Genomic DNA, 56,678 nt, shown 5'->3' on the forward strand with positions numbered 1-56,678 from the left:
AAACCACCGAATTCTCGATCAGCGGATCGAGGATCTCGCCACGTTGCAAGGTTTCCGACAGCGCATGCCGCACCTGCTCGCCGACGCGAAGCATGCGCTGGGATGGACCTGACGTGGTTGAACGGGGCATTTTTCTCTATCCTGAAATCGTGAGGCACGGGATGGGACCGCGCCGCATGTCTCATATGCTTTAAAGCCTGATCCATCCCGATAGAAATCGGAATGGATCAGGCTCTATTTTTTGTTGACCATGATCTTCTCCGAAAACCGGATACCACTTTTCGGGATCATGGTTTAGGCGGCAGCCTTTCGACCACCGCCCGGTCTGTAAATGCTCGAACTCAAGTTGCTCGAACTCAGCTCAGAGCGTCCTGGTCACCATCTCGACGCGGAAGCACTCGATGACGTCGCCGACGCGCATGTCTTCGTAGTTCTGGAAGGCCATGCCGCATTCCTGGCCACCCGGAACCTCCGCAACTTCGTCCTTGAAGCGCTTCAGCGTCTTCAGCGTGCCTTCGTGGATGACGACGTTGTCGCGGATCAGGCGAACGCCCGCACCGCGCTCGACCTTGCCTTCGGTGACACGGCAGCCGGCGATCTTGCCGACCTTGGTGATGTCGAAGATCTCGAGGATCTCGGCATTGCCGATGAAGGTCTCGCGACGCTCCGGCGACAGCAGGCCGGACAGCGCCGCCTTCACGTCATCCACGAGGTTGTAGATGATCGAGTAATAGCGGATCTCGATGCCTGCGGCCGCAGCCGCCGCACGCGCCTGCACATTGGCGCGAACGTTGAAGCCGATGATTGCGGCGCCCGAGGTTTCCGCCAGCGAGACATCGCTTTCGGTGATGCCGCCGGCGCCCGCATGAACGATGCGCGCACGCACCTCGTCGGTGCCGAGCTTGTCCAGCGCTGCGCTGATCGCCTCGATCGAGCCCTGCACGTCGCCCTTGATGACCAGCGGGAATTCCTTCAGCCCGCTCGTCTGCAGTTGCGACATCATCTGTTCGAGCGAACCACGCTGGCCGGCATGCTTGGCCACCGCCTTCTCACGCGCCAGACGCTGGCGATATTCGGTGATCTCGCGGGCGCGGGCCTCGTTGTTGACGACGGCGAAGCGGTCGCCGGCCTGCGGGGTTCCCTGCAGACCGAGCACTTCCACGGGCATCGCCGGCGGCGCTTCCTTGATCTGCCCGCCACGGTCGTTGACCAGCGCGCGCACCCGGCCCCATTCGTTACCGGCAACGAGGATGTCGCCAGGCATCAGCGTGCCGGTCTGGACCAGCACCGTGGCGACGGGGCCGCGGCCCTTGTCGAGCTGAGCTTCGATGACGACGCCCTCGGCGGTGCGGTCCGGATTGGCCTTCAGGTCGAGGATTTCGGCCTGCAGCAGGATCGCTTCGAGCAGCTTGTCGAGATTGGTGCCCTTGGTCGCCGACACTTCGACGTCCAGCACCTCGCCGCCCATCGATTCGACGAAGACTTCGTGGCGCAGTAGTTCCGAGCGCACCTTCTGCGGGTCGGCGTCATGCTTGTCGATCTTGTTGATCGCCACAATGATCGGAACGCCGGCCGCCTTGGCATGGCTGATCGATTCGATCGTCTGCGGCATCACGCTGTCGTCGGCCGCCACTACCAGGATGGCGATGTCGGTCGCCTGAGCGCCACGGGCGCGCATTGCCGTGAAGGCGGCGTGGCCGGGCGTATCGATGAAGGTGATCTTGTTACCGTTCTTCTCGACCTGATAGGCGCCGATATGCTGGGTGATGCCGCCGGCCTCGCCGGACACAACATTGGCATTGCGGATGGCATCGAGCAGCGACGTCTTGCCGTGATCGACATGGCCCATGATGGTCACCACCGGCGGACGCGGCTCGAGATCCTCGGGACGATCGGCGATGTTGAAGAGGCCTTCCTCGATGTCGGACTCGGCGACGCGGCGAACCGTGTGGCCGAATTCGGTAGCGACCAGTTCGGCCGTGTCGGCGTCGATGACGTCGCCCGGCTTCAGGATCTGGCCCTGTTTCATGAAAAACTTGACCACATCGACGGCGCGCTCGGACATGCGCTGCGCCAGTTCCTGGATGGTGATGGTTTCGGGAAGTATCACTTCGCGCATGACTTTCTCGCGCGGTTCGTTATGCAGCGCGCGCTTGAATTTCTCCTGGCGCCGACGCATCGACGACAGCGAACGCGCACGCGCATCCTCATCGGAAAGTGCGGCATTCAGCGTCAGCTTGCCGCGGCGGCGATCTTCCTCGCCCTTGGTCGGCTTGGCCGGACGCGCCACTTCCGGCGTGACCGGACGGCGCACCGGGGCGCCGGCGCCGGTCCGCTTCGGCTTGATGTCCTCGTCGTCGACTGTCGCCAGTTCGGCAGTCAGCGGCGCGCGGCGGCGCGCCTCTTCCTCGGCACGCCGGCGGGACTCGGCCTCGGCCTGCAGCCGGGCTTCTTCCTCGGCTTGGCGGCGCGCGGATTCCTCGCGCTCGCGACGGCGGCGCTCTTCATCCTCGGCGCGGCGCTTGGCCTCGTCGATGGCGCGCTGGCGATCCTCGACGTCGCGCACCTTCGAACCCTCAAGAGCCCGGCGGCGCGCCTCCATTTCATCGCGCGACAATTGGTTCAGCACCATGCCGCCACGTTCGACCGGCGGCGGAGGCGGCGGCGCCTTGGGGGCTTCCTGCACAACCGGCGCTGCCGCGACCGGTGGCTTCGGGGTGAAGACGGACACAGGGGCAGCAGCCGGCTCCGGCTTGTCACCGGGCAGCGAGAACTTGCGCTTCTTGGTCTCGACCACGACCGCCTTGGTGCGGCCATGCGAGAAGCTCTGGCGCACGGTGCCCTGTTCCGTACCGGGGCGCTTCAGCGTCAAAGTCTTCTTCGGCGTAACACTCAACGTCTTGTCGTCGCCCGATTTCGTATCGCTCATTCCATATCCTCTGCGGCATCATCTTCGTCAGCAACGGCCGCAAGCATTGCCAGATCGTCCGGGGAACCGCCCCGATACCGGTCGAGCGCAACCATGCGCTTCTGGACCGCCCTGCCCGCGTCTCCCGCGAGAACGGCAGCATGTATCACATTTGTACCCCCCAATGCCAAGCTCAACTCGGCCTCGGAGAAAAGTTTGTAGGCAAGGATGGCGGGGCCACCGAGGTGGACGGTTGCCCGTCGCGCCTGGCTGATCTTGCGGACGCCGTCATCTGACGCCTCGGTCGCATGCAACACGAAAAGCGCCAGCCCGCCACGCACCGCGCTCTCGACCTTGGTGGCGCCGAGCGCGATCGCGCCTGCCTTGCGGGCAAGACCGAGCATGCCCAGAGCGTATCTGGAAAGCAGCCCGTCGACCATGTCGCCGAGATCGGTCGGCACGGTCACCTGCGCCTTGAAGGCGCGAGCGAACAGGTTTTTCGCTGCCGCCTTGTCGATATGTAGGCGGTCGGCAGTCACCCAGCAACCGCGTCCGGGCAGGTTTTTCTTGATATCCGGAACGACGGCCGAATCCGGGCCGACGACGAAACGGATCAGTTCATCCGGTTCGGCCTGTCTGCGCGTGACGATGCAAGTGCGATCGTTCATCTCGTCCAAGGGCGGCTTGTGTGCGATGCGGTTTCACCTCACGCACCAACGGCTTCGTCAGCCGGCACGTCTTCGGCTGCAAGCTCGTCTTCGGTGATCCAGCCGGCCTTGAGGCGAGCAGCCAGAACCATCTGTTCAGCATCGGCCCGCGACACGCCGTGATTGGCGAGCACGCCCGGGAATACCTTCGTCTCGCCGTCCTTGCGTTCCTTCCAGCCGGTCAGATCATCGGCTGCATAGCCGGCGAAATCCTCGATCGTCTTCACGCCATCCTCGCCGAGCGTCACCATCATGGCGGTGGTCACGCCTGGAATCTCACGCAACTCGTCCTTGACGCCGAGCGCCTTACGCTTCTCGTCATGCTCGGCTTCGATCTTCTCCAGATATTCGCGGGCGCGAGCCTGGATTTCCGAGGCGGTGTCCTCGTCGAAGCCATCGATCGACGCGATCTCGTCGGCATCGACATAGGCGACTTCCTCGACGCTGGTGAAGCCTTCGGAGGCGAGCACCTGGCCGACCATCTCGTCGACGTTGAGCGCATCCATGAACAGAGCCGAGCGTTCGACGAACTCCTTCTGGCGTCGCTCGCTCTCTTCCTGCTCGGTCAGGATGTCGATATCCCAGCCGGTGAGCTGCGAGGCGAGCCGGACGTTCTGGCCGCGGCGGCCGATGGCCAGCGACAGCTGGTCGTCCGGCACCACGACCTCGATGCGTTCGGCGTCCTCGTCGAGCACGACCTTGGCGACTTCCGCCGGCTGCAGCGCGTTGACGATGAAGGAAGCGGCCGAAGGCGACCACGGAATGATGTCGATCTTCTCGCCCTGCAATTCGCCGACCACCGCCTGAACGCGGCTGCCGCGCATGCCGACACAGGCGCCGACCGGATCGATGGAACTGTCACGCGAGATGACGGCGATCTTGGCGCGCGAACCCGGATCGCGGGCGACCGACTTGATCTCGATAATGCCGTCGTAGATTTCCGGCACTTCCATGGTGAACAGCTTCGCCATGAACTGCGGATGGGTGCGCGACAGGAATATCTGCGGACCGCGCTGCTCGCGGCGCACGTCATAGACATAGGCGCGGACGCGATCGCCATATTTGTAATTTTCGCGCGGGATCAGCTCGTCGCGACGGATTATCGCCTCACCGCGGCCGAGATCGACGATGACGTTGCCGTATTCGACGCGTTTGACAGTACCGTTGACGATCTCGCCGATACGGTCCTTGTACTCGTCGTACTGGCGGTCACGCTCGGCCTCGCGCACCTTCTGCACGATGACCTGCTTGGCCGACTGCGCGGCGATGCGGCCGAAATCCATCGGCGGCAGCTGTTCGGCAATGAAGTCGCCGAGCTGGGCGTCGGGATTGCGCTCACGCGCCGAGGATATGGCGATCTGCGTCGCATAGTCGTCGACCTTCTCCACCACTTCCATCAGCCGCTGCAGCTTCATCTCGCCGGTATTCGGATTGATGTCGGCACGGATGTTGGTTTCCTGGCCATAGCGCGAGCGCGCCGCCTTCTGGATCGCATCGGCCATGGCGGCGATGACGATCGACTTGTCGATCGACTTCTCACGCGCGACCGCATCGGCGATCTGCAGCAGTTCAAGCCTGTTTGCGCTTACAACCATCTTTTTTCTCCCGAGCTTGTTGCCGAGCCTTTGCGCCCGGCAGCCCAATCACATTTCCTGTTCGGTTTCATCTTCTACGCCCGCTTCTACGCTCTCTGGCGCGTCTTCGGGCTCGCCGCGGCGCTTCTTGGCTTCCTTGCGCGCCCTGTTGTCCTTCGACAGTGCGTCGCGGATAAGGTCGTCGGTCAGGATCAGCCGTGCTTCGGCAATCGAATCGTAGGGCACACGCACCGTCGGCTGTTCGCCATAGGCCGCCTTGTCGCGCTCGATCAGCACGCCGTCCGCGTCGCTCTCGGCGATCTTGCCTTTGAAGCGCTTGCGGTCGGCGACGAGGACCGAGGTTTCCATCTTCACCAGATGGCCCGTCCAGGTCGCGAAATCCGACTTGCGGACCAGCGGCCGGTCGATTCCCGGCGACGACACTTCGAGATGATACGCCTTTTCGATCGGATCATCGACATCGAGCGCCGGCGACACCGCCCGGCTGACCTCTTCGCAATCCTCGACGGTCATGGTGCCGTCCTCGCGTTCGGCCATGATCTGCAGCGTCAGCCCGTTCTGGCCCGTCAGATGCACCCTGACAAGGCGGAAGCCAATGGCACGCAGAACCGGCTGCACGATCAGCGCGATGCGCGCATCGATGCCGCTTTCGCGGATGATGCGGTCGTCGCTGTCGGGTACCGTTGCCGTCATTCTATTCCTGTCGCTTCGTCGGCGGCCGGAAGGTAACAAAAAAGAGCGGGACCGGGTGGACCCACTCTTCGCCATACCGACCAAGAATTTGAGCCTGATATAGACGATCGCAGCCGTCGTTTCAAGCCCGCATGCAGTCCGTGTCGGTAAGCAGATGAATCGTCCGCATGCAGGGTGGGCGAAACTGTCGGGGGCGGCAGCGTTGCACAGGGCGCATGGCGGCCATGCGCCAACGTCCCTGTGATATCAGGCAGTACGCGCCTATCTATGTTGCGTTGCACAAAATCAATCACGCATTGCAGCAGGCGAAAGGGCATAATCATGACCAACCGCAAGGTTTTCTCGGCCATCGGCGATTTCTTCACCGTCTTCGGCAGCGCCGTCGCCGCTTCGCACGCCGTCGAAGCCGGCCGCAAGCCGCGCGCACGCGATCTGCGCAATCTCGGCATGGATCCGGCCGCCTTCAACAAGATCGGCCGCTTCTAAGTCTAAGTCCGGCGACGCAGGGACGAGGACATCTCTGGTCCTCGTCGACGGCAAAGTGCGCTAGGCGCGCTTTGAATAGGACTATCTTCGGACGAAGGTGAGGTAGGCTGGCCGCCGGCCTTCGCGAACGGCCTTCGCCTCGTAGCGTGTACCCGGCCAACCCTTATAGGGCCGCTGCCAGTCGGCTGCCTCTTCAGCCTGCCACGCAAACGCTTCATGTGCCCGGCAGTGCAGCAGCGTCCAGTTCACATAGCTATCGATATCGGACGCAAAGCGGAATGTTCCGCCTGACTTCAGCACGCGCGCGAAACGGTCGAGATTGACCGGACTGACGAAGCGGCGCTTCCAGTGTTTCTTCTTCGGCCAGGGATCGGGATAGAGAAGGTCGATGCCGTCGAGCGAGGCTTGCGGGAGCCAGTCGAGCAGGCGCGTGGCGTCGTCGTCATAGACCCGAAGATTGGCAAGCGGCCGTTCCCTGACCGCCATCATCATCTTGGCCATGCCGTTGACGAAAGGCTCGACGCCGACAAAACCGGTCTCAGGAACCGCCGTCGCCCGATGCAGCAGGTGCTCGCCGCCACCAAAACCAATTTCGAGATGAATGGCGCGGACATCGGCTTCGAACAGGCTGCGCAAGTCGGCCGGCGGTCCGGCCGTCAGATCAAGCCGGTAAGTGCTAAAACCGCTTTCCAGTGCCGCTGCCTGCTGCGGACGGATGGCCTTGCCGCGCCGGCGACCGAAAAATGCTTCGGTCGCACGGCTTGGCCGGTCTTTCGGATCCATGTCTTCCGGATCTATGGACGCCGCGGCTAGGCCGCGACTGCTTCGGCAGGCGCTTCGGCGAGTGCGTCCTTCAGAGCCTTGGCGAGGTCGGTCTTTTCCCAGGAGAAGGACCCGTCGCGGCCGGCCTTGCGGCCGAAATGACCATAAGACGACGTCTTGGCATAAATCGGCTTATTGAGATCGAGATGGCGGCGGATGCCGGACGGCGACAGATCCATCACGGTGCGCAGCGCCTGCTCGAGCTTTGCCTCATCGACCCTGCCGGTGCCGTGCAGGTCGACATAGACCGACAGCGGCTGGGCCACGCCTATGGCGTAGGAAAGCTGGATGGTGCAGCGATCGGCGAGCTTCGCCGCCACCACGTTCTTGGCGAGGTAGCGGGCCGCATAGGCCGCGGAACGGTCGACCTTGGTGGTGTCCTTGCCGGAAAAAGCCCCGCCGCCATGAGGCGCAGCACCGCCGTAAGTGTCGACGATGATCTTGCGCCCGGTCAGGCCGGCGTCGCCGTCGGGCCCGCCGATGACGAACTTGCCTGTCGGGTTGATGTACCAGTTGCAGCTGTCGGCGATCTTCAGGTTGCCCAGCGCCTCGCGAATATAGGGTTCGACGACGTTGCGAACCTTCTTCGAATCCCAGTTGGCGTCGAGATGCTGGGTGGACAGCACGATCTGCGTCACTTCCGCCGCCTTGCCGTCGATATAGCGGACGGTGACCTGGCTCTTGGCGTCCGGCCCGAGCCGGCCGGCATCGCCGTTGCCTTCATGGCGCGCGGCGGCCAGCAGTTCGAGGATCTTGTGGCTGTAGTAGATCGGCGCCGGCATCAGATCCGGGGTCTCGCGGCAGGCATAGCCGAACATGATACCCTGGTCGCCGGCCCCTTCCTCGCCTTGCCGGTCGGAGGCATTGTCGACGCCCTGGCCGATATCCGGCGACTGGCCATGCAGCAGAACCTCGATCTTTGCCGTCTTCCAGTGGAAACCAGCCTGTTCATAGCCGATTTCGCGGATCGCCTTGCGGGCGGCCGACTTGAACTTGGCCGGATTGACGAGCGGATGACCGGCGGCATCCATCAGGATGTTGCCGCCCTTGTCCTTCTTGAGCAGGGTCTCGGGGACGCGCACCTCGCCGGCGATGACGACGCGATTCGTGGTCGCCAGCGTTTCGCAGGCGACGCGGACCTTCCAGGGGTCCATGCCGGTCTTTCTGGCCTCGCGATAGACCAGATCGACGATCTCGTCGGAGATACGGTCGCAGACCTTGTCGGGATGACCCTCGGCAACGGATTCCGAGGTGAATAGATAGTTTTGCCGCGTCACGGGTGTCCCCTCTTGAAAAATCATCGGCACGCTGCCGATTGGCGCGCCACGTGTTAGCTGTGTCGAGCAGCGCTCGTCAAGCGGTGGGCACCATTATGTTGTACCACTTTGACCGCCGGCAGGAGGCCGCCAGCCTGCTTGGCTCCAGCACGTGCTTTAGCTTCAACACGTTGATGGAGAAAGACTTTGAGCATGGCTGTCGAGCAAAATCGATCCGCCCTCCTGCACGCCTGCGGGATGTAAATTCCACGATGCGCGAGATCGCAAGAAATTGCCTGCCCGCAATGACGGCTTCGCTATCTTCGACTTTTCAACCGCTACCCAATCAATCGACCCAGACCAATCTGCGTAATCAATCGACTGCGTCGGAGGAAAGGGCCTTCACAAGCTCGATAACCTTGCGGCGTATCTTCACGTCGGTGATCTTGACGAAGGCCCGGTTGAGTTGAAGACCTTCAGGACTGCCGCAGAATTCGACGGCAGAAGCCATTGATGCATCCTCGGCAAATCCGCGGTTGCCCACGGCCTCCTGGCCCGGCGCGTCCTCGAAAAAGAAAGCGACGGGCACACCCAGTATCGAGGCGATTGCCTGCAAACGGCTGGCGCCAACGCGATTGGTACCCTTTTCGTATTTCTGTATCTGCTGAAACGTTATACCGAGGTTCTCGCCCAGCTTTTCCTGGCTCATTCCCAACATATTGCGACGAAGCCTGATGCGACTTCCCACATGGATGTCGATAGGATTCGGCTTCTTCTTGTTTTCTTCTGCCATTTTTTCCTCGCCGAATTTTTCCGGCTTTTTGTGTTTTTTCTGCCCAAAACGAAGCCGGCGGCCAGTGCCCCAACAGAACCGACGTGCTGACTTCGAGAAATTTCAGGCGGTTACAGTATGAGTTTCTAATGTGTCGACTGTCAATTCGCCCGTAGCCGTTGCCTTACATTCATTGTGAAAGCGGCGAGAGCGAACAGCAACATGATCATCAGTCCATTAATGCGTCTTTGGCTGGAAGAAACGATGGCTCGATTGGAAATCGGCACGTGGACATCGATGGCTCCGCGGGCGTCGATTGCCAGCGCGTCAAGGATGTGTCCGCGCGGATCGACGACAGCGGAAATGCCGTTATTGGCTGCACGCAACAATGGCACCCCGTTCTCCACCGCACGAATCTGCGCCTGCCTGAAATGCTGGTACGGACCCGGCGTGTCACCGAACCACGCGTCGTTCGTGACATTCACAATAAGCTCAGCTGACGTTGCGTCAACCGCCACCAGATCGGGAAAGATGACTTCGTAGCAAATGAACGGAAGCACACGGATGCCGCCGGGCAACGCGATCGGGTGCCGCTCATTGCCCGCCGCGTAGGTTGTCGGCCCGGCGACGAGTTGTTTGAGCCCCAAGCGGCCAAGCAGGTCGGCAAAAGGCAGATATTCGCCAAAGGGCACCAGATGAACCTTGTCGACTGCATCGGCGATTTGACCCTTGTCGTCGATTGCCACCACCGAATTGTAGTACCGCCTGTCGGCATCTTCCGCCGACCCGCCTTCCTCCCGGACGACGCCGGCGATCAGCGTCTGGCCGTCGCCAAGCATCTCTCCCAGCGCGGTCAGCGCATCGGGACGTTCGGCGAAAAAAAACGGCACGGAGGTTTCCGGCCACAGGATCAATTGCGGCTTGGCATGACCATTCTCTGGCGCCTTGGCCGAAAGCCCCATCAGTGTAGCGAAGATCCGGTCGGGCACTGAAGGGTCCCACTTTTCGCTGAGGTCGACGGCCGGCTGCACGATGCGGACGTCGATTGCGCGGGTTGCGGGTTCGACCTTGGCAGCAAGCCTGACAGAGCCGAAGCCGACATGGGCCGCGACGAGAACGGCAGCCAGTGCACCCCCCAGGCGGACATGCCGGCGCGCCGCAAGCAGGGCCGGCAAGGCAAAGACGAAGACCGCCAGCGCGTTGATGCCGACCATGCCGGTCACCGACACGCTCTGCATAAGCAAGGGCACCGGCATCGCCGCGTAGCCGACGGCATTCCAGGGAAAGCCGGTGAACAGAAAGTCGCGCAGCCATTCCGCCAAGCCGAAGCCGAAGGCAAGGGCGGCGATGCGGCCGATGTCGTTGCTCCACAGCAGCCGGGCAACCGCTGTCGCGAAGCCATAGAAAAAGGCGAGCGCCAGCGGAATTCCGACCACTGCGAAGGGAAGCGCCCAGGCGAAACTGTCGGCCTCGACTAGGAGTGCTGAGCCGATCCACCACAATCCGGCGAGAAAATAGCCGAAGCCGAACCACCAGCCGACGGCGAAGGCCGGCCGCAAATGCCGGAACCAGCCATCGGAGGCTTCGCCGGTTGCGCCGTCGAGGAGCCAGACCAGCAGCGGAAACGAAACGAAACAGACGGCGAAGAAATCATAAGGCGCCTGGGCAAGAACCGCCAGCGCACCGGCAAGAAACGCCACAAGCGCGCGGCGCCAGCCCCACAGCAGAATTATCCGGCCGGCCAGGCGCTTCATCGATGCTTCCGAGTCGTGCGAATCACGGCAGAAGATTTATCAGGCCGCAGTCCACGCTCCAAACGGCCATGCTTCAGCCAGACTGCCGGATTAGGTCTGCTGGATAGGTGGGGCGACTGACGCCGGCAAGATAAGTGTCGCATGTGAATTGTCGCGCAGACCGCACGTGCCGGTGTATCACTATAATGCGCGTGATAGAAATGCGTTCAGCCGCTCCAGCACGAGATCCGGGGCTTCGAGCTGAGGCAAGTGACCGACGCCAGGTAATGTTTCGAACGATGCCTGCGGGATCAGCGCATGAAGCGCTTGGCCTCGCTCCAGCGGGATCCATGGATCGTCGTTGCCCCAAATTATCTTTACCGGACACCTGATATCACCGAACAGCGGCTCGACTTCGGCGGTATATTTTTCGTCGGCTTGCGCGAATTGCCGATAGAAGCTTCCTCGTCCCTCCTCGGCAAGCCACGGCTCGACAAGTTTCTCGAAATCTCCGGGCGCGATGTCATTTACGATCGCCCCCTTGATGTATGCTTCCACGAGCGCTCTGTGGATATGCGGCGGCAGGCCCAGAAAGGCATCCACATGGCGGCCGACATGATCGAAGAACTCCGATCCCCAAGGGCGCATGGCAACGACATTCATCAGGACATACCGCTCGAAGTCGCAGCCATGCAGCAAATGCGCCCGTAGCGTCGTCGCTCCGCCGAAATCATGGGCAACAACGGTGGGCTGCTCAAGGTCCCAATGCGCGAGCATCTCGGCGAATACTTCTCCTTGCACATCGAGTGAGGTGCGCTGCTCCGCGCCTTTGTCGGATCGCCCGTATCCGGGCATATCGTACCAGTGGACACGATACCGCCTTGCAAGATCTGGAATAATCCGATGCCATGAGAACGAAGACCACGGCCAGCCGTGAGCCAGCACAAGCGCGGGTCCACGACCAAATTGACCCGCTGCCACAGCGCCCGCGGATGTTTCCACGGTCTCCTCGAGTTTCCACGACATCAGACATTCTCCTAGTACTCAGGACAGCGTCCGAATTGGTTCGCAAACCATGTAGTTCGAGACCGCTTCCGACCCATTGCTGAAATTCAGCCCGAGGATTCTAGTCGGTGCCAGCCTTCAATCTGCAGATCGCCCAGCCGTTCAGCCTCCTCGCGTGGAACAAAGCGTGCGGTCTGGGAAAATGTCCAGACGTGACCTTCAGGATCGCGCGCCCTGTACTGCCGTTCACCGTAAAACTGGTCAGCCGGCTCCTGGACGATCTCGGCTCCCGCCGTAGGCCGTCCTTGAGGCGCACATAAACCGACTGCGTGTTCTTGCCGGCGACCGACGCGGGACTGGCTACATGGTCGGCCCATTCGGAATCGACGATCATATAGCCGTCACCGAACCGCATCTCGGAATGGACGAGCCTGTCATCAGCGTCGCTGACCACCATGCTCGGCTCGAAGCCGAAAGCCTTTTCAAGCCAGATCAAGGCGGCGCGCGGATTCCTGTAGAATATGCCGGAGCCCAAGGTTGAGCGCTTGAACGGATCGTCGACCATCATCGGGCGAGCGGCGTCTTTCAAGCCTGCTCGGCGCGGACGGCGCGCCGCCGGCGCTCGCTTTTCTGGGTCTCCACGATGCGCACACGCTTGACGCGGCGTGGATCGGCGTCGAGCACATGGAATTCGAAGCCGGGGATGGCCTGCACCACTTCGCCGCGTGCAGGGACCCGGCCAAGCGTGTTGAAGATCATGCCGCCGATCGTGTCGACATATTCGCCATGCTCGCCGGCGGCAAAATCCTCGCCGATCATCTTGGCGACATCGTCGATCTCGGCCTTGCCGTCGACAACGAACACGCCCTCGCCGGTCTGGGTGATCATCGGCTCGTCCTCGTCGTGCTCGTCCTCGATGTCGCCGACCACCATCTCGACGATATCCTCGAGCGAGACCAGACCATCGGTGCCGCCATATTCGTCGATGACCAGCGCCATCTGGGTGCGCATCGCCTGCATGCGCCCCATCAGGTCGGAGGCGAGCATCGACGGCGGCACGAAAAGCACCGGGCGGATCAGGGTCAGGTCGCCGATGGTGCGCGTGAGATCGACCTTGGCGAGATCGAGAAGCGTGGCAGGGGCGGCTTTCCTGGTCGTCCTGCTCTTTCTGACGCGGGCCAGCTTGGTGATGTGAGCGAGCACGTCCCGGATGTGGACCATGCCACGCGGGTCGTCGAGCGTCTCCGAATAGACCGGCATGCGGGAATGGCCGGACTGCTCGAACAGTCCCAGAAGATCGCCCAGGTTCGTCGTGATCTCGACCGCCTCGATGTCGGCGCGCGGCACCATGACATCCTCGACGCGAACCTCGCGCAGGCGCAGAATGTTGTTGAGCATGGCCCGTTCGCCGGGCGAAAAGGCGCCGGCATCGCTCGCCGTTTCGGCAAGCGCGTCGGCGATCTCCTCGCGCAGGCTGGTGCCGTTGCGCTGCCTGAACAGGCCGAGCACGCGATCGAACAGGGAAGGACCGGCAGGCGATGGCTCGCTGGCGAAGCTGCCGGTCGTGGTACTCGGACTAGAGTCCTCTTCCGTCTGTTCGGATGGCTTGGTCGCACTGCCGGCGTCTGGGTGGGCGGCAGTCTCTGGTTTGTCGTTCATCGTCGTCCGGTCATTTGATCTTTTTAGTTACGCGTAGGGATCGGGAATGGCAAGCCTTGCAAGTGCTGCGCGTTCGACGGCTTCCATTTCTTCGGCCTCGGCGTCGGTCTCGTGATCGTAGCCCAGCAAATGCAGCAGGCCATGGATGACGAGATGGGTGATATGGTTGTCGACAGGCTTGTCTTCCAGTGCGGCTTCCCGCGCGACCGTCTCGGCGGCCAGCACAATGTCGCCGAGCATGGGCGGCAGCGGACGGCCCTTGGCGAGCGGAAAAGCCGGGAAAGACAGGACGTTGGTCGGTTTGTCCTTGCCGCGCCATCCCGCATTTAGACTGCGGATGTGGGCATCGTCAGAAAAAACGATGCTGAGCTCGGAACGGCCGGCCGCGCCGGTTTCGGCAAACGCGGCGGCAACGGCGCGATCGACCAGCCGCGTCAGCGCGGCCTCATCGGGCCAGTCGCCCGCTTCGACTGCTATATCGATGTCGACGGGGACCGGAAGATCCCCGCCTACAGATTTTTTGTCCTCAGCCATAAGGCTGCATCTTCAGCCTTCGGCGCCCAGGCCCCGGGCCAGCTTGCCGTCGCGGTCGTAGGCCTTGACGATCTCGGCGACCAGCGGATGCCTGACGACGTCGCCTTCGTTGAAGCGCACCGTCACCATGCCGGTGACGCCGTCGAGGATCCTGAGCGCCTCGACCAGACCGGATTTGGTGTTTTGCGGCAGGTCGATCTGGGTCGGATCGCCGGTGACGATCATGCGCGAATTCTCGCCGAGACGGGTCAGGAACATCTTCATCTGCATCGGCGTGGTGTTCTGCGCCTCGTCGAGGATGACGGCGGAGTGCGCCAGCGTGCGGCCGCGCATGAAGGCCAGCGGCGCGATCTCGATCACCTCGGCGGCAATCGCCCGCTCGACCTTGTCGGCCGGCATCATCTCGTAAAGCGCGTCATAGAGCGGCCGCAGATAGGGATCGACCTTCTCCTTCATGTCGCCGGGCAGGAAGCCGAGCCGCTCGCCGGCCTCGACGGCAGGCCGCGACAGCACGATGCGCTCGACCATGCCACGTTCGAGCAGCATCGCCGCATGCGCCACCGCCAGGAAGGTTTTTCCAGTGCCAGCCGGGCCGATGCCGAAGACGAGCTCGGATCGCTCCAGCGCGCGCATATAGGCGTCCTGGTTGAGCGAGCGGGCATAGATCGTCTTCTTGCGCGTCGATATCTGGGCGGCTGACACCTTGCCCTTGCGCTCCAGCGTCGGCAGCGTCAGCTGGTCGTCGGCGGCGATCGCCATGCGCACGGCGCCGTCGACGTCCGACTGGCCGATGTCAGCGCCTTTCTGGAGAATGCCGTAGAGATTATCCAGGGCGCGGCGCGCCTGCTCGGCGGCCGAGGCGGAGCCCTTGATGGTCAGCTGGTTGCCGCGCGAGCGGATATCGACGCCAAGCTTCTGCTCGAGCCTGGCCAGATTCTCGTCGAACTGGCCATAAAGGGCGCTGGCAAGCTTGTTGTTGTCGAAAGTCAGAACGATGTGCGCCATATCCGAAGCCCCCGATGGTAGGTTCTGGGGCAGGTTCTTCACTTCCGCAGCGCTCAACCGTCTCTCCTCATCTGCCGAGACCTTCAGGCCAATTCGGCGAACAGGCTGTTGTAACCCGTCTTCGTGATTCGTACCTGGATAATCTCACCGATTTCGCCGGACTTTTCATCAACAATAACCGGCTGCAGCCACGGTGAGCGGCCGACCTTCTGGCCAGCCTGGCGGCCCGGCTTCTCGATCAGCGTGTCGATGGTGCTGCCGACCAGGCTGGCGCCGAACTCCTGCTGCTGGGTCAGCAACAGCGCCTGCAGTCGCTGCAGGCGCTCGTCCTTGACCGCTTCCGGCACATGATCGGCCATTTCCGCGCCCGGCGTGCCGGGGCGCGGCGAATATTTGAACGAGAAGGCCGAGGCATAGTTCACCTGGTGGACAAGGTCCATCGTCGCCTCGAAATCCGCATCCGTCTCGCCGGGGAAGCCGACAATGAAGTCGCCCGAAAGCGCGATATCGCTCCGTGCGGCGCGGATCCGGTCGAGCAGCGTCAAATAATCTTTTGCCGTATGCCTGCGGTTCATCGCCTTGAGGATGCGGTCGGAGCCGGATTGCACAGGCAAATGCAGATAGGGCATCAGCGCCGGCAAGTCACGGTGAGCGGCGATCAATTCGTCGTCCATGTCGCGCGGGTGGCTGGTGGTGTAGCGCAACCGCGCCAGCCCGGGAATCTCGGCCAGCCGGAACAGCAGGCGGCCAAGACCCCATTCCTCGGTCTTGCCCCCTTTGGCTTCGCCTTCGCCGTGCCAGGCATTGACGTTCTGTCCAAGCAGCGTCACCTCGCGCACGCCGGCTTGCGCAAGCCGCTCGGCCTCGGCGACGATCTGCGCCACCGGCCGCGACACTTCCGAGCCTCTGGTATAGGGCACCACGCAGAAGGTGCAGAACTTGTCGCAGCCTTCCTGCACCGTCAGGAACGCGGTGACGCCGCGCCTGATGATCTCGGCGCGCTTCGGCTGCGGCAGATGCTCGAACTTGTCTTCGATGGCGTAGTCCGTCTCGACGATCTTTTCGCCGCCGCGCACCCGTGCCAGCACGTCGGGCAGCCGATGATAGGTCTGCGGGCCGATGACCAGATCGACACAAGGCGAGCGGCGGATGATCTCGGAGCCCTCGGCCTGCGCCACGCAGCCGGCGACGCCGACCAGCATCTCGCGGCCGGCCCGAGCCCGTTCGGCCTTCATCTCACGAATGCGGCCGAGTTCGGAATAGACCTTTTCGGCGGCTTTCTCGCGGATATGGCAGGTGTTGAGCAGCACCAGATCGGCCTCGCCGATCGCATCCGTCGCAGTATAGCCGTTGGCGGCCAGCGCGTCGGTCATGCGCTGCGAATCGTAGACGTTCATCTGGCAGCCATAGGTCTTGACGAAGACCTTCCGGCTCGCGGCAGGCGGCGCGACCGCAGTTTCGGTCGCAGTATCGATGTCGTCCCGTTCGATCGCGTTCAATTCCATCTGGCGGCTTCTAACGCCTTTCCCCGACAAAAAACAGACGATTCTGCCTTACAGCGCCGCGCCTCCTTTGGACGCGCAAAGCGCTGGAGCTTTTCCGGCTTACCGGCTCGGGCGCGGATCGGCGAGCGCCGCCTGCACCATATCACGCACCTGACTTTCCATCAGCCTGGCCGTTTCCTTGCGCCTGGAGCCCTTGGAGAAGGCGACCGGCTCGCCGAAATGCACTTCGACGTCGAGCCCGCCCTCCGCCATCAGCACCTTGAGATGCGGCATCAAATCCTCGTCGCCGATCCAGGCGGCAATCGGCCGGTGCCTGCGGCCGAGCGGCACGCCGTGCAGGCGCGTATAGACGATCGCCACCGGCTGGATGAAGACCGTTTCGGCCGCCCCTTCCGAAATCGCCATCGAGGCGGCGCCGAACAGCGTGCTCTTGAACGGCAAGATCATGTTGCCGTCGCTGGTCGAACCTTCGGCAAACAGCACCATGGCGTCGCCCTTGGCCATGCGGCTGGCAATCTCGCTCGCCTGGTCGCCCGACGAACGTTTGCGCTCGCGCTCGATGAAAACGGTGCGCTGCAGCTTCGACAACATGCCGATCAACGGCCAGCCGGCCATGTCGGCCCTGGCGATGAACGTCACGTCGGCCATCGACCCCAGCACCATGATGTCGGTCCATGAAACGTGGTTCGACGCAACCAGTAACGGGCGCTGATTGGACAAGGTCCCCTTGACGTGGATGCGCATGCCGAGCGCCCGGATGATGAGCCGGTGCCAGATCTTCAGGATGAACGTCTCGCGCCACAGGCCGGTCTTCATCGACAGGATCTGCAACGGCACGAGGATCAACGAGCCTGCGACAACGAGGCCCAGCGCCAGGAAAATCCTGATTTTTCCGATCATTCGCTCTTGGCCCTGTCCCGAGTTCTGGCTAGAGCGACGCGTCCAACTGGACGTCCAAGCACGCTCTAGCGCTTTTTAATCTGCGCATCTCAACCTGCGCATCGTGCTTTCCGAGAATCGGTTCCGATTTGCGGGCCGATGCGCTAGCGAAGATCGCGGCGCATGACAAGCGCTCCGGTCGGGCCGTGCTCGGGCGATCTGTAGTAGTTGGCACGTTTGCCGACCTCGCGGAATCCCAGCCGCCGATAGAGCGCGATCGCGGCGACGTTGGTCTCGTCGACCTCGAGGAAAAGCGCCTCGGCGCGTTGCGCATGCAGTTCGCGCAGCACCGCATCCATCAGTTGCCAGCCAAGGCCCTGGCGGCGATGGGAGCGCGCCACCGCGACAGTCAGGACCTCGCCTTCGCCGGCCGCCAGGCGCGCCAGCACGAAACCGACCGGCGGCTTGGCACCCTGGCCGGTCTCGCGCGCGGCATAGCCGAACACCGTGTCCTGCTCGATCAGCGCGGCGAATTCGTCATCACTCCACGGCCGGACGAAATCCTCGCGATGCAGCACCGACAGGGCCGCACTGTCGGCGACCGTCAGCGGCTCGAGCGCAAAGTCCCTGCGGCGCGGCTGGAGGAAAGGAATGCGCATCAGTTTTTCTTCCCGGCTTTCTTCCTGGACAGGATAAACCCGGCCTGCGGCTTGGCGTCAGCTCCGCGCAGATAAAGCGGTTTCGGCTTTTCGCCTTCACCCTTGGTAGCGGCCAGCCGGGCATAGATTGCGATATCCGTAGTGGCGCTTGTCGGGCCGACGTCGAAGGCGCGCCCGGCCGATGCAGCAATTTGCGTGGCCGCGGTGCCGGCCAGAACCGGAAACCCGTCAACCGCCATGGCGGCGGCTTGCGAAAGCGTGGCCACCGCGGGACCATAAATCAAAACGGATGCTTCGTCGTAAAGCGCTGCATGGATCTCCTCGCGGCCGGCGTCGAGCGCGGCCAGCACGGCGCGGCCGGGAAATGTCTCTTTCGCCTGCGCCGCCAGCGCTTCCAGCGTCGTCACCCCGATTGCCGGGATTTTCAGCGCCAGCGCCAGGCCCCGCGCCGCCGAGACGCCGACGCGCAGGCCGGTGAAGGAGCCCGGGCCGGTGGAGACAGCGATGGCGCCAAGACCGGCATAGTCGGTGCCGCCGGTCGTCAACGCCTCTTCGATCACAGCCATCAGATGTTCGGCATGGCCCTTGCCGAGATCGAGCACCGAGCGGCCGAGTTCCTTCCCGGCCGCCGCGTCGTAGACACAGGCGGCGCAGAGATTGGCGGCACAATCGATGGCAAGCAACTTCATGAGACGGCCGGTTGGCAGCGCCCGCTTGGGGCACAGGGGGTTCGAAAGACAATTTCCCTGTGCCTGCCATGGCTCGTCCCTGCAAGGGGATAATGCATAAATCGTTTGGCGGCTTCGCTTCGACCTCGCCCAAAAGGAGGTAACTCTCGGCGACCAAAACCGTCAATGAACCAGTGCCGCACTATGCGGCCTGGTCGATGCGCAGCATGTGATTGTCCCAGACATAGTCCGGCTCGGACCGTGTCGCGCCGCCGGCTTGGGCTATCTGCCCCGTGCCGGTCGTCGCCATGAAGCTCGCCCCGTCGGGCGCCACGCCGCAGACCTCGGCCAGTGCGCTGGTGGCGACGATCTGGCCGCTGGCCGCATCGATGATGGCAAGCGAGTTGCCTTCCGGCGAGGACACCGCGACGGTACCGGCAGCAGGGTTGGCGGCGACCGAGCCGATGTAATTCCTGAAGCCGGACAGCACGTCCTGCGGCATGTCGAGCAGTTGCAGAGCCTTGCCGCGCGCGGCGCGGCCGACCAGCAACGGACGATCGCCGCCCGGCCCCCTGTACTGGCAGCCGAACCAGACCGCGCCGGATTTGTCGGTATCCATATGCCGGATCGAAAGCTGGTGCAGCGCCGGCGGCAATTCGTGCTTTTCGACAAGGTCGCCGGTAAGGCGGTCGACCAGCACATAAGATGGCTTCATCGTCGCGATGTTGAGCTCGGCGCGGCCATAATCGGGATGCGTCTCGATGCCACCATTGGCGACGGCAATCGTCCTGCCATCGCCGAGCAGCAGCAGCTCGTGCGGACCCATGCCATAGGTCGGGAACTCGCCAACGCGCTTGAATTTCGCACGCGCGTCATAGACGCCGACCACGCCGGCGGCATTGTCGAAATCGTTCTCGGTGGCGTAGAGCAGCGCACCGTCGGTCGAAAACACGCCGTGGCCGAAGAAATGCCGGCCACTGATGCTGGCAATGGTCAGCGGCTCGTCGCGGCCGGTATGGTCGAACACGACCGCGAAAGTGCCGGGCTGCCTGGCAAAGACCACCGAGCGTTTCGACAGCGGATCGAAGGTGACGTCGTGACCGCGGGCGGGCAGGTCGATGGCATGCAGCACCTTGCCGGCCTCGGACAGGATCGCCGCGCCATAGCTGCCGTCGCGCTTGACGAAAGCGGTGGCGAAGACGGCGTCGGCGGCAAGCGTCTTCGCCCATGCCGACGGCGCCATCGCGGCAACAAAGCCTGCCCCGGCAGCCCTCAGGAAGTCGCGGCGGTCGATCAGCGACGTTTTCAGAATCAGTCTCCGTCGAGCGACGAGAACCCGGCGGTCAGGCCGAATTCGGCGGTTAGCCTGGTGCCGATGAGGGTCGACAGGCTGGATGTCACAAGCGAGAAGTGGTCGAGCTTCTGGCGCAGCGCCGGATCGGCAAGCGCCTTGTCGATCGGGCCTCTGATGGCGGTGGCGTCGGCGGCGCCGTTGACGAGTTGGATGTGGATCGATTCCGCCATCCAGCGCGCATCGGGCGACAGCGCGTCGCCAAGCTGCGAAGCCTGGAACAGAGCGTCCATGCCCGAAAGATTTCCGGTCAGCGAACGCGCGGTGTTTTGTGAACGCCAGTAGATCGCCTGTTTCGGCTTGTCGGCCTGCGGGCTACTGCCCAGAAAACCTTTCAGGCGCACGTCACGGACCATCTCCAGTTCGTTGATGAAGACGCCGACCAATTCGGTCACCGCTTCCGTGCCGTCGCGGTAGAGTGCGTTTTGCGGCCCCGGATTGGCCCAAAGTGCTGCAAAGCCGTCCGGCTTGTTCCAGGCGTCGCTGACCTCGGCGACAATCGTTTCGATGTTGCCGGCGACGGCCGCGCCGTAAGCGCAGCGATAGGGATCGTCCTTGCCGGCGAGCCGCTCGGCGCCATCGCCGTAAAGCACGAATTCCAGCGCGCCGAGCCCTTGCATGGCAACGCTCTTTGTCGCCAGATGGGCCGGATCGGCGGCGGTCCGGTCTTTACTGGCCAACGCCGCCTGCACCTGCCTCAGGCCGATGCTCTTGCGGTCCGGCCAAAACAGCATGCGTTCCAGCCGGTTGTTCTGCGTGATCGGTCCGATGCGGATGATCTCGACGACCGACCAGGCATCCACGGTGCCGGAGAATTCGGCGCGCGCCGCATCGAGATGGTCCTGCGAAGGCGCGTCGCACAGCGTGCGCACTGCCTTGCTCAGGCTGTCGGCATGGTCTTGCAGGCGTGCATAGGCCGGGCGGACAAAGCCGTCGATTGCTCGCTGGATCACGTCGGAAGCCTTCACCGCTGCGGACGCCGGCAATGCGCCGGCGAGGACCAGCGGGAGAACCAGGACAAACGCCAGACGCTTCGACATCACAACGACTCCAGGAATTTGACCAATGCGGCGCGATCGGGCGCGGCGGCGGCGGCAAAGCGGTCGCGCGCCTTCTGCCCCTCGCCGCCATGCCACAGGATCGCCTCAGTCAGCGTGCGCGCCCGCCCGTCGTGCAGGAAGAAGTTGTTGCCGTTGACGGTCTGGGTAAGACCGATGCCCCACAGCGGCGGCGTGCGCCATTCGCTCCCGCTGGCATCGCCCACCGCTTGCCCGTCGGCGAGGCCCGGCCCCAAGTCGTGCAGCAGAAAATCGGAATAGGGCCAGATCAGCTGGAAGGCCTGTGCCTTGTTGGGCGTGCCGCGGCGGGTGACGAATTTCGGCGTATGGCAGGAAATGCAGCCCATGTCGTAGAACAGCTTCTTGCCGGCCAGCACATCGGGCTTGTCGAGATCGCGCCGCGCCGGCACGGCGAGGTTTTGCGAATAGAAGGTGACCAGGTCCATGACCGGCGGCGGCGCCTCGACCGGGCCGAGGCGCTTCTGGACGCCGTTGGCCATGGCAAGGCAGTTCTTTTCGGCCGCGGTGCAATCGCCCCAGTGGTTCGGCACTTCCGGCGTCGAAATGCCGATGTCGCCGGCAAATGCGTCCGCCGCTTGCTGGCGGATCGAAGGGGTCTGCGCCTTCCAGCCAAAGCGGCCGAGCGTCGGCTCGCCTCTGTGGCCGTCGCGCACAATATTGGGCTTTCCGGAGATGCCGTCACTGTTGCGATCGTCCGGATCGGCACTGGCGAGAATGTCGGCCGGCGCGATTTGCTCGACCAGGCCGAGGCCGATCATCGGCGGCGTCAAGCGCGGCGAAAGCGTGGTGTGCGGATCGAGCGGCCCGTTGGCAAGATCATCGACCGAATAGCTCGGCTTGCGCAGCCAAACCACGGTGCCGTCCGGCAGCGTGACTTTTTGCTCCTGGTAGACGACGCGCATCCTGCCTTCGCCGCGAAGGCCCGGAACGGCCAGTTCCTGCAATTGCGAGCCGTAGACCGGATCAGGGAAGTTGAGCACCTTGCGGGCGGCGAGCGCTGCTTTCTCCTCCTCGGTGCTCGCCTGCCGCGCCAGCCGCAGGAACATCGAGGTGGTGCCGCTGTCGGCTTGCGGCGGATGACCGCGACCGTCCTTCAGATGGCAATTCTGGCACGCCCGCTCGTTGAACAGCGGACCAAGCCCGTCCGATGCCTGCGTCGACGAGGGCGACGACACCCAGTTCTTGCGGAAAAGAGCATTGCCGAGCTTGAAGGTGCCTTGTTCCTCGAAAGTGATATTGGCGGAAGATTGCGAGAAAGCGTCCTTGTTGGCGCCTTTCCGCGACGTGCCGGCGCCGCCCTGCATCGGCTCGAACTGCTCGGGCTTGGAGAAATCCCTGGTCGGCCTGGCGATGGCAATGACGCGCGCCAGATCCTTCGGCGTCAGATCGGAACGGCTGGTGGCGAGACCCGCCGGTTCGGGCGCGCCGGCCAGCGCCGAGGCGGTCAGCGCGACCACTACGGCAGGCGAAAGCCGGCGAAGCCAGCCGTATCGCGGGTTGTGCTGGGACGGCAGGCCGCAATCCTCGGCCCGCCGCAAGCGGCGCAAGTAGTCTAAGCGGCGCCGCATTCCCGCATGTCCCTAATCCGCCTCGTCGGCCGATGCGGCGTTGAGCTGGCCGTATTTTTCCTCGCCGATCGAGGCGAGCAGGTCGAGTTGCGTCTCGAGGAAGTCGATGTGACCTTCCTCGTCGGACAACAAATCCTCGAACAGCTTCATCGTCACATAGTCACCTGCTTCGTCACAAATCTCGCGCGACCGTTTGTAGGCAGTGCGCGCGTCATACTCGCCGGCAAGATCCGATTCGAGCACTTCCTTGACATTCTGTCCGATGCGCAGCGGCGCTACCGACTGCAGGTTCGGATGGCCTTCAAGGAAGATGATGCGGGCCACGAGCCGGTCGGCATGGTGCATCTCCTCGATCGATTCCGCGCGTTCCTTCTTTGCCAGCTTGGCGTATCCCCAGTCCTCCAGCAGCCGGAAATGCACCCAGTACTGATTGACTGCTCCAAGTTCCAGAAACAGAGCTTCGTTAAGCCGCTCTATGATCTGTTGTTCGCCTTTCATGGGTTCTGCTCCCGTATTGGACGCGCAGGCCTCTGACGCGATCCAGGTGTGAAACGACGTCCACGCCGCTCGCCTCCGAGCGGGCGTGGTAAGTTTCGGTTACCCGAATGATCGTTTCGACCACATTTGGGAAGCAGCCGCAACAGCGACCACGCTTCTGCATGGCATGATAGATCTTCGCCGGCACGATAAGCTGCCAGGGATCCTGATCCAGCAGCCCGACGATCGTCTGCTCAATCTCCTTCTCGGTGATGATGTTGCAATGGCAGATCAGCATTATTTGCTCTGTGTGGCTGACGGCGCGTGCTCGGCGCCATGTGGCTTATTTTCTTGGTGGAGCCTGGACTTTCGGTTCGGGCTCCGGGCATCGACGCCTTACTGAAACACCTTGTCCGGCGCATCGAGGCTGTCCGAGCCCTCGAAGGCTATGGCATTGAGTTTCAGGGTGCCGACGGCGCGTTCGATCGACTTGGTCTGGTCGACCAGCGCGTCGATCGCCGCCTGCACGGTGGCGTTGCCTTGCGTATTGCCTTCGCCGATCTGCTGGTCATAGGCCTCGCCGCCAAGCGCTCGCGCCTTGATGGCTTCCATCTTGGCGACGGTGACATCCAGCTTGTCCGACAGTTCCTTGTCGACCGCCGGATCGGCCTCCTTGACCATGTCGGATACCGACGGTCCTTCGACGACGGTGCCGTCGAGGCGGGTGTAGTTGCCCTTATAGGCGGCGTGAATGCCGACGGCATCGTAGAGATGGGAATCGTAGGTGTTGTCGGAGAAGCAGTCATGCTCCTCTTCCGGGTCGTGCAGCAGCAGGCCGAGCTTCATGCGCTCGCCGGCGAGTTCGCCGTAGGACAGCGAGCCCATGCCGGTGAGGATGGTCGAGATGCCGGCTTTCGGCTCGCCATCGACAAGGTTCTTGCGCGCGGCGCCGCCTTCCTTCCAGTCGTTGACCATGTCCTGCAGATCGGAAACCAGAAGCTCGCTCGCCGACTTCAGGTACTGCGCGCGACGATCGCAATTGCCGCCGGTGCAGTTGGCGAGGTCGTAGTCGGTATAGGGCCGTTCGCCAGCGCCCGGGCCGGTGCCGTGCAGGTCCTGGCCCCACAGCAGGAATTCGATGGCGTGATAACCGGTCGCCACATTGGCCTCGATGCGGCCGGCCTCCTGCAGCGTGCCGGAGAGGAACTCGGGAGTAAGATTGGTGGCGTCGATCTTCTTGCCGTCGATCTCGATCGACTTGTTGGCGATCACATTGGCGGTATACAGCGCATTCGCGTCCGACTCGGTGCCGTAGTTCTCGGCGACATAATCGATCAGGCCTTCGTCCAGCGGCCAGGCGTTCACCTTGCCTTCCCAGTCGTCGACGATGGCGTTGCCGAAGCGATAGACTTCGGTTTGCTGATAGGGAACGCGCGACGCTTTCCAGGCCTCGCGGGCGGCGGTGAGCGTTTCCACCGAAGGCTTGGCGAGCAGCGCGTCGACGGCCTTGCCGAGCGCCTGCGCCGCGGTCAGCGAATCCTCATATTTGGCGAGCGCAATATCGGAATAGGTCTTGATGACCGCCTTGGCATCGGTTTCCGCCTTGGCCGGCAGCACGAATATCGCCGCCGTCAAGGCCACCGTGGCGCCGATCGCTGCAAGCCTGCTGCCATATCGCGCCGTGATCATCGCTCTCATGATTGTCATCTCCCTCGGGAATTCAGTGAAAATGCCGGCGCCAAAGGCGCGACGGCAGGCAATCGGCGCCAAGGCAGGTCCATGCCATTGAGCGAGATACAGGCCGCGGCATAGCGCGGTTTGCGGAAGAAAGACATCGAAATGCCTCCAATCGAAAGGGTTCAAGGCCCAGACATCAAAGGGATGCACTTGACGCGCACGCTTCCATAAAGCGATGAAGGTGCCGGAAGTCAACCAATTTCAGACAGAAAAGCCAATTGAAACAACAGTTTAGAATTATTCTAAACTGCAAGTATCAACTTTAGCCGTATTTGCCGCGCCGCCGTCGAACGAACGATTGACAGACCGCCATTCCGGGTGCGACCCGCAAGGGTGGTCTTGCGGCGGCGTCAGACAATCGCCACTTGGCGAGACGTCCTAGACTTTGATAACGCCTAGGAGAGACGAGGAATTGGGGCTGCGATGAAAAACGGTGTGGTCATTGTCGGTGCGGGTCATGCGGGCGTGCAAGCGGCCGCCAGCCTGCGCGAGGACGGCTACGACGAACCCGTGATCCTCATCAGCGATGAGGACGAACTGCCCTACCACAAGCCGCCGCTGTCGAAGACCTTCATCAAGGATCAGGAGGCCAGACCGCAGCCGCTGCGCGGCGAGGCTTTTTATACCGGCAGCGCGATCGACTACCGGCCGGGCGTCCGCATCGATCGCATCGATGCCGGCGGCCGCAGGCTGGAGCTATCGGATGGCGGCACACTGCCGTTCGACCGGCTGATCCTGGCGACCGGTTCGCGGCCGCGCATGCTGTCGCTGCCGGGTTCGGATTTTTCGGGCGTGGTGTCGCTGCGCTCACTCGCCGACGCGCGCCTGATCCGCGAATTGAGCGCGCAGAGCGAGGATGTCGTCATCCTCGGCGGCGGCTTCATCGGGCTGGAGATCGCCGCGACGCTCACAGCGGCCGGCCGCAAGGTCATCGTGGTCGAGGCGGTCGACCGGCTGCTCGGCCGGGCGGTGGCGCCGATCATCGCGCGCCATGTGCGGCAGCGGCTGGAAGCGACCGGCGTGCGCATTCTCAGCGGCACCACGATTGCACGGCTCGAAGCCGAGAACGGCCATGTCTCGGCGGCAATCACCGCATCCGGCGAGCGGCTGCCGGCGCAGATGGTCATCATCGGCATCGGCGTCGTGCCGAATGTCGAACTGGCGCAAGCCGCCGGCATCACTATCGCCAACGGCATCCGCGTCGACCAGCAGATGCGCACGTCGGTGCCCGAAATCCTCGCCATCGGCGATGCCGCCTCCTACCGGCACTGGCTCACCGGCGGCGATGTGCGGCTGGAATCGGTGCAGAATGCGACCGACCAGGCGCGTCTTGCAGCACGCACCGTTGTCGGCCATGCGGACGCCTTTGCGGCGGTGCCGTGGTTCTGGTCCGATATCGGTGACATCAAGCTGCAGATGGTCGGCCTGATTTCGGGCGGCGACAGCCATGTCGTGCTGGGCGACGTCAACGAGAACCGGTTCTCCATCTACCACTATGCTGGGAATCGTCTGCTCGGCATCGAATCGGTCAACCGGCCTGGCGACCACATGCTTGGCCGCAAGATGCTCGGCGCCGGCTTTTCGCCGACGCCGCAGACGGTTGCGACGGGACCGGACGGATTGAAGGCGGCGCTCGCCGCTTTCCAGCAGGTAGAGCCCGTCCGCGCCGCCGAATAAGGATGTGTTGATGCCGGCGAACGGCGGTTTTCTGCGCTGATCCTTCCCTTCTCCCACAACAAGGGAAGAAAGATCCGCTCAGGCGGCGCGGACCTCGCGGATCGAGCTTTCCAGGATGTCGAGCGCTTCGTTCATGACGCCGTCCTGGATGGTGATTGGCGCGAGGAAGCGGATGACGTTGCCGTAGACGCCGCAGGTGAGCAGGATCAGGCCCTTGTCGAGCGCCTTCAGCCGGACCGCATTGGCGATCTCGGCCGACGGCAGGCCCTTCTTCACATCGTTGAACTCGACAGCGTTCATGAAGCCCGGGCCTCTGATATCGACGATCTCCGGCGTGTCGTCGCGGATCGATTGCAGCCGCTGCTTCAGCCGGTTGCCCAGCGTGTTGGCGCGGTCGCAGAGCTTTTCCTCTTCGATCACGTCGAGCACGGCATGCGCCGCGGCAACGCCGATCGGGCTGCCGCCATAGGTGCCGCCGAGCCCGCCGGGGCTGGGCGCATCCATAATCTCGGCGCGGCCGGTGACCGCCGACAGCGGGAAGCCGCCGGCAAGGCTTTTGGCCATGGTGGTGATGTCGGGCGCCACCTCGTGATGATCCATGGCGAACATCTTTCCGGTGCGGGCAAAACCGGTCTGCACCTCGTCGGCGATCAACAGCATGCCGTGCTGGTCGCAGATCTTGCGCAGCGCCGTCATGAAGTCGCGCGGCGCCTCGTAAAATCCGCCCTCGCCCTGCACCGGCTCGACGATGATGGCGGCGACGCGGGCCGGATCGACATCGGCCTTGAACAGCCGGTCGAGCGCGGCCAGCGAATCGGCGACCGTGATCCCATGCAGCGCCACCGGGAACGGCGCGTGGAAAACATCGGCCGGCATGGCGCCGAAGCCGACCTTGTAGGGCACAACCTTGCCGGTCAGCGCCATGCCCATGAAGGTGCGGCCATGGAAGCCGCCGGCAAAGGCAATGACCGCCGGACGGCCGGTTGCGTTGCGGGCGATCTTGATGGCGTTCTCCACCGCTTCGGCACCGGTGGTGACGAAAATCGTCTTCTTGTCGAATTTGCCCGGCAGCAAGCCGTTCAGCCGTTCGGCCAGCCTGACATAGCTCTCATAGGGCACCACCTGGTGGCAGGTATGGGTGAAGCGGTCGAGCTGCGCCTTGACCGCCTCGATCACCTTGGGATGGCGGTGGCCGGTGTTGACGACGGCGATGCCGGACGAGAAATCGATGTAGCGACGGCCCTCGACATCCCAGATTTCCGAGTTCTCGGCGCGGTCGGCATAAATCTGCGTGGTCATGCCGACGCCGCGCGAGATCGACTGGTTCTTGCGTTCGGAGATGGCTGAGTTCTTCATGATGTTCCCTCACCGGGCCGGCGCCCGTTCTCGGTTGGTGGTGGTTCAGATTTGTTCTGGCGTTATTTCATGTTTTCCTCAAGTTGGCACCGTCGCCGGGTCATTGGGCCTGCCGCCGCTAAGGTCGCATTCCTTCGCGACGCGGACAGCTGATTTGACTCACGCAGTCCGCACAAACCCGTCGCTCGCCCTGAGCAAATTGCGCGTATAATCCTTGCTGACGCGGCGCTCGACGAGGTCATCAGCGGTGAGATGCTCGACCGCCTCGCCGTTCTGCATCACCATCAGCCGCTCGCACATATGGGTGATGATGGCGAGGTCGTGGCTGACCATCAGGAAGGTCAGCTTGCGCCGCCGCCGGATGTCTTCCAACAGGTTGAGCACCTCCGCCTGCACGGAAGCGTCGAGCGCCGAGGTCGGCTCGTCGAGCAGCAGGATCGCCGGTTCGAGGATCAGCGCCCGCGCAATCGCCACCCGCTGGCGCTGGCCACCCGACAATTGATGCGAATAGCGGAAGCGGAAGCCGGTGCCGAGCCCGACCTCGTCGAGCGCCCGCTGGATGCGTTTCTCGCCATCGGCAAAGCCGTGGATGGCGAGCGGCTCCTGCAGCAGTCGGTCGACGGTTTGGCGCGGATGCAGCGAGCCGTAGGGGTCCTGGAAGACCATCTGCACCTCGCGATAGAAGGCCTTGTCGCGGCGCTTGCCGAGTTTTTTTCCGTTGACGGTGATGCTGCCCGAAGCGGCCGGCGCGAGGCCGGCGATCGCCCGCAGCAGCGTCGATTTGCCGGAGCCGGATTCGCCGACCAGGCCGAAGGATTCGCCGGATTGCACTTCGAGGCTGACACCCTTCAGCGCGCGAAAGCGGTCGAAGACCACCTCCAGCCGGTCGACAGAAAGTGCTGCCGTCATGCCGCCCACTCCGGCTTGCGGTCGAGCACCGGCAGCGGGTGACGGTCGGCGCCGATCTTGGGCATGCAGTTGAGCAGGCCGCGCGTGTAGGGATGCTGGGCGCGGCCGAGCTCCGACGCCTTGAGCTGCTCGACCACCCTGCCGGCATACATGACGATCACCCGGTCGCAGAACGACGAGACCAGGCGCAGATCGTGCGAGATGAAGATCAGGCCCATGCCGCGCTCGCTGACCAGCCTGTCGAGGATGCCGAGCACGTCGAGCTGAACGGTGACGTCGAGCGCCGAGGTCGGCTCGTCGGCGATCATCATCTCCGGCCCGGCAATCAGCATCATGGCGATCATGGCGCGCTGGCCCATGCCGCCCGACACCTCGTGCGGATGCAGGTCGAAGACACGGGCGGGATCGCGGATCTGCACCGCCTCCAGCATGGCGAGCGCCCGGTCGCGGGCCTCCGCCTTGCCGACCTTCTCATGCGTGCGCAGCGTCTCGACAATCTGGCGGCCGATGCTCATCACCGGGTCGAGCGAGTATTTTGGATCCTGGAGGATCATGGCGATGCGCTTGCCGCGCAGCGCCCGGCGGTCGCGGGGCGAGGCCGCGAGCAGGTCGGTGCCGTCGAAGGCAAGTTTCCTGGCCGTGACCTCGGCCTGCGGCGGGGTCAGGCCCATGATGGCGCGGCCGGTCTGCGACTTGCCGGAACCGCTCTCGCCGACGATGCCGAGCCGTTCGCGGCCGAGCGAGAAGGAGACGCCGCGCACCGCCTCGATCCGGCCGGTGCGCGTCGGGAAGGTGACGCGCAGATCGTCGACCTCGAGAAGCGTGCTCATTGGTCACCACTGCGGGGGTCGAGCGCGTCGCGCAGGCCGTCGCCGAGCAGGTTGAAGCCGAGGCTGACGAAGAGGATGGCAAAGCCCGGTGCACCGGCCACCCACCATTGGTCGAGCACGAAGCGGCGGCCCGACGCGATCATCGCGCCCCATTCCGGCAGCGGCGGTTGCGCGCCGAGGCCGAGGAAGCCGAGACCGGCGGCGGTCAGGATGATGCCGGCCATGTCGAGCGTCACCCTGACGATCAGCGAGGAGATGCAGAGCGGCATGATGTGGCGCAGCACGATGCGGAACGGCGAGGCGCCCATCAATTGCACCGCCTTGATGTAATCCGAATTGCGCAAGGTGAGCGTTTCGGCACGCGCGATACGGGCGTAGGGCGGCCATGAGGTGACGGCGATAGCGAGCACCGCATTCTCGATGCCGGGGCCGAGTGCGGCGACGAAGGCCAGCGCCAGGATCAGCTTCGGAAAGGCGAGAAAGATGTCGGTGATACGCATCAGGATCGCATCGATCCAGCCGCCGGCATAACCGGCGACGGTGCCGACCAGCAGGCCGATAGGAGCGGCGATGACTGCGACGAGAATGACGACGTAAAGCGTCCATCGCGAGCCGAAGATGACGCGCGAAAGGATGTCGCGGCCAAGGTCGTCAGTGCCAAACCAGTGCTCGGCACTTGGCGCCAGCAGCCGCGAGCCCTTGAGGTCGCCGAATGTCGGCGAATAGGGCGCCAGCACATTGGCAAAGGCGGCGACCACCAGCAAAGCGATGATGATGAGCAGGCCGAGAAACGCCAGCCGGTTGGCTGAAAAGCGCCGCCACGCGACATAGGCGCGGCCGAGCCTGGCCTGCATGCGCGACGCCGGCCGCTCGCTGAGCAGCCAGTCGCGGCGGCTCTGGATTGCTTCAGCGCTCATCGTACCTTGGTCCTTGGGTCGAGCACCCGGTAGAGCAGGTCGGACAGGAGATTGATGCCGATGAACACCGAGCCGATGATGATGGTGCCGCCGAGCACGGCGTTCATGTCGGCGTTCTGCAGGGAATTGGTGATGTAGAGGCCGATACCCGGCCAGGAAAACACGGTCTCGGTGAGCACCGAGCCTTCGAGCAGACCGGCATAGGAGAGCGCGATCACGGTGACCATCGGCACGGCGGCGTTGCGCAGCGCGTGGCCCCAGATGATGCGTGTTTCCGACAGGCCCTTGGCGCGCGCCGCGACGATATATTCCTGGGCAAGCTCGTTCAGCATGAACGATCGCGTCATCCGGCTGATATAGGCGAGCGAGAAATAGCCAAGCAGCGAGGCCGGCAGGATGATGTGGCGGAAGGCATCGCGAAACACATCCCACTGTCGCTGCCACAGCGCATCCAGGAGATAAAAGCCGGTGATCGGGGTGAAGGTGTATTCGTAGACGATATCGAGGCGGCCGGGAAAAGCCACCCATTGCAGCCTGGCGTAGAACAGCACGAGCGCCAGCAGTCCCAGCCAGAAGATCGGCACGGAGTAGCCGACCAAGCCGATGATCCGCACGATCTGGTCGATGATGCTGCCGCGCCGGACCGCGGCCAGCACGCCGAGCGGCACACCAAGCAAAGCACCGATCAGCGTTCCCAGCGTCGCCAGCTCGATCGTCGCCGGAAAGGCGCGGCGGATGTCGGTCATGACAGGATTGGTGGTCAGCACCGAGGTGCCGAAATTGCCGTTCAGGGCATTCTTCACATAGATGTAGAACTGCTCGATCAGGGGCAGGTCGAGCCCCATCTCGCGGCGGGTGCGCTCGACGACATTGGCCGGCGCCCGGTCGCCGAGCACCGCCAGCACCGGGTCGATCGGGATGACCCGGCCGATGAAGAAGGTTACCGCGAGAAGTCCGAGATAGGTGGTTATCGCGATGACCAGGAAACGGGCGATCGACGAGGCGACAGCGACAGCACGGGCGCTGCCGCGCCCTGCGGTCGCTTCGCTTTCAACAGTACTCATGCGGCGCGTCCGCCGGCATCATTCCTTGGTGATCTGGCTGACGAAATTGGTGTCGAAGCTCGGGCCGAGCGCAAAACCCTTGAGGTTCTTGCGCAGGCCGGCCACTTCCAGCTGCTGGTGAACGATGATGAAAGGGCTGGTTTCGAGAATCTTCCTCTGCAGATCCTGATACATTGCGGCGCGTTTGGCCGGATCCTTCTCGAGCAGGGCCGCTTCGGTCTGCTTGGTCAAGTCCGGAATATCCCATGCGTTGCGCCAGGCCAGCGTCTTGGTCTTGCCTTCATCCGAATTGTCGGGGTTGCTGGCGAAGGTCTGGGCGTTGGAGTTCGGATCGAAATAATCCTGGCCCCACTGGCCGATATAGATGTCGTGATTGCGGGCGCGGTATTTGGTCAGCGTCTGCTTGCCGTCGCCGGGAATGATCTCCAGCTTGACGCCGGCCTGGCCGAGCGTCTGCTGGAACGATTCCGCCATGCCGGTCACCGGCTGGGTGTTGCGTACGTCCATGGTGACGCTGAAGCCGTCGGCCATGCCGGCCTTGGCGAGCAGTTCCTTGGCCTTGGCGAGGTCGAATTTGAACGGATTTTCGTCCAGCTCGCCAAGCACGCCTTTTGGCAGGAAGGTCTGGTGGATCTCGCCGATGCCCTTGAGGATGGTCGAGCTCAAGGCATCATAGTCGACGAGATATTTGAAGGCCTGGCGAACCTCCGGCTTGGCGAGGTTCGGGTTCTTCTGATTGAGGCTGATGTAGAAGACCGTGCCCTTCGGCGCGCTGGTGGTGGTGAGATCGGCGTTCTTGGCGATGGCGTCGAGGTCGTTCGGCTCAAGATTGCGGGCAACGTCGATGTCGCCGGCCTCCAGCGCCAGGCGCTGGCCCGAGCTTTCCTTCATGTTGCGATAGATGACGCGGGCGAGCTTGGCCTTTTCGCCGTGGTAATTGTCGTTGCGCTCCATGACGACGACCTCGTTGGCCCGCCATTCGCGCAGCTTGAAGGCGCCGGAGCCGGCATAGCCGGTCTTCAGCCAGGCGTTGCCGAAGTCGTTGTCGTATTTGTCGTCGGCGCTGGGCGTCACCGCGGCAGCATGTTCCTTGACCAGCTTGGCGTCGACGACCGACGCGACCGTTGCCGACAGGCAGTTCAGGACGAAGCTCGGCGCATAGGCCTTGTCGACCGTGAACTGGAACGTCGTGTCATCGACGGCCTTGGCCTTCTCGGTGACGTTGTCGCCATTGATGCCGAACTGGCCGATGATGAAGGCCGGGCTCTTGTCGAGCTTGATGGCGCGCTCGAACGAATAGGCGACATCAGCCGCGGTGATCGGATTGCCCGAGGCAAATTTCAGGCCGGGCTTGAGCTTGAAAGTGTAGGTCAATCCGTCGTCGGAGACAGTCCAGCTTTCGGCGAGATCGCCCTTGACCTTGGAGGTGTCGCTCAAGTCGAGGCGGACAAGCAGGTCGTAGGTGTTGCCGGTGACCTCGGCGGTCGACAGCTCGAAGGCCTCGCCCGGATCCATCGAGATGATGTCGTCGATGGCGAAACCCTCGACCAGCGTGTCGGCCGGCGTGACCGCAAGGGCAGGCGCACCGGCCAGAAGCAGTGCGGACATGGCTGCGCCGGCGAGCAGGACGCGGGAGCGTAGAGCAAACTTTTCCATCATCATTTTTGACTGTTCCCTGTTTTTGTTGACCTGAGTTCCCGGCTCAGGGTTTGGCATTCACTTGACACATCGGCCCGAAAATCGGAATCGATTTTCGGAAAGCACGATGTGTAGTTCAAAGTCTTAGAGCGTCCTTTGCGCGTCCAACGGACGCGCGGCGCTCTAATCGAACGGTGACCCTGAACCGGTCGTCCTGGTGATTTTTATCCAGTTCCGCCTCACCATATCCGGCGGTTTCAGGCGCGGCAACGAGCATTTGCAAAGCTGTTTGTTGGGCCAGGATCAGCCAGACGCCGCCGCCGGAATCGACACCCGCAGTCGCCCTATTTCAACGCGGTGACCAGGTCGGCGTCGGGAAAACAGGTGGCGGCGCGACCGTTCCTGGCCTGCCATTTGCCGATCGACCGGCGCGTCTTGAAACCGGGCAGGCCGTCGGCGCTGCCGACATCGTAGCCCTCGGCCTCCAGCGCCCGCTGCAAGGTGGCGATGTCGGACCTGTGGAGCCCGCCGACCGCACCCCAGCGCCCCGAAAAATTGCTGTCGCCATTGGCGATGCGGTCAGCGCCGTGGCCGATGAACAGGGCGTAGAGATCGCTGGTGTTGTATTGCTTCAGCACGTAGAAATTGGGCGTGACGATGAAGGCTGGACCGCTGCGCCCGGCCGGCATCAGAAGAAAGCCTTCGGCCTTCAATTCGCGCGCCGGGAACGGTCTTGCCGCTATGCGCTTGATGCCCAGATCAGCCCACTGGGAAATCCTCTTGCCCTGGTCCGGGCCTTCGAGCGAACAGGAGACCGCTTCCGGCACCGTCACCTCAAAACCCCAGCCGCGGCCCTTCACCCAGCCATAATGGACGAGGTAGTTGGCGATCGAGGCCAGCGTGTCCGGCACCGAGTTCCAAATATCGACCCGACCGTCGCCATCGAAGTCGACGGCATGTTTGAGGAACGAACTCGGCATGAACTGCGGCTGGCCGAGTGCGCCGGCCCATGACGATTTCATCGCGCCGACCGGGGCCAGCCCGCGCTCGACGATCTCGAGCGCTGCCATAAGCTCGGTGCGGAAGAAATCCTTCCTGGTCGCCATGAAGGCCTTGGTCCCCAGCACTTCGAAGGCGTCGTAAGGCATTTTCGCCGCGCCAAAGCCGCTCTCGCGGCCCCAGATTGCCAGCAGCACCTCGCCCGGCACGCCGTAGCGCTTCTCGATCGCAGCAATGGTCCTGGCATTGGCCGCCTTGCGGGTGCGCCCACCAGCGGTCACGGCGCGAACCGTCTTTTCGGCGAAATAGGCGCCGGGCGAACCGAACTCCGCCTGATGCTGCTTTTGCGGCGTCGTCGCCTTTTTGCCCGGCATTACCAGGTCGGGCAGTTTGAGGTTCGGTTTGATGCCGTCGAAGGCGGCGTCGAAGGTTTTTCTCAAGATGCCGTTGGCGTTGGCTTCGGGCCAGAGGTCGTTGTTGAGCCAGGCACGGAACTGGGTGTCGAGTTTTGTGGCGGAGGCGGGGGTGGCGAGGAGGAATGCAGTCAGTGCGGCGAGAAAAAAAGCAGCCAATCTGCAAAGTCCGCGTTCTGTCGCGCCCCCCTCTGTCCTGCCGGACATCTCCCCCACTTGGGGGGAGATTCGCAGCTTTGATTTTGTCGCCAATCTTGCAACATTGAAGACTGGCGAAAACAGGCGCGACAGCCAATCTCCCCCCTCGTGGGGGAGATGTCCGGCAGGACAGAGGGGGGCGCGACGGAATGCAATCATCTCAATAGGCCCCCCCTTCCTCAAAACGCCGTCCGCGAGCGCAGCGCGGCGGCCAGCGTGCCTTCGTCGAGATAGTCGAGTTCGCCGCCGACCGGGACGCCATGCGCCAGCCGCGTCACCTTGATATCGAAGCCGGACAATTGATCGGTGAGATAATGCGCGGTGGTCTGACCCTCGACGGTGGCGTTGACGGCAAGGATCACCTCCTTGACCTCGCCGCCGGCGACGCGGTCGACCAGCGAGCGGATGTTGAGCTGCTCGGGGCCGATGCCGTCGAGCGGCGACAGCGAGCCGCCGAGCACGTGATAGCGGACATTCATGGCGGCCGCCCGCTCCAGCGCCCACAGGTCGGCCACGTCCTCGACGACGATGAGCGTGCCGGCGTCGCGGCGCGGATCGGTGCAGATCATGCAGGGGTCGGACGTATCGACATTGCCGCAGGTCGAGCAGATGCGCACCTTGTCGACCGCCTCGCTCATGGCGGCGGCGAGCGGCGACAGCAACTGCTCCTTCTTCTTGATGAGGTGAAGCGCTGCCCGCCTGGCCGAACGGGGCCCAAGCCCCGGCACCTTGGCCAGGAGTTGGATCAGGCGTTCGATCTCGGGACCGGCGATTCGCTTCGACATCGCATCGGTTTAGGATTTTTCAATTGGTTTTGGAACTCTCCTGCGGCGCGGCTGCTGCGAACAATCGCTCAGGTTTGCGCTGCGCCTCATTGCCCTGCCGGGCATTTCTCCCCGTATAGTGACGGGGAGAAAGACGCCATCTCAAATGATCTCGCCAATTTCCGGCGTTGCAGGAAGGGTGCCAAGGTTGTGGCCAGATCCCTTCTCCCCGTCACTATCCGGGGAGAAGGTGCCGGCAGGCAGATGAGGGGCGGCGCCGACGTCGACCGTCGATCGCCTCAGTAGGCTTCCAGCGGCCTGCCCTGGCCGGCGATCATCGCACCGATCGCATCGGTGTTCTCGGGTGTCGATTCAAACGACATCGTCGGCTCGGCCGGCGCCGCCGAAAATGACGTAGCTGGTTGCGCACCGGCGGTGCTGCCGAAACGGGCGGCGTCCGGCTCCTGCATCGCCACAAAGGTCACCTTCTCCGGCGTTGCCTTCCCTGGAGTAGCCTTTGCCGGTTGCGATGCGACCGCCGTCACATAGGTCACCTTGCTGGGCGCCGCCTTGGCGACCGGCGCAGCAGAGGCCATGAGCGTCACCCCTGCGGCGCGCGACCGCCGCGGCGTCGCCTGTGCCACCGCGACCGTTGGCTCGTCCGGCAATGGTTTCCAGTTGCGGCCGCGCTTTTCGTAGAAGGCGTTGCCGCCGGCGACCATGGTGTAGTGCATGTTCTTGTAGGGGAAACGCAGGCCGGCGGTGTGAAAGAACATCGAGTTCTTCAGCTTGGCCTTGCGCTCGCCCTTGAGCACCGCCTCGGCGGCTTCCTCGACATCGGGCATCGCCTTCGAATTCATCGGCCGTGTCATCACGCCCGGCGCGAACTGGCCGCGTTCGCCGACCACCTGGCAGATGGTGTTGCCGTGCTTGCCGGAGCGCAGCCGGTTCATCACCACCGTGCCGACGGCAATCATGCCGTCGCGGCTCGACCGGTTGGATTCGAAGAACATCGCGCGCTGGAGGCACTCCTTGTCCTTCGCTGTGTGATTGTAGGGCCGGGACCTAGCGGTATCGGTCAGGCTGGCCACGGACAGGCCGTGCGTGGTCTGACTGCAGGCGGCCAAAAACAGCGGAGAGGTGATGACGCCGAGCAGCAACGGCGTCTTCCATCGGGTCACGATCAAAGATATCCCCTCATTCTGTCGCCAGCCCGCCCCTGGTTGCGGCAAGAATGAGACACTTTCGGGCAAAAAGATGGCTAAAGCGTTATTAAGGGAGCAGAGTTGCCGAATGGACACAGCTGGCCGGGCAGGTGGCGTTGATCGCTGCGCTCTTCGGCCACATGTGACGGCATGGCCTTCGAGTGTCGCAGCTTCGCAGCGGCCGGCCGGGCCAAAGCCATGGTCTCGCTCGACCGGCATACAGCCTCTTAGAACGGCAGCTTCATTCCCGGCGGAATCGGCAGTCCTGCGGTCAGTGCCTGGGTCTTTTCCTGCATCATCTGTTCGACCTTGGCCCTGGCGTCATTGTGGGCGGCGAAAAGCAGATCCTCCAGAATCTCGACCTCGTCCTCCTTGAACAGCGACGGGTCGATTTGCAGGGACTTCATCTCGAATTTGCCGGTCAGCGTCACGCTGACCAGGCCGCCGCCGGCCTGTCCGGTGGCTTCCAACGTAGCGATCTCGTCCTGCATGGCCTGGAACTTGGCCTGCATTTCTTTCGCCTTGCCCATCAGGCCGAGAAGATCTTTCATCGCGTGGTCCTCTACGATTGATTTGTTTCTTTTTTAAGCATGATCGTCTCCGAAAACCGGCTCCCATTTTTTGCTTCGCTGACCTTCGGTTGCTTAGGTTTCGTCTTCGTCGGTGGCCGGCTCGATCGGAACCTCGGCCTCCACCGCATCGGCTTCCGGTGCGTCGGGAATGCGCACGTCGATGATCTTGGCGCCGGGAAAACGCGCCAGGATGGCGGCGACGGTCGGGTCGCTCTTGGCATCGAGGAGGGCGTTTTCGCGCTTGGTCGATTCCATCTCGGCCAGCGTCTGGCCGCCCGCTTCTTTCGACAGCGACACCAGCCAGCTGCGTCCGGTCCAGGCGCGCAATTTGGCGGTCAGATCGTTGAGCAGCATCTTCGGCGCGTCATCGGTCAGGCTGACGTCGATGCGGCCCGGCTCGATGCGCACCAGGCGCACGCAGCGCTTGACCAGCACCTTGAAGGCGATGTCGCGCTGGGCGTCGGCAAGGGCGATGATGTCGGCCAGCGATTTCACCGGCACCGGCGGCGCATCGGCGACCGGCTCCGGCGCCGGAACGAAAGGCGCAGGCATCGGGTCGGGTTCGACCAGCCGCATGGTCTGGGCGCCGCCATTGGCCGCCGGCATCCGCGTCTGCGCCACGCTGGCGCCGCCATTACCGGGATTTGCTGGGCCGGGATTTGCCGGGCCGGGATTTGCGGCGGCAGAGGTTGCGGGTGCACCATTCGAGCGTGGCGCGCCATTCGGCACCGACGCTGCGCCCTCCAGCGATTTCAGCGCCTCGTCCAGTGTCGGCAAGTCGGCGGCATGCGCCAGCCGGATCAGCACCATTTCGGCGGCGCTGACCGGCCGGTTGGAGGACTGCACCTCGGGAATGCCTTTCAACAGCATCTGCCAGGTCCGCGACAGCACCCTGACCGACAGCGCCTTGGCGAAATCGGCGCCGCGCCGTCGCTCATCCTCTGACAGCGAGGCGTCCTCAAGGGCTGTCGGCACAAAGCGCAGCCGGGTGACGAGATGGTTGAACTCGGCCAGGTCGGTCAGCACAGCGGCCGGATCGGCGCCGGTGTCGTACTGGTTGCGGAATTCGGCCAGTGCGGCCGCCACATCGCCCTTCATCACATGTTCGAACAGGTCGACGATGCGGGCGCGGTCGGCCAGCCCGAGCATGGCGCGCACCGCTTCGGCGCTGACTGCGCCGCTGCCATGGGCGATCGCTTGGTCGAGAATGGACAGCGAATCGCGCGCCGAGCCCTCGGCCGCGCGGGCGATCATCGCCAGCGCGTCGTCATCGACCGCGATGCCTTCTTTTGCGGCGATCGAGGAGAGGTGCGCGACCAACGTGCCGGCATCGATACGCCTGAGATCGAAGCGCTGGCAGCGCGACAGAACGGTGATCGGAACTTTTCTGATTTCGGTGGTAGCGAAGATGAATTTGACGTGCGGCGGCGGCTCTTCCAGCGTCTTCAGCAGGCCGTTGAAGGCCTGCGTCGAGAGCATGTGCACTTCGTCGATGATGTAGACCTTGTAGCGCGCCGACACCGGCGCGTAACGCACGCGCTCGATGATGTCCCTGATGTCGTCGATGCCGGTGTGCGAGGCGGCGTCCATCTCGATGACGTCGACATGGCGGCCTTCCATGATCGCCTGGCAATGCTCGCCCGGCACGGCAAGATCGACCGAAGGCTGGTCGACGGTCGATGTTTTGTAGTTCAGGGCCCGCGCCAGTATGCGCGCCGTCGTCGTCTTGCCGACACCGCGCACGCCGGTCAGCATCCAGGCCTGGGCGATGCGGCCGGTGGCGAAAGCGTTGGTGAGGGTGCGGACCATCGGCTCCTGGCCGATCAGTTCGGAGAAATTGGCAGGACGGTATTTGCGCGCCAGAACGCGATAGGCGGCGGCTTTTTCCGTTCCCGAATTTCCGGCTTCGCTCATTCGCCCATAAAGCTCCAAGGGGCCGCGGCTCAAGGCGGCCGATTCCTGCGCATAGTTTCGCCCGCAGGGCTTGGCGCCGTCAATGTCGCGGGAGAAAGGCGAAGAGGTGGGAGGCTGGAACAATGACCCGTTCCGGGCTCGTTAGGGCTGCTTCCTTCCGGACCTGACCCGGTTGGCGAGTGGACCGTCCACCACCAACCTCCCGGCTCCCATATCGGCAATCCGGCGATGAAATGCAAGGGCGCAGTGACGGGCGGTGAAACCAGAAAATAAAAAACCGCCTCGGAGGCGGATCGCTGGCGCGATTAAGCACCATGTTGAAACTACTGGCATAGCGGCCGGTACAAAGCAAGAACAGATGAGCGAAAGACATGGCCGGCAGACCAGAGGGGGCGCGGGATGGTGGCTTCATTCCAGCCCAAAGTCTTGGCAGGCCATACCCTGAGTTCTTCGCCGGACCATCATCGCCACGATAGCCCTTGATTCGCTTGCCGCCCTCTTGCGGGCTGACGGCAGCCGCTCTAGCGTCCATGGAGTAAAAAAATACGACAAAAGTGAAGGAAACGCCGATGTCGCCGGGCCTCGAGGCCGGATTCACGCTGGATGCTCGTCTGGAGGCCGACAGCGAGCAGTTGATGTGGCTCGGCCTGTGCGAATTGCGGGTGATGAACGACCGCCGCTGGCCGTGGCTGCTTCTGGTGCCGCAGCGGCCGGGCGCGGAGGAAATCCATGATTTGACGCCGCTCGACCAGGCGATGCTGACCTTCGAGACCAACATGGTGGCACAGGCGCTGAAAAGCGTGACCGGCTGCACCAAGATAAACAGCGGCGCACTTGGCAACATCGTCCGCCAGTTGCATGTCCATGTCGTCGCGCGCTCGGAAGGCGATCCCGGCTGGCCGGGCCCGGTGTGGGGGCACGGTATGCGCGAGCCCTACGGGCGCTCGGACCTCCGCCGGTTTGCGCAGAAGATAAAGGCGGCGCTATAAGCCTGTCCCGTGTCCATCCTGAAGTTGGGTCTCCGATGAGCTTCCGCCTGTTTGACGCGCCTTTGCGCGAGCCGAGCCAGTTCGTCGGCTTCGCCGGCAATAGGATCGACCGGCAATCGGAAAACCGCGCCGACGATTCCGTCGAAAAGGCGCTCGCCGATCCCTCAGCCAGGCTTTTGCTGATGCATGCCGGGCGGCTCTATCTGAAGCTCAGCGGTGGCGGCTTCGACCCCTGGTTCGGCGCCGAGGAAAGCCGGCCGCTCGAGGCGTCGCTCGACCGTGGCGTCCTGCTCGGTTTTTCGGACAGCGGCCCGGTGCTCGCCGTGCCGGCCGGGCTCGATCCCGAACAACTGCCGGAGACGATCAAGGCCATCGACTATCGCTCGGTCTACATGCAGGGGCTGATCGACGAGGCGGCGGCCGGCGCGATGGCGCAAGGAGCAGCGCTGCTCGCCTGGCATGCCAGCCACCGCTTCTGCAGCAAATGCGGCGCAGAAGCCGCGATGCGGGCCGGCGGCTACAAGCGGCTTTGCCCGGCCTGCGCCACCGAGCATTTTCCGCGAACCGACCCGGTGGCGATCATGCTGACGGCGACGCGTGAAAAGTGCCTCCTCGGCCGCGGCCGGCATTTCGCACCCGGCATGTATTCGGCGCTTGCCGGCTTCATCGAGCCTGGCGAGACGATCGAGGCGGCGGTGCGCCGTGAAACGCTGGAGGAAGCCGGTATCCGGCTTGGCCGCGTCGTCTATCACGCCAGCCAGCCCTGGCCGTTTCCCTATTCGCTGATGATCGGCTGCTTCGGCGAGCCGCTCAACGACGACATCCAGGCCGACCTCAACGAGTTGGAAGACTGCCGCTGGTTCTTTCGCGACGAGGTGCTGTCGATGCTGGCCCGTGAACATACGGGCGGCCTGGTCACGCCGCCGAAGGGGGCGATCGCCTACAACCTCATCCGCGCCTGGGCCGACAGCGCATAGCCTTGCAGGGGAAGCAAAGATGATCCGACATACAGTGGTGTTCAGGCTGAAGCACAAGGAGAGCTCGACCGAGGAGGCAAAATTTCTGGCAGACGCCAAAATACTGGCGGCGATACCGGGCGTCGAGAAATTCGAGCAGTTGCGGCAGGTCAGCCCGAAGAACGATTATCGTTTCGGCTTCTCGATGGAGTTCGCCGACCAGGCCGCCTATTCCGGCTACAACGACCATCCCGACCACGTCGCCTTCGTCCGCGACCGCTGGATCCCGGAAGTCGCGGCGTTTTTGGAGATCGACTACGCGCCATTGAGTTAAGTCGGTGACTTGCCGGTGAAAACCGCCAGTTGAGCGGCGAAAGCACGCTTGTAGGCCGGCCGGGCTTCGCCGCGGACGACATAGGCGGAGAGGTTCGGATATTCGTCCAGCATACCCGACCCGCTCAACCTTAGCAGCACGTGCACCATCATCAGATCCCCGGCGCTGAACGCATCATCGAGCCAGTCGGCATCGGCAAGGCGACCGGAAAGCTCGCCCAGCCGGTCACGGATGCGATCATCGACCATAGGCAGGCGCTGTTCGTGCCAGGTCTCGTCGCGCTCCAGGAGCACGGCGGTTTGGCGTTCAAGGATCGGCGGCTCCACGGTGTTTAGCGCGGCAAACATCCATGAGATTGCGCGCGCCCTGGCATTCGCATCGTCTGGCAGCAGGCCAGCATGGCGCTCAGCGATATGGAACACGATCGCCCCCGACTCGAACAGCGCAAGATCGCCTTCCTCATAGGTCGGAATCTGCCCGAAAGGGTGAAGCGCGAGATGCGCGGGTTCCTTCATCGCCTTGAACGAAACAAGACGAACCCTGTAGGGCTGGCCGACTTCTTCAAGCGCCCAGCGAACGCGCATGTCACGCGCCAGTCCCCTGCCGCGATCGGGCGACCGTTCAAAGGCAGTGATGGTGGGGGTCATGGGCAGGCCTTCATCTCGTCGTCTCCCTTCTTCGATTGCGGCAAGCAAAGGACGAATGTCGCGCCGGAATTCCGACATCTGCGAATTGTTTTTCAATCGCTCATGACCGCCGCAACGGAGGCGCGTAGCGCTCCGGCGAAGTCGGGATGGTCATAGAGGTCGTTGTGGCCAGCCGCTATGGCGATGTGGCTGCGCAGGTCGCGGGCAGCCTCGCGCAGGGGCGCCGAACGCGCCGCAGGTACGATGGTGTCGTTCTCGGCGGTGATGACGGCCGTGGGCACATCGAGGTCGCGCAGAGATTCCGCTGCCTCCATGCGGTGCCGCAGCAAGAGGCGCACCGGCAGCCAGGGATAGTGGTGAGCGGCGAGTTCTCTCAGCGAATCGAAGGGGGTCACCATGACGATGCCGCGCAACGGCCGGGACGTCGCCAGATCGGCCGCAACCGCAGCGCCGATGCTAAGGCCGATCGCGAGGATGCCGGCTTTGGCATCGCTGGCCAGCTGGTCAAGGGCGCGTCGGGCGTCCTCGAACAGGGCGGCGGCCGACGGGCTGCCGCTGCTCGGCGCATAGCCGCGGTAGTGCAGCGCAGCGACCTCATGTTCGGGAAATAACTGGTGCAGCATGAGGGCAAGTGCGTCGGCGTTCCAGGCGTTGCCGGCGAACCCCAGCAGCAGCGGGCGTGGCTCGGCCGGCGCCTGCCTTGCCGGCAGGCGGACCAGAACGACGCGCTCGCCATCCTCTGTCGCCAGTTCGACATGGCGGGCCCCAGCCGGCAGATCGGGTCCGAAAGCCGCAAGGCCGGCCGGAAAGATCAGCCAGGACTGGAGCACATACACGACCGCAACAATCACCGCATACAATCCAGCGACCGCGAGCGTCAGTTTCAGAAGCCACATCGCAGCAATGTCGCCCGATGCTCGTCACCTGGCAAGGCGCTGAGCTAGTCCGCCACCTTCCACTGCTCACGCGACTGGCTGGCCGGGTAGACGCCCAGAATCCGCATTTCGCGCGAGAAGAAGGCAAGCTCGTCGAGCGCCAGTTTTACCAGCGGATCGTCGGGATGGCCCTCGATATCGGCGTAGAACAGGGTCGCGGTGAATGCGCCGAGCTGGTAGCTCTCCAGCTTGGTCATGTTGATGCCGTTGGTGGCGAAGCCGCCCATCGCCTTGTAGAGCGCGGCCGGCACGTTGCGGACGCGGAAGATGAACGTCGTCATCATCCTGGCCTCGGCCGAGGGACGTTCTGCCCACTGCCTGTTCCTGGTCAGCACGACGAAGCGGGTGACGTTGCTGTCGGTGTCCTCGACATTCTGCTCGATGATGTCGAGCCCATAGAGCGTCGAGGCCAGAGCCGGCGCCAGCGCGGCCATGGTGCGGTCCTTCAGCTCGGCGACCAGCTTGGCTGCGCCCGCCGTGTCGCCGGCGACCACCGGCTTCCAGCCGTTCTTGCGGATATATTTGCGGCACTGGCCGAGCGCGTGGATGTGGCTGTGCACGGTCTTGATCTCGTCGCGCCTGACGCCCGGCAGAACCATCAGCTGGAAATGGATCGGCAGGAAATATTCGCCGACGATGTGCAGCTTCGATTCCGGCAGGAGATGATGGATGTCGGCGACGCGCCCGGCAATCGTGTTTTCGATCGGGATCATGGCGAGGTCGGCCTTGCCGGTCTCGACCGCGTTGAAAGCATCCTCGAAGGTCGGACACGGCAACGGCTCCATATCAGGGAACATGTTGCGGCAGGCGGTGTCGGAATTGGCGCCCGGCTCGCCCTGGAAGGCTATTCTGTTGGTTTTCTCAGGCATGCCAAATGTCTCAGGTGTCCAGATGTCTCAGGTTGAAAGGACGGTTCTGGCGCGTTCGAGATCGTCCGGCGTGTCGACGCCGAACGGCGCCGACTGCACGATCTCGGCGTCGATGCGCATGCCGGCCTCCAGCGCCCGCAATTGCTCGAGCTTCTCGCGCCGTTCCAGCGGCGACGGCTTCAGCGCGACGAAGCGCTCGAGCGCCGAGCGGCGATAGGCATAGAGGCCGATGTGATGATAGAGCGGCCCCTCGCCCCAGGGTGCGGTGGCGCGGGTGAAATAGAGGGCCCGCAACCGTGTCTCCGACAGCGGCGAGCCGACGATCTTGACGACATTCGGATTGGTCTTTTCCTCGTCGCGGACGATCTCGATGCCAAGAGTGGCGATGTCGACCGTCGCATCCTCGAAAGGCCTCAGTGCGGCATTGATGATGTCGGGATCGATTGTCGGCAGGTCGCCCTGCACATTGACGATCGTTTCGACCTTGCGCCCGGGATCCAGCGTGGCCAGCGCCTCGAAGATGCGGTCGGAGCCCGATTCGTGGCCGACGCGCGTCATCACCGCCTCGAAACCGTGCGTCCGCACCGCGTCCGCCACGCTGTCAGTATCGGTAGCGACCACCACCCGGCCGAGCCCGGCCTCGGCGGCGCGGCGGGCGACATGGACGATCATCGGAACGCCGGCGATGTCGGCCAGCGGCTTGCCCGGCAGGCGGGTTGAGGCCATGCGGGCCGGGATGAGGATCAGCGTGGACATCGGGTGATGAAGCATCCGAAAAAGAGGAAGGGAAAAGTGGCAAAAGGTCTCACTGGAAGCGCCCTTATAGGTGTTGCAACGCCAGAGCAAAAGACCTAGTTTCCGCCCGATTTGACCGCCTCGCGGGGTGGTTCACGATTACCGACGGACGGAGTGGACGGATCGGTCCGCCGGAAAAGGGAGCCTGGGGCGTATGGACTCTTTCGAAATCAACAAGCTGATCGGCGGCCTGCTCGGAACCGTGTTCGTCGTCTTCTCGGTCGGCATCATATCCGACGCGCTGTTCGCCTCCCCAGCACCGGAAAAACCCGGCTACGCCATCGAGGCGACCGAGGAGCCTGCCGAGGGCGGCCCGGCAGCCCCCGCCGAAGCCAAGCCGATCGCCGACCTCCTGGCCAACGCCAATGTCGAGGCGGGTGCGTCCGTGTTCAAGAAGTGCCAGGCCTGCCACACCGGCGAAAAAGGTGGACCGAACAAGGTCGGCCCTGATCTCTGGGATATCGTCGACCGTCCCATCGCCGAGCATGCGGGCTTCGCCTATTCGGCCGGCATGAAAGAGTTTTCCAAGGGCGGCGCGGAAAAATGGACGTACGACCACCTCAATAACTTTCTGCTTTCGCCGAAGAAGCTGGTGAAGGGCACGGCGATGGGCTTCGCCGGCCTGCCGAAGGACGAGGACCGCGCCAACGTCATCGCCTATCTGCGCACGCTGTCGGACAATCCGAAGCCGCTGCCGACACCCGGCGCTTCGGCCGAGAATGCAGCCGCGCCCGCCGAAGGCGCGGCGCCGGCCAAGCCGGCAGAGGGTGCGGCACCGGCCGCACCAGCTCCGGCCCCTGCTGCTCCCGCACCGGCTCCAGCGCAATAACGCAATTGTCATGGACAAACTCTTAGAAAAGCCGGGTTCAGCCCGGCTTTTTCAATTGGGAAAGCGCATGTGCGGCGACAAAGCCGGCCTGTCGCGGTTTTCATGAGCGTCAAATGAACTAGATTGTCCGCTAACAGCTATCGCACAGAGGAGAAGGCATGACGGTTGGCCGAACGTTTCTCAGATCGATGCTGGTTGTGGCGGCTTTTGCCGGCGGCCCGCAGGCAGCCTTGGCGGATGAATGGCGCACCACCTCGTCGCTGATCGGCGACTCCAAATATGGCGACAACTTCCAGCACTATGATTACGTCAATCCGAACGCGCCGAAGGGCGGCTCGCTGAATTCGGTGGTGCTTGGCACGTTCGACAGCTTCAATCCCTATATCGTCCAGGGTTCCGCCGCGGCTGGCTTCGCCCCGTTCGGCGGCGGATTGCTCTACGACACGCTGATGGAGCAGGCGACTGACGAAGGCAGCGTCAGCCATCCGCTGATCGCCGACGCCTACAAACATCCCGACGACTATTCGTCGGCGACCTACCGACTTGATCCGCGGGCCAAATGGCATGACGGCAAGCCGATCACCACCGACGATGTAATCTGGTCGTTTCAGGTGCTGAAGGCCAATAGCCCGATGTACAGCCGCTATTTCGAGAATGTCACCGATGCGGTCGCGGTTTCCGACCGCGAGGTGGAATTCCATTTCGACCAGAAGGGCAACCGGGAACTGCCCAAGATTCTCGGCGATCTCGTCGTGCTGCCAAAGCACTGGTGGGAAGGTACCGACGCCACCGGCAAGAAGCGCGACATCACCAGGCCGACGCAGGAGCCGCCGCTGGGGTCGGCCGCGTACAAGATCGCCAGCTTCAAGCCGGGCTCTGAAATCATCTGGCAGAGGGTTCCGGACTACTGGGGTGTCAAGCTGCCGGTGAAGATCGGCCGAGAAAATTTCGACAGGCAGCGTTTCAGCTACTTTCTCGACGACAATGCCGCCTGGCAGGCCTTCACCAAGGGCGGACTGCATGACATCAGGTCGGAAAACAGTTCGAGGCGTTGGAACACCGCCTATAATTTCCCGGCGGTCCAGGCCGGCGACGTTATCAAGCAGGAATTCAAGACCGCCTCACCCGAACCGATGCAGGCCTTCATGCTCAACACGAGGCGTCCGCTGTTTGGGGATCGTCTGGTGCGCGCCGCGCTGACTTACCCGCTCGACTTCGAGGCCATGAATCGTACCTTGTTCTTCGGTTCCAACACCCGTACCAGCAGTTACTTCCAAGGCACCGAACTGGCATCGAGCGGCCTGCCGCAAGGCAAGGAGCTGGAAATCCTTGAGCAATATCGCGACAAGCTGCCGCCCGAAGTCTTCACCCAGGAATTCAAGCTGCCGGTCTACGATTCGCCGCAGGCGGAACGCAAGTATCTCAAGACTGCGGTCGATCTCTTCGCCAAGGCGGGCTGGGTGATCAAGGGCGGCAAGATGGTCAATGCCAAGACAGGCGAGCCGTTCAAGTTCGAAATCCTCGGCTGGAACGATACCGACCAGGTCCTTTCCAGTCCCTATATCGCCAATCTGCGCAAGATCGGCGTCGACGCCACGCTGCGGCTGATCGACCAGACCCAATACATCAACCGCGTCAACAATTTCGATTTCGACGTCACCATATCGCAGTTGGGGCAGTCGGATTCGCCTGGCAACGAGCAGCGTGACTTCTGGAGTTCCAAGTCCGCAGACACGCCTGGATCGCGCAACTATGCCGGCATCAAGAATCCGGTCGTCGATGCGCTGGTCGACCGCGTCATCTTCGCGACCGACCGTGACGATCTGGTTGCTGCCACCCATGCGCTCGACCGGGTGCTGCTGTGGAATTACTATGTCGTGCCGCAACACCATCGGTCGGCGGTCTGGATAGCGTACTGGAATAAGTTCGGCATCCCGGAAAAGCAGCCGGCCTATAGCGGCGTCGACCAGAATTCCTGGTGGATCGATGCGGACAAGGAAAAGGCGCTGGCGGCAAAATACAAGAGTGGCAATTGATGGCGGCGCTCCCCCGCCGCGTCTCGCTGGCCCGCCGCGACTTTCTGGCCTTGGGCGTCGCGGCCACGACGGCAGCGCTGTTGCCCGGCCGCGCCTTCGCCGCCATCCCGACGGGGGTCAAGCTGCATGGTCTGTCGGCCTTCGGCGACCTCAAATATTCCCCAGGTTTCACGCATTTCGACTATGTCAATCCGGACGCGCCCAAGGGCGGCCAGATGAATTTCGCACCGCCGAACTCCATCTTCAATCAGAGCTTCCTGACGTTCAACACGCTGAATTCGCTGGTGTTGAGAGGGGAATCGCCGCCGCGCACCGAACTCTGTTTCGATTCGCTGATGGCTAGCGCACTCGATGAGCCGGATGCGGTCTATGGCCGGCTTGCCGAGTCGGTTACCTTGTCGCCGGACCGCAATGGCTTCCGCTTCAGCCTGCGACCGCAAGCACGCTTCCACGACGGCTCGCCAATGACCGCGGAGGACGTCGCCTTCGCATTGAAGTTTTACAAGGACAAGGGCCATCCGAACCTCTCCCAGGCGTTGCGGCATATGACGGAAGCGGTTGCGGCCGATCCGGTTACCGTGGACCTCACCTTCAACGGCAAACAATCCGCGCAGAATATCCTTGCGATCGTCGCCATGCCGATCGTGTCCAAAGCCTTTTATACGGTCAATGATTTCGATGCCTCGACGATGACACCGCCGCTCGGCTCCGGACCCTACAAAATAGGGCGCGTGGCGGCCGGACAGACCGTCGAATATGAGCGCGTCGCCGACTATTGGGGCAGGGATCTGGCCGTGAACCGCGGCGTCTATAATTTCGACCGCATCCGCATCGATTTTTACATCAATCGCCAGGCAGCGTTTGAAGCCCTGAAGAAGGGGGACACGCATTTTCGCGAAGAATTTACCTCGCGGGTATGGGCAACCGGTTACGACTTTCCGGCACTGAAGGACGGCCGGGTCGTCAAACGCGAATTTTCCGGCGAGAAAACGCCATCCATGCAGGCTGTCGCGCTGAACCAGCGTCGTGCTCAATTCCGCGATGTGCGCGTCAGACGCGCGATCGCCAATTGCTTCGATTTCGAATGGACCAAGCGGGTTCTGTTTTACGGCGCCTACGAGCGCTCGCAATCGAATTTCGAGCGGTCGGATTACAAGGCCGAGGGCCTGCCCTCGCCCGAGGAATTGGCCCTGCTGGAGCCGTTCCGAGCCGAGTTGCCGCCGGAAACCTTCGGCGAGGCGGTGATGCAGCCTGTCTCCGACGGTTCGGGCCACGACCGCAAGCTGCTGCGCGCGGCTTCGAGACTGCTTGCCGAAGCCGGCTGGAAGCGGGCGGGCAATTTCGTTGTCAATGAAAAGGGCGAGCCACTGCGGGTGGAAATGCTGGCCGAGGACGACGGCATCGTTCGGCTTTTGTCGCCGTGGGCCGAGAACATGAAAACGATCGGCATCGACGCTTCGATCCGGCAGGTCGATTCGACGCAATATGAACAGCGGCAGAGCAATTTCGATTTCGATTTCACCCTGCTCGCCTGGTCGATCGGGGCGACGCCGACTGCCGACGGCCTGGAGATACTCTACGATTCGCGGATGGCGAAAACGCCGGGGATGCGAAATTATCCCGGCACGGAAAGCAAGGCCATCGATGCACTGATCGAGGCAGCCGGCAAGGCGCAGAGCCGGGTCGAACTGATCACGGCGCTCAAAGCGCTCGATCGGGTCTTGCGCGCGCGGCTAGACTGGATTCCAACATATTATCTCGCGAATCACCGAGTCGCCTATTGGGACATGTTCGGCTTTCCCGAGCAGAAGCCCGATTTCGGCTTTCCGGTCGAGGCGCTGTGGTGGTTCGACAAGGACAAGGCGGCAAAGATTGGCAAAGGGTGACTTTCTTGCAGGCGTCGGCGCCGCCCCTCACCTGCCTGCCGGCATCCTCTCCCCGTTTAGTGACGGGGAGAGGGGTGCCTTCATCGATGATTTCGCGAATATCCAATGTTGCAGAACATGCGCCAAGACTGCGGCCAGCTTCTTTCTCCCCGTCACTAAACGGGGAGAAATGTCCGGCAGGACAATGAGGGGCGGCGCTGGCGTCGATAATTGGTCTGAGGCGGTGCTCCTCCTCAAGGAGGACAACGCCTGATGGGCGCCTATATCCTGCGCCGCATCCTGCTGATGATCCCGACCTTGTTCGGCATCATGGCGGTGTCTTTCGCCGTCATCCAGTTCGCGCCGGGCGGGCCGGTCGAACAGGTCATCGCCAGGCTGACCAACCAGGGCGGCAGCGATCGCCTTGGCGGCGGCGGTGGTGACGCCGGCGCCAGCAATTTCGACGTGGCTGGCGAAGCCGGTTCGAGATATCGCGGCGCGCAAGGGCTCGACCCCGAGTTCATCGCCAAGCTGGAAAAGCAGTTCGGCTTCGACAAGCCACCGCTCGAGCGCTTCGGCATGATGCTGTGGAACTACATCCGGTTCGATTTCGGCGACAGCTATTTCCGCGACATCTCGGTGATCGATCTGATCCTGGAGAAGATGCCGGTGTCGATCTCGATCGGGCTGTGGATCACGCTGCTGTCATACCTGATCTCGATCCCGCTCGGCATCCGCAAGGCAGTCAAGGATGGCTCGGCATTCGACGTATGGACCAGCGGCGTCGTCATTGTCGGCTACGCCATCCCGGGCTTCCTGTTCGGCATCCTGCTGATGGTGCTGTTTGCCGGCGGATCGTTCTACGACTGGTTTCCGCTGCGCGGCATCACCTCCGACAATTGGGACCAGCTGTCCTGGCCGGCGAAGATCGTCGACTATCTCTGGCACATGACCTTGCCGCTGACGGCGCTGGTGCTGTCGGCCTTCGCCACCACGACGCTGCTGACCAAGAATTCGTTCCTCGAGGAAATCCGCAAGCAGTATGTGGTGACCGCGCGCGCCAAGGGCCTGTCGGAACGGAAGGTTCTCTACGGCCACGTCTTCCGCAACGCCATGCTGATCGTCGTCGCCGGCTTTCCCGGCGCCTTCATCTCGGCCTTCTTCACCGGCTCGCTGCTGATCGAGAACATCTTTTCGCTCGATGGCCTCGGCCTGCTCGGTTTCAGGTCGGTGGTCGAGCGCGACTATCCGGTGGTGTTCGCCAATCTCTACATCTTCTCGCTGCTTGGCCTGATCGTCGGGCTGCTGTCCGACCTGATCTATACCTGGGTCGACCCGCGCATCGACTTCGAGCGGAGGGACGTCTGATGGCCGGTGCCGCAGCCGAAACGGCGCCGGAGCGGATCGCACGGCCCTGGCTGTCGCCGCTCAACCAGCGGCGGCTGCAGAATTTCAAGGCCAACCGGCGCGGCTACTGGTCGTTGTGGATATTCCTCGTGCTTTTCGTGCTGTCGCTGTTTTCCGAATGGATCGCCAACGACAAGCCGGTCCTCGTCTCCTACAAGGGCGAAATCCTGTTTCCGGTCGTGGTCGCTTATCCCGAGGAGAAGTTCGGCGGCTTTTATGCGGTCACCGACTACCGCGACCCGGTCATCCAGGACGAGATCAATGCCCATGGCTGGATGATCTGGCCACCGGTCCGCTACTCCTACCGGACCGTCAACAACGCCATCCCGGAGGCGGCGCCGACCAAGCCGTCCTGGCTCTATGACGTCCAGACACGTTGCAACCAGTATCCGCAAGGTGCCGCCGACCCCAATTGCGTCATCGGCAACTGGAACTGGCTGGGCACCGACGACCAGGCCCGCGACGTGCTGGCGCGCGTCATCTACGGATTCAGGGTCTCGGTGCTGTTCGGCCTTATCCTCACCGCCGGCTCGGCGGTGATCGGCGTCACGGCCGGCGCATTGCAGGGTTATTTCGGCGGCTGGACCGACCTTGTGTTCCAGCGCTTCATAGAAATCTGGTCGGCGATCCCGGTGCTTTATCTGCTCCTCATCGTCGCCGCCATCCTGCCGCCCGGCTTCTTCATCCTGCTCGGGCTGATGCTGCTGTTCTCCTGGGTGGCGCTGGTCGGCGTGGTGCGGGCCGAGTTCCTGCGCGCCCGCAACTTCGAATATGTCAACGCCGCGCGCGCGCTGGGCGTACCCAACGGTACTATCATGTTTCGGCATCTGTTGCCCAACGCCATGGTGGCGACGCTGACCTTCCTGCCCTTCCTGCTCAGCGGCTCGATCTCGACGCTGACCTCGCTCGACTACCTTGGCTTCGGCCTGCCGCCCGGCTCGGCCTCGCTGGGCGAGCTCCTCAAGCAGGCGCAGCGCAACCTCAACGCGCCATGGCTGGGCATTTCCGGCTTCGTCGTCATCTCGCTGATGCTGTCGCTGCTGGTCTTCGTCGGCGAAGCGACCCGCGACGCCTTCGATCCGCGCAAGACGTTCAGATGAGCGAAGCCCCTCTCCTTTCGGTGCGCGACCTCAGTGTCGCCTTCGCGCAGGAAGGCCGCCAGTCGATGGCCGTCGACCACATCTCCTTCGACATCGCCAAGGGCGAGACGGTGGCGCTGGTCGGCGAATCCGGCTCCGGCAAGTCGGTCTCGGCGCTGTCGGTGCTGAAGCTGCTGCCCTATCCCGCCGCCAGCCATCCGTCGGGAAAGATCCTGTTCCAGGGCGCCGACCTGCTCGCTGCCGACGAGAAGGCATTGCGCCGCGTGCGCGGCAACAAGATCACCATGATCTTTCAGGAGCCGATGACCTCGCTCAACCCGCTGCACACCATCGAGCAGCAGATCGTCGAGGTGCTGACGCTGCACCAGGGCCTGGGTGACCGCCAGGCCAAGGCGCGCACCCTGGAGTTGCTCAACGAGGTCGGCATCCGCGAGCCGGAGAAGCGGCTCGACGCTTATCCGCACCAGCTTTCCGGCGGTCAGCGCCAGCGCGTCATGATCGCCATGGCGCTGGCCAACGAGCCGGAACTGCTGATCGCCGACGAGCCGACGACGGCACTCGACGTCACCGTGCAGGCGCAGATCCTCGAACTGCTTGCGGAGCTGAAGAGCCGCAAGGGCATGTCGATGCTGTTCATCACCCATGATCTCGGCATCGTCAGAAAGATCGCCGACCGAGTCTGTGTGATGACCAAGGGCAAGATCGTCGAGACCGGGCCAACGAAAGAAATCTTCGCCAGCCCGCAGCACAGCTATACGCGGCACCTTTTGGCGGCCGAACCGAAGGGCAAGCCGCCGGCCGCCAACGCGGCCGCCAGGCCAGTGATGACCGGCCAGGACATAAAAGTCTGGTTTCCGATCAAGAAAGGCTTTTTCCGGCGCACCGTCGACAATGTGAAGGCGGTCGACGGCATCGACGTCACTGTGCGCGCCGGCCAGACGCTCGGCGTCGTCGGCGAATCCGGCTCGGGCAAGACGACGCTCGGCCTGGCGCTGGCCAGGATGATCTCGTCGACCGGGACCATCCAGTTCAACGGGCGCGACATCAACGAGCTGTCATTCAACGCCATGCGGCCGCTGCGGCGCGAACTGCAGATCGTCTTCCAGGATCCGTTCGGGTCGTTGAGCCCGCGCATGTCGGTGTCCGAGATCATCGAGGAAGGGCTGAAGATCCACGAACCGAAGCTGTCGCCCGATGAGCGCGACAAGCGCATTGTCGATGTGCTCGGGGAAGTCGGGCTCGATCCCGCCACGCGCAATCGCTATCCGCACGAGTTTTCCGGCGGCCAACGCCAGCGTATCGCCATCGCCCGCGCCATGGTGCTCAACCCGCGCTTCGTCATGCTGGACGAGCCGACCTCGGCGCTCGACATGAGCGTCCAGGCGCAGGTGGTCGACCTCCTGCGCAGCCTGCAGGCGAAGCACGACCTCGCCTATCTGTTCATCAGCCACGATCTGAAGGTCATCCGTGCGCTTGCCAACGACGTCATCGTCATGCGCAATGGCAGGATCATCGAAGCCGGCCCGTCCGAACAGATTTTCGAACGGCCGCAGACCGACTATACCAAGGCGCTGATCTCGGCCGCATTCAGGATCGAAACGGCGCCGGTCGGCATCGTCAGCGAGTAGCCTGTACCCGCATAAAGGAAAACGAACCCGCCATGGAAAAAGGCCGCGTCCTGCTTGCCCTCACCGGTATCCATCCAGGCCGTTGGCGCGAACTCTTATCGACCGAACGCGAGGTGGCGCTCGAGCCGGAAGGCGCCAGCGATCCTTCAATCACCTATGCGGTGGTTTGGAAGCAGCGGCCGAACCTTCTGTCGTCCCTGCCCAATCTGCGCGTTGTCTTTTCGATCGGCGCCGGCGTCGACCACATCTTCGCCGATCCCACCTTGCCCGACGTGCCGATCGTCAAGGTCGTGGCCGACAATTTGACCCACTACATGACTGAATATGTCGTCTGGCGGGTGCTCGATCACCATCGCCAGGGCATGCTCTACCGGTCGCAGCAGCAAAAGAAGATCTGGCACGAGCCGCCGCAGCGGCCGGCCGGCGACATCTCCGTCGGCATCATGGGGCTCGGCACGCTTGGCCGCGCGGCAGCGTCGGTGCTTTTGTCGCTCGGCTTTGCGGTCAATGGCTGGTCGCGCAGCGAGCGGCCGATGGACGGCGTTGCAACCTATGCGGGTGAGGCCGGATTGATCCCCTTCCTCAACGCCACCGACATTCTGGTGGTGCTTTTGCCACTCACTGCGCAGACGCATGGCATCATCAACTATGGCGTGCTGAAGGAGTTGAGGAAACGCAACGGCCTAGGCGGCTCGGTGCTGATCAATGCCGGGCGCGGCAAGTTGCAGAAGGACGCCGACATTCTGCGTGCGCTAGAGGACGGCACACTCAAGGAAGCAAGCCTCGACGTGTTCGAGGTCGAGCCGCTGCCGAAGACCAGCCGGCTATGGAGCCACCCAAAGGTCTTAGTGACGCCGCATGCGGCGGCGACCTCCGATCCCGTGCATCTGGTGCCGATCATGCTGCGCCAGATGGCCGCCTTCGAGCGCGGCGAGAAGCTCGAGAACGTCGTCGATCGCAACGCGGGGTATTAACCCGGCTTGCCACATTCGCGGCGGGCGATCGACCGGTTCATGGCGTCGATCCGGCCACTTGCCTGTTCGACGTCGCGCTGGGCCTTGGAACGGGCATCCGGCGTGAACGGGCCGAGGCCCACCCCGGGATCGGAGAAGGACGGCTTGGCATCCTGCGGAAGGCGGTATTGCTGCGCCAGCCGGTTTCGTTGCGCCACCAATTGATCGCAAGGCACGCTGTCATATTGCAGCGAGGACTGGACATTCGCGTCCTGTCGCTCGGCGATCGAGGTGCCGACGCAACCGGCTATTGCCAGGCAAGATGCCAAGACCACCAAGTTCCAGCGCATGCAACGTCCTCCTTGTCGGTGTCCTGCCCTTTCGGGCATGCGAATCGGACTTTTTCGCAGCCGCCGCCACGTGTGGCGCAGGTGAACGAAAAGGGTCGCCGGACAAGGCCTGATGCGATTTCGTGATGGAGATCCCGCCGACAGTTGCCTGTATGCCGAGTCAGCAGTCACTTGCAACAGGCTTCCCGCGCCGGAATTAGCAACTATCTTGGAGCCATGCGCGCCAGCGACCTGCTTCACCCTCGGCCCGAGGGCCTTTATTGCCCGCCCGGCGATTTCTTCATCGATCCGGTGCGGCCGGTCAGCCGGGCGCTGATCACACACGGCCATTCCGACCATGCCCGTTCCGGCCACCGCTCGGTGCTGGCTACACAACAGACGCTGGACATCATGCGGCTGCGCTACGGCGAGGGTTTTGCCGGGACGACGCAAGCGGCAGCACTTGGCGAGGCGATTGCGCTGAACGGCGTCACCATAACCTTCCATCCGGCCGGCCATGTGCTGGGCTCGGCGCAGATCGAGGTCGTGCATCAGGGCTCATGCATCGTCGCTTCGGGCGACTACAAGCGCCAGAGGGACGCGACTTGCGAGCCGTTCGAACCGGTCAAGTGCGACGTGTTCATCACCGAGGCGACTTTCGGCCTGCCGGTGTTCCGTCATCCGCCCGATACCGAAGAGATCGCCCGCCTGCTGAAATCGACGGCGCAGTTTCCCGAACGCGCGCATCTGGTCGGCGCCTATGCGCTCGGCAAGGCGCAGCGCGTCATGCGCTTGCTGCGCGACGCCGGCTACGACAGGCCGATCTACATCCACGGCGCGCTGATCAAGCTCAGCGACTACTATCAGAGCCAAGGCATCGAGCTCGGGACGCTGGAGCCGGCGACCGTCGAAAGCAGTGGCAAGGAGGATTTCTCCGGCGCCATCGTCGTCGGCCCGCCATCGGCGTTCGCCGACCGCTGGGCGCGGCGCTTTCCCGATCCGATCTCATGCTTTGCCTCCGGCTGGATGCGCATCCGCCAGCGCGCCAAGCAGGGCGGCGTCGAGTTGCCGCTGATCGTTTCCGACCATGCCGACTGGGACGAACTGGCCGCCACGATAAGGGAAACCGGCGCCGGGGAAATCTGGGTGACGCATGGCCGCGAGGAGGCCCTGGTGCGCTGGTGCGAACTCGAAGGCATCGCTGCCAGGCCGCTGCATCTCGTCGGCTATGAGGATGAGGGCGATTGATGGTGGTCACGGCCGATGTAGCGCTTCACGGCGGCGCGACAGAACGCAAGGCTGGCCCATTGGCGCGGCCCGCATTATGAACCGCTTCGCCGAACTCCTCGACCGCCTCGTGCTGACGCCGTCGCGCAACGGCAAGCTGAAGCTGTTGAGCGATTATTTCCGCAGGGTCGAGGATCCGGATCGCGGTCTGGCGCTGGCTGCCAT

The 56,678-nt window shown here is 63.3% G+C and carries 53 protein-coding genes, 1 other RNA gene and 1 pseudogene (2 of these 55 only partly in view); 14 read left to right on the forward strand and 41 right to left on the reverse strand.

The genetic code is table 11. The features are described from left to right. The 5 genes from rbfA to rimP all read right to left on the reverse strand — a co-directional run. Positions 1–130: the 5' portion of a 30S ribosome-binding factor RbfA gene (gene rbfA / locus AC0L2M_RS21660; protein ID WP_128169859.1), read on the reverse strand. 308 nt of this gene lie to the left of the window's left edge; 130 of the gene's 438 nt are visible here — the first part of the coding sequence; it begins with the start codon at positions 128–130; the stop codon falls past the left edge of the window. Between the two features lie 231 nt (positions 131–361). Continuing rightward, positions 362–2,929: a translation initiation factor IF-2 gene (gene infB / locus AC0L2M_RS21665; RefSeq protein WP_023802118.1), complete on the reverse strand. Its 2,568-nt coding sequence runs from the start codon at positions 2,927–2,929 to the stop codon at positions 362–364. Further along, positions 2,926–3,576: an RNA-binding protein gene (locus AC0L2M_RS21670; protein ID WP_287175350.1), complete on the reverse strand. Its 651-nt coding sequence runs from the start codon at positions 3,574–3,576 to the stop codon at positions 2,926–2,928. Before AC0L2M_RS21670 ends, infB begins: the two co-directional genes overlap by 4 nt. Before the next feature lie 38 nt (positions 3,577–3,614). Next, on the reverse strand, positions 3,615–5,210 hold the full coding sequence (gene nusA / locus AC0L2M_RS21675; RefSeq protein ID WP_023802116.1) for a transcription termination factor NusA: 1,596 nt from the start codon (positions 5,208–5,210) through the stop codon (positions 3,615–3,617). A gap of 48 nt (positions 5,211–5,258) precedes the next feature. Continuing rightward, positions 5,259–5,903 (reverse strand): ribosome maturation factor RimP, encoded by a 645-nt coding sequence (gene rimP / locus AC0L2M_RS21680; protein ID WP_128174033.1) that lies wholly within the window; start codon positions 5,901–5,903, stop codon positions 5,259–5,261. Positions 5,904–6,224: 321 nt separating this feature from the next. Between rimP and AC0L2M_RS21685 the strand changes: the two genes are divergently transcribed. Then, a complete protein-coding gene (locus tag AC0L2M_RS21685; protein WP_095517012.1) occupies positions 6,225–6,389 on the forward strand; it encodes a hypothetical protein in 165 nt (54 codons plus the stop codon). Positions 6,390–6,470: 81 nt separating this feature from the next. On the opposite strand, the gene trmB is transcribed toward AC0L2M_RS21685, so the two are convergent. The 19 genes and pseudogenes from trmB to AC0L2M_RS21780 form a co-directional block, all read right to left on the reverse strand. Continuing rightward, complete coding sequence (gene trmB, locus AC0L2M_RS21690; RefSeq protein WP_473535843.1) at positions 6,471–7,172, reverse strand: tRNA (guanosine(46)-N7)-methyltransferase TrmB; 702 nt, start codon at positions 7,170–7,172, stop codon at positions 6,471–6,473. Positions 7,173–7,198: 26 nt separating this feature from the next. Then, positions 7,199–8,512, reverse strand: coding sequence for a methionine adenosyltransferase (gene metK, locus AC0L2M_RS21695; RefSeq protein WP_473535844.1), 1,314 nt, complete (start codon positions 8,510–8,512; stop codon positions 7,199–7,201). 328 nt (positions 8,513–8,840) lie between these two features. Next, complete coding sequence (locus tag AC0L2M_RS21700; protein WP_023802110.1) at positions 8,841–9,260, reverse strand: helix-turn-helix domain-containing protein; 420 nt, start codon at positions 9,258–9,260, stop codon at positions 8,841–8,843. Positions 9,261–9,400: 140 nt separating this feature from the next. Continuing rightward, positions 9,401–10,993, reverse strand: a complete 1,593-nt coding sequence (gene lnt, locus AC0L2M_RS21705; RefSeq protein ID WP_128174035.1) for an apolipoprotein N-acyltransferase — start codon at positions 10,991–10,993, stop codon at positions 9,401–9,403. A gap of 180 nt (positions 10,994–11,173) precedes the next feature. After that, entirely contained in the window at positions 11,174–11,998 is an 825-nt protein-coding gene (locus AC0L2M_RS21710; protein WP_473535845.1) for an alpha/beta fold hydrolase, read from the reverse strand. An 86-nt stretch (positions 11,999–12,084) separates the two neighbouring features. After that, positions 12,085–12,545 (reverse strand): annotated as a pseudogene (locus AC0L2M_RS21715) (VOC family protein). A 17-nt stretch (positions 12,546–12,562) separates the two neighbouring features. Beyond that, positions 12,563–13,636 (reverse strand): hemolysin family protein, encoded by a 1,074-nt coding sequence (locus AC0L2M_RS21720; RefSeq protein WP_023802107.1) that lies wholly within the window; start codon positions 13,634–13,636, stop codon positions 12,563–12,565. A gap of 27 nt (positions 13,637–13,663) precedes the next feature. Continuing rightward, positions 13,664–14,170 carry an rRNA maturation RNase YbeY gene (ybeY, locus tag AC0L2M_RS21725; protein ID WP_091600007.1) on the reverse strand — a complete coding sequence of 169 codons (507 nt, stop codon included), beginning with the start codon at positions 14,168–14,170 and terminating at the stop codon, positions 13,664–13,666. A 12-nt stretch (positions 14,171–14,182) separates the two neighbouring features. Next, complete coding sequence (locus tag AC0L2M_RS21730) at positions 14,183–15,175, reverse strand: PhoH family protein (RefSeq protein WP_287305617.1); 993 nt, start codon at positions 15,173–15,175, stop codon at positions 14,183–14,185. Between the two features lie 83 nt (positions 15,176–15,258). Continuing rightward, complete coding sequence (gene miaB, locus AC0L2M_RS21735; protein ID WP_473535846.1) at positions 15,259–16,680, reverse strand: tRNA (N6-isopentenyl adenosine(37)-C2)-methylthiotransferase MiaB; 1,422 nt, start codon at positions 16,678–16,680, stop codon at positions 15,259–15,261. Between the two features lie 99 nt (positions 16,681–16,779). Beyond that, entirely contained in the window at positions 16,780–17,580 is an 801-nt protein-coding gene (gene olsA / locus AC0L2M_RS21740; protein ID WP_023802103.1) for a lyso-ornithine lipid O-acyltransferase, read from the reverse strand. Positions 17,581–17,723: 143 nt separating this feature from the next. Then, positions 17,724–18,218, reverse strand: coding sequence for a ribosomal protein S18-alanine N-acetyltransferase (gene rimI, locus AC0L2M_RS21745; RefSeq protein WP_023802102.1), 495 nt, complete (start codon positions 18,216–18,218; stop codon positions 17,724–17,726). After that, a complete protein-coding gene (tsaB, locus tag AC0L2M_RS21750; RefSeq protein ID WP_128169850.1) occupies positions 18,218–18,907 on the reverse strand; it encodes a tRNA (adenosine(37)-N6)-threonylcarbamoyltransferase complex dimerization subunit type 1 TsaB in 690 nt (229 codons plus the stop codon). Before tsaB ends, rimI begins: the two co-directional genes overlap by 1 nt. Before the next feature lie 181 nt (positions 18,908–19,088). Continuing rightward, on the reverse strand, positions 19,089–20,195 hold the full coding sequence (locus AC0L2M_RS21755) for a DUF1513 domain-containing protein (protein WP_473535873.1): 1,107 nt from the start codon (positions 20,193–20,195) through the stop codon (positions 19,089–19,091). 2 nt (positions 20,196–20,197) lie between these two features. Continuing rightward, positions 20,198–21,277 (reverse strand): imelysin family protein, encoded by a 1,080-nt coding sequence (locus AC0L2M_RS21760; RefSeq protein WP_023802099.1) that lies wholly within the window; start codon positions 21,275–21,277, stop codon positions 20,198–20,200. Further along, positions 21,277–22,884 (reverse strand): di-heme oxidoreductase family protein, encoded by a 1,608-nt coding sequence (locus AC0L2M_RS21765; protein ID WP_473535847.1) that lies wholly within the window; start codon positions 22,882–22,884, stop codon positions 21,277–21,279. The genes AC0L2M_RS21760 and AC0L2M_RS21765 overlap by 1 nt, the downstream gene beginning before the upstream one ends. A gap of 12 nt (positions 22,885–22,896) precedes the next feature. Beyond that, a complete protein-coding gene (gene bfr / locus AC0L2M_RS21770) occupies positions 22,897–23,382 on the reverse strand; it encodes a bacterioferritin (protein ID WP_023802097.1) in 486 nt (161 codons plus the stop codon). Next, positions 23,348–23,659: a (2Fe-2S)-binding protein gene (locus tag AC0L2M_RS21775; protein WP_128174042.1), complete on the reverse strand. Its 312-nt coding sequence runs from the start codon at positions 23,657–23,659 to the stop codon at positions 23,348–23,350. The genes bfr and AC0L2M_RS21775 overlap by 35 nt, the downstream gene beginning before the upstream one ends. 98 nt (positions 23,660–23,757) lie before the next feature. Then, on the reverse strand, positions 23,758–25,050 hold the full coding sequence (locus tag AC0L2M_RS21780) for an imelysin family protein (RefSeq protein WP_473535874.1): 1,293 nt from the start codon (positions 25,048–25,050) through the stop codon (positions 23,758–23,760). 471 nt (positions 25,051–25,521) lie between these two features. Here AC0L2M_RS21780 and AC0L2M_RS21785 point away from each other — a divergent pair, with 471 nt between their 5' ends. Further along, complete coding sequence (locus tag AC0L2M_RS21785; RefSeq protein WP_287248476.1) at positions 25,522–26,775, forward strand: NAD(P)/FAD-dependent oxidoreductase; 1,254 nt, start codon at positions 25,522–25,524, stop codon at positions 26,773–26,775. A 78-nt stretch (positions 26,776–26,853) separates the two neighbouring features. On the opposite strand, the gene AC0L2M_RS21790 is transcribed toward AC0L2M_RS21785, so the two are convergent. The 12 genes from AC0L2M_RS21790 to ffs all read right to left on the reverse strand — a co-directional run bounded on the left by AC0L2M_RS21790 (position 26,854) and on the right by ffs (position 39,757). Next, a complete protein-coding gene (locus AC0L2M_RS21790; RefSeq protein ID WP_128247975.1) occupies positions 26,854–28,131 on the reverse strand; it encodes a 4-aminobutyrate--2-oxoglutarate transaminase in 1,278 nt (425 codons plus the stop codon). Between the two features lie 159 nt (positions 28,132–28,290). Beyond that, positions 28,291–29,040, reverse strand: a complete 750-nt coding sequence (locus tag AC0L2M_RS21795; RefSeq protein ID WP_287068179.1) for an ABC transporter ATP-binding protein — start codon at positions 29,038–29,040, stop codon at positions 28,291–28,293. Beyond that, positions 29,037–29,870, reverse strand: a complete 834-nt coding sequence (locus AC0L2M_RS21800) for an ABC transporter ATP-binding protein (protein ID WP_287068180.1) — start codon at positions 29,868–29,870, stop codon at positions 29,037–29,039. The genes AC0L2M_RS21795 and AC0L2M_RS21800 overlap by 4 nt, the downstream gene beginning before the upstream one ends. After that, positions 29,867–30,787, reverse strand: a complete 921-nt coding sequence (nikC, locus tag AC0L2M_RS21805) for a nickel transporter permease (protein ID WP_473535848.1) — start codon at positions 30,785–30,787, stop codon at positions 29,867–29,869. Before nikC ends, AC0L2M_RS21800 begins: the two co-directional genes overlap by 4 nt. Next, positions 30,784–31,851, reverse strand: coding sequence for an ABC transporter permease (locus AC0L2M_RS21810; protein WP_023802089.1), 1,068 nt, complete (start codon positions 31,849–31,851; stop codon positions 30,784–30,786). The genes nikC and AC0L2M_RS21810 overlap by 4 nt, the downstream gene beginning before the upstream one ends. Before the next feature lie 18 nt (positions 31,852–31,869). Next, complete coding sequence (locus AC0L2M_RS21815) at positions 31,870–33,513, reverse strand: ABC transporter substrate-binding protein (RefSeq protein WP_473535849.1); 1,644 nt, start codon at positions 33,511–33,513, stop codon at positions 31,870–31,872. A 320-nt stretch (positions 33,514–33,833) separates the two neighbouring features. Then, positions 33,834–35,108, reverse strand: a complete 1,275-nt coding sequence (locus tag AC0L2M_RS21820) for a lytic murein transglycosylase (RefSeq protein ID WP_473535850.1) — start codon at positions 35,106–35,108, stop codon at positions 33,834–33,836. 170 nt (positions 35,109–35,278) lie between these two features. Continuing rightward, positions 35,279–35,884: a recombination mediator RecR gene (recR, locus tag AC0L2M_RS21825; RefSeq protein WP_023802085.1), complete on the reverse strand. Its 606-nt coding sequence runs from the start codon at positions 35,882–35,884 to the stop codon at positions 35,279–35,281. Between the two features lie 278 nt (positions 35,885–36,162). After that, a complete protein-coding gene (locus AC0L2M_RS21830) occupies positions 36,163–37,050 on the reverse strand; it encodes a cell wall hydrolase (protein WP_473535851.1) in 888 nt (295 codons plus the stop codon). Positions 37,051–37,295: 245 nt separating this feature from the next. Further along, positions 37,296–37,619, reverse strand: coding sequence for a YbaB/EbfC family nucleoid-associated protein (locus AC0L2M_RS21835; protein ID WP_473535852.1), 324 nt, complete (start codon positions 37,617–37,619; stop codon positions 37,296–37,298). Positions 37,620–37,712: 93 nt separating this feature from the next. Further along, positions 37,713–39,554, reverse strand: a complete 1,842-nt coding sequence (locus tag AC0L2M_RS21840; RefSeq protein WP_473535853.1) for a DNA polymerase III subunit gamma/tau — start codon at positions 39,552–39,554, stop codon at positions 37,713–37,715. Between the two features lie 106 nt (positions 39,555–39,660). Next, positions 39,661–39,757: signal recognition particle sRNA small type (gene ffs / locus AC0L2M_RS21845), an RNA gene on the reverse strand. Between the two features lie 366 nt (positions 39,758–40,123). Here ffs and AC0L2M_RS21850 point away from each other — a divergent pair. From AC0L2M_RS21850 to AC0L2M_RS21860, 3 genes are read left to right on the forward strand one after another with little or no spacing between them, the layout of a single operon-like run. Continuing rightward, on the forward strand, positions 40,124–40,543 hold the full coding sequence (locus AC0L2M_RS21850; protein ID WP_128174052.1) for an HIT domain-containing protein: 420 nt from the start codon (positions 40,124–40,126) through the stop codon (positions 40,541–40,543). A gap of 35 nt (positions 40,544–40,578) precedes the next feature. Then, positions 40,579–41,520: an NAD(+) diphosphatase gene (nudC, locus tag AC0L2M_RS21855; protein WP_473535854.1), complete on the forward strand. Its 942-nt coding sequence runs from the start codon at positions 40,579–40,581 to the stop codon at positions 41,518–41,520. Positions 41,521–41,539: 19 nt separating this feature from the next. Continuing rightward, positions 41,540–41,833 (forward strand): Dabb family protein, encoded by a 294-nt coding sequence (locus tag AC0L2M_RS21860; RefSeq protein WP_128247983.1) that lies wholly within the window; start codon positions 41,540–41,542, stop codon positions 41,831–41,833. Here AC0L2M_RS21860 and AC0L2M_RS21865 read toward each other — a convergent pair. The 4 genes from AC0L2M_RS21865 to AC0L2M_RS21880 form a co-directional block, all read right to left on the reverse strand. Beyond that, positions 41,830–42,480: a glutathione S-transferase family protein gene (locus tag AC0L2M_RS21865; RefSeq protein WP_473535855.1), complete on the reverse strand. Its 651-nt coding sequence runs from the start codon at positions 42,478–42,480 to the stop codon at positions 41,830–41,832. The genes AC0L2M_RS21860 and AC0L2M_RS21865 overlap by 4 nt on opposite strands. A 92-nt stretch (positions 42,481–42,572) precedes the next feature. Beyond that, entirely contained in the window at positions 42,573–43,376 is an 804-nt protein-coding gene (locus AC0L2M_RS21870; protein WP_473480064.1) for an alpha/beta hydrolase, read from the reverse strand. Positions 43,377–43,420: 44 nt separating this feature from the next. Next, positions 43,421–44,284 (reverse strand): prephenate dehydratase, encoded by an 864-nt coding sequence (locus AC0L2M_RS21875; protein ID WP_473480063.1) that lies wholly within the window; start codon positions 44,282–44,284, stop codon positions 43,421–43,423. 27 nt (positions 44,285–44,311) lie between these two features. Beyond that, positions 44,312–45,040, reverse strand: a complete 729-nt coding sequence (locus tag AC0L2M_RS21880) for a 3-deoxy-manno-octulosonate cytidylyltransferase (RefSeq protein ID WP_027151656.1) — start codon at positions 45,038–45,040, stop codon at positions 44,312–44,314. Between the two features lie 193 nt (positions 45,041–45,233). Between AC0L2M_RS21880 and AC0L2M_RS21885 the strand changes: the two genes are divergently transcribed. The 7 genes from AC0L2M_RS21885 (at position 45,234) to AC0L2M_RS21915 (ending at position 54,918) form a co-directional block, all read left to right on the forward strand. Continuing rightward, positions 45,234–45,908, forward strand: a complete 675-nt coding sequence (locus AC0L2M_RS21885; protein ID WP_287226851.1) for a c-type cytochrome — start codon at positions 45,234–45,236, stop codon at positions 45,906–45,908. Between the two features lie 158 nt (positions 45,909–46,066). After that, a complete protein-coding gene (locus tag AC0L2M_RS21890) occupies positions 46,067–47,944 on the forward strand; it encodes an extracellular solute-binding protein (protein ID WP_473535856.1) in 1,878 nt (625 codons plus the stop codon). Further along, positions 47,944–49,830, forward strand: a complete 1,887-nt coding sequence (locus AC0L2M_RS21895) for an extracellular solute-binding protein (protein ID WP_473535857.1) — start codon at positions 47,944–47,946, stop codon at positions 49,828–49,830. The genes AC0L2M_RS21890 and AC0L2M_RS21895 overlap by 1 nt, the downstream gene beginning before the upstream one ends. Positions 49,831–50,082: 252 nt before the next feature. Then, a complete protein-coding gene (locus AC0L2M_RS21900) occupies positions 50,083–51,177 on the forward strand; it encodes a microcin C ABC transporter permease YejB (RefSeq protein WP_128174061.1) in 1,095 nt (364 codons plus the stop codon). Then, on the forward strand, positions 51,177–52,316 hold the full coding sequence (locus AC0L2M_RS21905; protein ID WP_473535858.1) for an ABC transporter permease: 1,140 nt from the start codon (positions 51,177–51,179) through the stop codon (positions 52,314–52,316). Before AC0L2M_RS21900 ends, AC0L2M_RS21905 begins: the two co-directional genes overlap by 1 nt. Further along, positions 52,313–53,944, forward strand: coding sequence for an ABC transporter ATP-binding protein (locus AC0L2M_RS21910; RefSeq protein WP_473535859.1), 1,632 nt, complete (start codon positions 52,313–52,315; stop codon positions 53,942–53,944). The genes AC0L2M_RS21905 and AC0L2M_RS21910 overlap by 4 nt, the downstream gene beginning before the upstream one ends. 32 nt (positions 53,945–53,976) lie before the next feature. Next, complete coding sequence (locus tag AC0L2M_RS21915; protein WP_128174064.1) at positions 53,977–54,918, forward strand: 2-hydroxyacid dehydrogenase; 942 nt, start codon at positions 53,977–53,979, stop codon at positions 54,916–54,918. Here AC0L2M_RS21915 and AC0L2M_RS21920 read toward each other — a convergent pair. Next, complete coding sequence (locus AC0L2M_RS21920) at positions 54,915–55,247, reverse strand: hypothetical protein (protein WP_023802068.1); 333 nt, start codon at positions 55,245–55,247, stop codon at positions 54,915–54,917. The genes AC0L2M_RS21915 and AC0L2M_RS21920 overlap by 4 nt on opposite strands. Positions 55,248–55,463: 216 nt before the next feature. On the opposite strand from AC0L2M_RS21920, the gene AC0L2M_RS21925 reads away from it, so the two are divergent. Further along, positions 55,464–56,474 (forward strand): ligase-associated DNA damage response exonuclease, encoded by a 1,011-nt coding sequence (locus AC0L2M_RS21925; RefSeq protein WP_473535860.1) that lies wholly within the window; start codon positions 55,464–55,466, stop codon positions 56,472–56,474. Positions 56,475–56,550: 76 nt separating this feature from the next. After that, positions 56,551–56,678, forward strand: partial view of a cisplatin damage response ATP-dependent DNA ligase gene (locus AC0L2M_RS21930; RefSeq protein WP_473535861.1) — the 5' end (the start) only. 1,474 nt of this gene lie beyond the right edge of the window; only the first 128 of its 1,602 coding nucleotides appear in the window; the start codon lies at positions 56,551–56,553; its stop codon lies off the right edge, out of view.

Source organism: Mesorhizobium sp. WSM4806, assembly GCF_055811635.1.

Bases quoted from the DNA above. Each gene is read 5' to 3' on its own strand.
- AC0L2M_RS21760 (WP_023802099.1), bottom strand. From the start codon at position 21,277: ATGTCGAAGCGTCTGGCGTTTGTCCTGGTTCTCCCGCTGGTCCTCGCC.
- AC0L2M_RS21800 (WP_287068180.1), bottom strand. From the start codon at position 29,870: ATGAGCACGCTTCTCGAGGTCGACGATCTGCGCGTCACCTTCCCGACG.
- AC0L2M_RS21710 (WP_473535845.1), bottom strand. From the start codon at position 11,998: ATGTCGTGGAAACTCGAGGAGACCGTGGAAACATCCGCGGGCGCTGTG.
- nikC (WP_473535848.1), bottom strand. From the start codon at position 30,787: ATGAGCGCTGAAGCAATCCAGAGCCGCCGCGACTGGCTGCTCAGCGAG.
- AC0L2M_RS21900 (WP_128174061.1), top strand. From the start codon at position 50,083: ATGGGCGCCTATATCCTGCGCCGCATCCTGCTGATGATCCCGACCTTG.
- ybeY (WP_091600007.1), bottom strand. From the start codon at position 14,170: ATGGCTGAGGACAAAAAATCTGTAGGCGGGGATCTTCCGGTCCCCGTC.
- olsA (WP_023802103.1), bottom strand. From the start codon at position 17,580: ATGATCGGAAAAATCAGGATTTTCCTGGCGCTGGGCCTCGTTGTCGCA.
- AC0L2M_RS21700 (WP_023802110.1), bottom strand. From the start codon at position 9,260: ATGGCAGAAGAAAACAAGAAGAAGCCGAATCCTATCGACATCCATGTG.
- AC0L2M_RS21810 (WP_023802089.1), bottom strand. From the start codon at position 31,851: ATGAGTACTGTTGAAAGCGAAGCGACCGCAGGGCGCGGCAGCGCCCGT.
- AC0L2M_RS21850 (WP_128174052.1), top strand. From the start codon at position 40,124: ATGTCGCCGGGCCTCGAGGCCGGATTCACGCTGGATGCTCGTCTGGAG.
- AC0L2M_RS21835 (WP_473535852.1), bottom strand. From the start codon at position 37,619: ATGAAAGATCTTCTCGGCCTGATGGGCAAGGCGAAAGAAATGCAGGCC.
- tsaB (WP_128169850.1), bottom strand. From the start codon at position 18,907: ATGAAGTTGCTTGCCATCGATTGTGCCGCCAATCTCTGCGCCGCCTGT.
- AC0L2M_RS21820 (WP_473535850.1), bottom strand. From the start codon at position 35,108: ATGTCCGGCAGGACAGAGGGGGGCGCGACAGAACGCGGACTTTGCAGA.
- AC0L2M_RS21780 (WP_473535874.1), bottom strand. From the start codon at position 25,050: ATGATCACGGCGCGATATGGCAGCAGGCTTGCAGCGATCGGCGCCACG.
- miaB (WP_473535846.1), bottom strand. From the start codon at position 16,680: ATGGAATTGAACGCGATCGAACGGGACGACATCGATACTGCGACCGAA.
- AC0L2M_RS21925 (WP_473535860.1), top strand. From the start codon at position 55,464: ATGCGCGCCAGCGACCTGCTTCACCCTCGGCCCGAGGGCCTTTATTGC.
- AC0L2M_RS21920 (WP_023802068.1), bottom strand. From the start codon at position 55,247: ATGCGCTGGAACTTGGTGGTCTTGGCATCTTGCCTGGCAATAGCCGGT.
- AC0L2M_RS21790 (WP_128247975.1), bottom strand. From the start codon at position 28,131: ATGAAGAACTCAGCCATCTCCGAACGCAAGAACCAGTCGATCTCGCGC.
- AC0L2M_RS21875 (WP_473480063.1), bottom strand. From the start codon at position 44,284: ATGCCTGAGAAAACCAACAGAATAGCCTTCCAGGGCGAGCCGGGCGCC.
- nudC (WP_473535854.1), top strand. From the start codon at position 40,579: ATGAGCTTCCGCCTGTTTGACGCGCCTTTGCGCGAGCCGAGCCAGTTC.
- rimI (WP_023802102.1), bottom strand. From the start codon at position 18,218: ATGCGCATTCCTTTCCTCCAGCCGCGCCGCAGGGACTTTGCGCTCGAG.
- trmB (WP_473535843.1), bottom strand. From the start codon at position 7,172: ATGGATCCGAAAGACCGGCCAAGCCGTGCGACCGAAGCATTTTTCGGT.
- AC0L2M_RS21815 (WP_473535849.1), bottom strand. From the start codon at position 33,513: ATGATGATGGAAAAGTTTGCTCTACGCTCCCGCGTCCTGCTCGCCGGC.
- bfr (WP_023802097.1), bottom strand. From the start codon at position 23,382: ATGAAAGGCGAACAACAGATCATAGAGCGGCTTAACGAAGCTCTGTTT.
- AC0L2M_RS21885 (WP_287226851.1), top strand. From the start codon at position 45,234: ATGGACTCTTTCGAAATCAACAAGCTGATCGGCGGCCTGCTCGGAACC.
- AC0L2M_RS21880 (WP_027151656.1), bottom strand. From the start codon at position 45,040: ATGTCCACGCTGATCCTCATCCCGGCCCGCATGGCCTCAACCCGCCTG.
- AC0L2M_RS21720 (WP_023802107.1), bottom strand. From the start codon at position 13,636: ATGAACGACAAACCAGAGACTGCCGCCCACCCAGACGCCGGCAGTGCG.
- AC0L2M_RS21905 (WP_473535858.1), top strand. From the start codon at position 51,177: ATGGCCGGTGCCGCAGCCGAAACGGCGCCGGAGCGGATCGCACGGCCC.
- AC0L2M_RS21865 (WP_473535855.1), bottom strand. From the start codon at position 42,480: ATGACCCCCACCATCACTGCCTTTGAACGGTCGCCCGATCGCGGCAGG.
- AC0L2M_RS21795 (WP_287068179.1), bottom strand. From the start codon at position 29,040: ATGACGGCAGCACTTTCTGTCGACCGGCTGGAGGTGGTCTTCGACCGC.
- rimP (WP_128174033.1), bottom strand. From the start codon at position 5,903: ATGACGGCAACGGTACCCGACAGCGACGACCGCATCATCCGCGAAAGC.
- nusA (WP_023802116.1), bottom strand. From the start codon at position 5,210: ATGGTTGTAAGCGCAAACAGGCTTGAACTGCTGCAGATCGCCGATGCG.
- AC0L2M_RS21870 (WP_473480064.1), bottom strand. From the start codon at position 43,376: ATGTGGCTTCTGAAACTGACGCTCGCGGTCGCTGGATTGTATGCGGTG.
- AC0L2M_RS21895 (WP_473535857.1), top strand. From the start codon at position 47,944: ATGGCGGCGCTCCCCCGCCGCGTCTCGCTGGCCCGCCGCGACTTTCTG.
- AC0L2M_RS21915 (WP_128174064.1), top strand. From the start codon at position 53,977: ATGGAAAAAGGCCGCGTCCTGCTTGCCCTCACCGGTATCCATCCAGGC.
- metK (WP_473535844.1), bottom strand. From the start codon at position 8,512: ATGATTTTTCAAGAGGGGACACCCGTGACGCGGCAAAACTATCTATTC.
- AC0L2M_RS21785 (WP_287248476.1), top strand. From the start codon at position 25,522: ATGAAAAACGGTGTGGTCATTGTCGGTGCGGGTCATGCGGGCGTGCAA.
- AC0L2M_RS21890 (WP_473535856.1), top strand. From the start codon at position 46,067: ATGACGGTTGGCCGAACGTTTCTCAGATCGATGCTGGTTGTGGCGGCT.
- lnt (WP_128174035.1), bottom strand. From the start codon at position 10,993: ATGAAGCGCCTGGCCGGCCGGATAATTCTGCTGTGGGGCTGGCGCCGC.
- AC0L2M_RS21730 (WP_287305617.1), bottom strand. From the start codon at position 15,175: ATGGCGCACATCGTTCTGACTTTCGACAACAACAAGCTTGCCAGCGCC.
- AC0L2M_RS21670 (WP_287175350.1), bottom strand. From the start codon at position 3,576: ATGAACGATCGCACTTGCATCGTCACGCGCAGACAGGCCGAACCGGAT.
- AC0L2M_RS21775 (WP_128174042.1), bottom strand. From the start codon at position 23,659: ATGCTGATCTGCCATTGCAACATCATCACCGAGAAGGAGATTGAGCAG.
- AC0L2M_RS21860 (WP_128247983.1), top strand. From the start codon at position 41,540: ATGATCCGACATACAGTGGTGTTCAGGCTGAAGCACAAGGAGAGCTCG.
- infB (WP_023802118.1), bottom strand. From the start codon at position 2,929: ATGAGCGATACGAAATCGGGCGACGACAAGACGTTGAGTGTTACGCCG.
- recR (WP_023802085.1), bottom strand. From the start codon at position 35,884: ATGTCGAAGCGAATCGCCGGTCCCGAGATCGAACGCCTGATCCAACTC.
- AC0L2M_RS21765 (WP_473535847.1), bottom strand. From the start codon at position 22,884: ATGCGGCGCCGCTTAGACTACTTGCGCCGCTTGCGGCGGGCCGAGGAT.
- AC0L2M_RS21910 (WP_473535859.1), top strand. From the start codon at position 52,313: ATGAGCGAAGCCCCTCTCCTTTCGGTGCGCGACCTCAGTGTCGCCTTC.
- AC0L2M_RS21840 (WP_473535853.1), bottom strand. From the start codon at position 39,554: ATGAGCGAAGCCGGAAATTCGGGAACGGAAAAAGCCGCCGCCTATCGC.
- AC0L2M_RS21685 (WP_095517012.1), top strand. From the start codon at position 6,225: ATGACCAACCGCAAGGTTTTCTCGGCCATCGGCGATTTCTTCACCGTC.